Here is a 57,671-nt window from a genome sequence, read left to right on the forward strand (position 1 = left end):
GTATGTATACCTTTTATCGGGGATTGTTAAACAGCAAGGATAGGCCGCCATCCACAAACAACGTTTGACCCGTAATGTAAGAGGCCTTATCCGATGCCAAAAACATCACAGCATGAGCCATATCATCCACCGTCCCCTTGACTCCCATCGGAATCTCCATGACTTTGACCGCATTGGCCTGAACGCCAGCCCACCTCTCTGCAGCTGGAGTAGCCAGCATACCAGCAACAACCGCATTAAACCGGATGCCGCTGGCCGCATGCCTGAGCACGGTTGATTTGGAAGGCATAGCTCCCCCCTCTTTGTAGCCTGAATACGAGGCAAAACCATCTTTGCCCAAAACAATCAAGGAAGACAAACTGATAATCGAGCCCCGCTTCCGCTCCAGCATGCCAGGCAGAAAACCCTCTACACAGCGTTCCCCGCTCCTATTTAGCGCTTGAACACGCTCCCCATCCACAACTGAAGCAGCACCACTGTCCAACAGGTCACTGGCATTATGTACAAGAACGTCAACATGCCCCATATATTCCAGTGCCAGAATGATAAATCTTTGCACATCCTCTACATCGCATACATCTGCGCCTATAAAGTAAATTTGCTCGTTGCGGCAAGCTTCCCTGATTTCATCCTGAACATAAGGCCCCTCATCATAGTCTGATCCCGAAAACACAATCTTGGCTCCCGCGGCGGCAAAGCCCTCGACAACTCCCCTGCCAATCCCCTTGACTCCGTCTGTAATGACCACATTTCCCCCTATAAATGGTTTCAGTGTCATGTCCTCCTTCCTGCTGTACTTTATGACTTCTTGTAGATTGCCTGGCTCAAACAAAACATTTTACTATTGTTCCCATTTTCATCCCCAGATTATGATTCATAGCCCAGAAAAATCATAAATTTGGAATGGAGGAGCATAGACTGCTTTATCTATCTATATCTGCATTAAAAGGAATAGTGGATATATAGTTTGTATGAGTCCACAGAGATAATTTTTTTCCAACACTTAAAAATTTAAAAGCGTTAAAGCGTTAATTAATTAAAGCATTCATTGAAAAAAAGACCTCAGAATTTTAGCTCTGAAGCCCCTTTCATTTGTCCTTTATATTTGATTCTGATCATTATTTAAACTATATAATGAAAGACTCTTCATACCCACCTTAAAATCTTCCCCCTGTTTAATATCGTATATTTGGAAGGTGAGAGGGACCTTGCAGCCCTCTTTGGCAACTTCAAATATAACCTCTAGTTCAATCTCCGCACCCTCACTTGAAGATACGGGCACTCTACCCGTAATAACCTGATCTACAATTTCATTATTTTCATCTAATATAGGAAAATACCAGTTTGCACATGTCTGTGCCTGAGACTCTTCCAGTACATTTAATTGGACCACAGCACCGTAGGTACCAACTTCCAGTGGCATGGCATCTAACGAGATGGTTCCATGACTTAGACCGCTGATCTCTCTCAATGTCCATTTCCATGCCAAAGCTTGCTGATCTGGATGTATGTACGCTGTCATATCAAGACTGTTAGTCTCTATTACATTCTTTTTTTGATCCATGACGGCCAGAACAAACAATGCATAATCTCGCAGAAAGGGCTTCTGCTCATCCCGCGCAAATATTTCGAGCTGCTCCATGAAGGCTTCCTTATCCGGTGTATGCTTAATCCAGTCTAACAAACCAGATGTAATCGCCCTCTCCGTCCCTCTCCATATCCAAACACCTTGAAACGAAAATAAATCCGTCGATGCAAAGATAGCGGGGTGAGCTTGGAACTGCGTAATCAGGTTCAGCCGCTTATCAGCGAATTCCATACACTGGCTATTAGCTATCAGCAATTCAAGTGCCTCTTGCGCGGAAGCCGGCAAGTTGATTCCATGACTCTGCATATAACTCAGAACAGAAGCCTCATAATATTCAAATGTGCACATGAGCAGTTGAGCCCGTTTCTTTTGTGCATCTGTAGCCGCCTTAACCACAACCTGCTCCATCAGCTGTCGGCATTCCACAATGTCTTGAAAGGAAATATCTTGTAAATAACTAGGATCGAAAAGATCAAGAAAGTTGTACCTGACTGAAGAATCCGCCCACTTCCGGTACCAAGCTGTTGAGCAAATACTTGTCGTCCAGAAAAGCTCCCATTTATCAAAGTACTGCTGCAGGAAAGGGGCAGCTTCAGCACCAACGGCTCGAACAACCCATTCATTCATCAGTGAGGTAACATCCTGCTTAGGGTTCCATTGCAATTTGGCCGAAATCCATGGTTTGGGGCCTTCACCGAAATTCGGAAAAAGTTCTGCTACATGAGCAATGACCCCATGATTTTCAGCGTAGACGTAGTTTTCAGCCATCTTATTTACATACATACGCGGGACGCAGTACGGATTGCCATATAAATATTCATAGAAAGCCAAATGATCGGCTGCAAGCTGCCACCTTTCGGTATGATGATGACCCGCTGTTTGTTTATCCGGTTCGATCCAGCTCATCCGGTCATCCGTAATATAAGGGATAACACGGGGATGGAGCCTGACTGTTGTCGGCGGATCATAGACATTCCAGTAAGCTAGCAATCCGAAATACTTATCTGGGTATACCTGTAAAACACCTTCAACAATTTTGTTCACCCAAGGGTAATAAACATCTGACATATCCAAATAGCCGATCGAATTTATTTTTCCCGTATAGTTGGGGTGCTGCGGATTCGCTTCACAGTAATTCAAGCTGTCATTGATTCCTAGCGAGTAGGATATTTCCTCAGGATTTTCATCAAAGAAAGCAATGATCCGCTGGATTGCTGCAGCAGCCGTAGCCTCATTCATACAAGGCTGCCAATTGTCTGGATGCGTGGGAACAAGACCATCTGGATAATATTCAGCATGATCAGCAAATACTTGCGTATCAAACAGTACCGTCATATTATGATGAAAATGAATACTGTCATGCATACGGTTTCTTTTCGCCCATTCAGCAAGTGATCCAGCTGGCTCTGTGCCAAAGAAGTGTCTAGAAATGGAAGCAGGCTCTTCACGTATAGTCTCGAATGGAATACAGAGTTCGGGACGATGTGGAACATCCTCTCCATCAGCCCCTGGCAGCAGCCAGCTCACACCCACATATCGCTCAAGAAATTCAATGACGCCAAATTCTGTTCCCCATGGTGTGGAACCGATAATCGTTAAACTATCCTCATGAGGAAATAAGACAAAACCATCACTACCCAGACTTGTCAGCAGCTTATCTACTTCAGATTTACTTTCTGGAGGAATGGTGCCAATATAAATACGGTACATACCGTCAGGTATCTTCGAATCGAGAGTGGATTGAAGCTGCATGCTTCCTCCTGTAGATTGCTGTAAATATCTGATAAGCATTTCGGCCGCACTGCGGGTTTGGCCTGATGCATCCGGAGCGATTAATGCGACTGCAAGTATCTGTCCCCCATTACTAATGTTCATTCCATGATGCAGTTCAGACTTCATTCCAAGTTCCCCCTCTATTAATATGGGTCTCCCCATCCATACTACCTGGAAGGGAGACCCTGTCATGTATTAATTATAGCTTATCCTTTTTTTCTTTCACATACTATTGCGCCTTCTTGACTCATAAAAGCCCATTACCAACCGAGCAGCTTACGAGTCTCCAACGTTTTCTTGTTAAACGCTTCTACACTAGGCACTATGGAGTTGATGTCCCCTCCGTTTTCCAGAAGCCCGGTCAATACATTATCCACATTCACCTGGTAAAAATCTAACTCCGGAGTTCCTAGCAAAAGGCAGCACATCGTCCTCGACATTTTAACTGCCTCGACGTTTTTCCCTTGCCAGACCGGCGCTTCGTCAATGGCTTTATCAAGTTCAGGGTCGATAATAAACGTGTTCGATCCATTTCTCGCCATCCATTTTTGCGCCTCGACTTCATACAAGAAGCTGATCCATTTGAAAGCTTCTTCCTTATGCTTGGAGGCACTTGGAATACCTATCGCTCCAAGCATACTAACTGTAGCTTGTTTGACCTTGCCTTTAGGAAGCGGGAGAATATCCCACTCGAAGGTAGCGTCCTTCTGGTAGCCCGGCAGCACCCAGTCCGCGCCAAGCGTGAACAGCACTTTACCAGTCAGGAAGTTATTAGCCGTTTCCCACCCTAATTTAATGCCTTCCTCCCCACTCGGGCGTACATGCCATTTGGTCGTCAACTCTTGCAACCATTTCAGATCAGCCAGCACTCCCGGTGTATGGGCTACGCTTTGCGTAAAATCTTCGTTTAAGAACATCAGATTCGCTGCATTTCCGTTAGCCACCGGAAGGATCCATTTGAATTGAGATACCATCATCGAATCAAATGAAAGCCCGTATTCACTAGCTGCAGGATCGGTGGCCTTTCTCGCCATTTCCAGGAAGTCATCATAGGTCCAGTCGTTTCCTGGCATTTCCATGCCATGTTTTTTCAGCAAATCCTTATTCACCACGATAAACTCGAATATGCTGGTGAACGGCAGCGCATAGGTCTTATCCTTAGTTTTATAAGCTTCCAGAATACCGTCAACTATGTTGGCCGATTGGATTGTTGGATCCTTCGCAATGTACGGCGTCAAGTCCTCCAGCATATCGTCCTTCGTAAATGCACTCAAATCATTGATCCAGGTCAGATCCGCAGGGTCTCCTGCGGCCTGCATCGCCGCCACCTTGACTTCTTGAGCTACATCGGGAATAACCGGTTCAATCGTAATCCACGGATACTTCTTGTGAAACATATCGAATAACTCCTGATTGTTTCCAACATGCCAAGTAACCAGCTTCAGCGTCACCGGATCGTGCTTCTCTTCCTCTACCGGAGGCTCACTTTCTTTCGTGTCGGTTGTTGCTACCGTTGTTGGTGCTGGCGTCGATGTGGTCCCTTTTCCCCCTGAATTGTTTGAGCATGCCGTAGTAAATATAGTGAACATTAATATACACGCCATGATCCAAGCAAACCCCGCTCTTCTTCGCATCAATCGTTTCATGTTTACATCCTCCATTTTTCAATTGACTATCCTTAATTTCAATGAAGCTTGCCTATTCCCTCAAACGGATTTCACTGCTGCTTTTCATTGCTTACATCATCCGGACGATTCAGACGGCCACCTCCTTTCAAGCAAAATCCGCAACACAAGACTAGCATTATCGCTTCCATCTTACTATCTGTCCCTACTCTACCAGCCCGGTCCGCTCTATGCCTTCCGTGAACCACCGCTGCGTAATGGTATAGATAATTAACGGCGGGAAAATGATGAGGAAGGCCGCAGCCATTTTGGGCCCTTCGGAAATCGGATCTTTGCCCGCCCCAGCTCCATAAACGATCGCACTATTGCCCATCAGCTCCTGCTGCATCATACTGAGCCGCAGCGATAACGGCTGGAAGTCCTTTCCTAAAAACATCGAGGCCTCGTAAGACACGTTCCAGTACCAGATAAACGAGAACAAAAACACGACGATAATCGCCGGACGGGCGAGTGGCAGCATAATGCGAAAGAACAAGCGAAAAACGCTCGCTCCGTCCATCTTCGCCGCCTCCTCCAGCGCCTTTGGCTGCGTCAGGAAAAACTGCCGGAAAATAATAATAAACAGCGCTCCCCGCAGCCCTTGACCAAACAAGGCCGGGATGATGAAGACCAGGGGGGTGTTCAACCACCCAAGCTTGCCAAAGACCGTGTACATCGGGATAATCGTAATTTGTGGCGGTACCAGAAACGTCACGATGATCAGAATAAAGGCCAATGTTTTGCCCGGAAAATGAAGCCGCCCCAGAGCATAACCGGTAATCGCACAGGAAACGACCTGCAAGACAGAGCACGAGAGGGCTATGACAATGGTATTCGTGAAAGCCTCTGGATAACGAAGGCCCCGCCACGCATCGGCCAGATTCTGTCCGTGGATCTTACGCGGAATCCACTGTACGACAGGGTCAATCAGGTCGCTGACCGATTTAACCATCGTCGACATCATATAAAACAACGGCTGTAAATAAAGAAACGCAATTACCGCAAGCAGAAAATAGATGAAGATTTTCGCCAGCCATCCGTCATTCAGATGCTGTCCTATTAGCATCTTCTTGATCCTTTGTGCCTGACGGCTGTGCAGCTTTTGGTCGAGATCTGATTTGGCTTGCTGATAACCTTTGCTTAATTTCACCGGACCACCGCCCCCCTCTTCACAACCGAACGATAGGTGAGACCGAGCGCTATACCCAGCAACACCAGAATTAATGCAAAATAGATCCACGCCTGTGCGCTAGCATAGCCATATCCAAATTGCGGATGGAACATGTTCACCCGCACCTGCTCCAAGACCGGGTTGAATGGAAACGTAAAGAGGTCGACAATCGTGAACACAGCGTTCAGACCAATGAACGGTACCATAGCCGGCAGCGTGATCTTCCAGAAGCTTTCCCATGGCGTTGCTCCATCGATGCGAATCGCCTCATACACCGACCTGGGTATCGTCTGATAGCCGGCGATAAAGATCAGAATCTGCACGCCGGAATACCACAAGATGATAACCGCTCGGCTCAATACATTCAGCATCGGCTCTGCAAGTCTCGGCCCCATATATTGTCTCAAGAGCCCCTCCAGATTATATTGCTCAATGAACGGCAGTTTCCCCGCTCCTTGACCGAACAATTCCATCAGCACCTGGCCGGTAGCGAAGATGACGGGCAGAAAGAAGATGGCGCGGATAAAAGCACGTCCAGGCATCTTCTGATTCAGCAGCAGCGAGACAAAGAAGGAGAAGATCAGAATAAGTGGGATTATGAGCAGCATTTCCTGAAAATAGGTGACCAGTTTAATGGGATACACATTGTCTTCCATGAGTACCCGCCGGAAATTATCCAGTCCCACCCACGTGTAGGTAAATCCGGCTCCTGTCAGCCGTACGCTATTAAAGCTGTTGAAGAACGACCATCCCACCGGGAAGGCAACAAATACAGCGAAGCCAATCGCCCATGGCAGCATGAATAGGTACCCGGTGCTATAGTCTTTCCAGCGATAGCTCCAATAGCCCCTGCGCCGTTCATTCCGTTCTGTCCTTTCCTGCTTGCTCATGGCGTGCCCCCTCCTTTCCTGATGTCGAAGCGGTTGCTGTTATAATCGACGGTTACTTGGGTTCCTTCATCATATGTCATCGTGTAGATCCCTTCGGCTTGCTTGCTATGCTTCACCATGCGGCGGTTCACTAACGACGCGAGCCCGTCGAATTTCTTGTACTCTTCCACAATGCGATCTTTCCATATGGCATATTCACTGCTGTACAGATTGTCGTAATCGGTGCCCTTTAGCTCACGGCTGCGTTCATACGTCAAGCGAAACGAGGGAATCGCACCGTATTCGAGAGCTTTCAGCAGCTCCTTGTCGTACTCGTTGCGCAAGTTGCCTTCTACACCCGTATAGAGCAGTGATCCGTGGACTGCCATCGGATAGAAGGGCACTGTCTCGTCAATAAAGAAATCATAACTGGCTTCGAGTGGGAAGCGTGACAGCAAGTCGCTCGACTGCAGCACATAATCGTTGCCCCGGTCAGTTGCTACTGTGCCTAGCCGCTCCTTTGTATAGGCCAGCAGCGACTGATAGAGATGCGCTGTATCCTCCCGTTCCAGTCCATTCACCGCATAATCGCTAAACACCGTGCTGCCGACCCCATTAAATACAAGGCCGTCTATCCCAAGATCGTCCAGCTTATCGATCGTCACTTTCGCCGAACGAACCGCCGTCACCGGATTCAGGAGGAAGGATGTCCCTCGCAGATCGTGGAACACTGTCGTGTCGATGCTGCGAATCCCTTCCGTTTTCATCGAGAGTTTCGTTTCCCCAATTCGCATCCAAGTAAGAAAATCTTCGAACAGCACCGGGATGCCGCGCTCCTTCATAGCAGTCGTAAATCGCTTCACTCCCTCTGCTCCCCCCAGCTTCGCCTGTATGGGGAAGCGCCGGTCGGTTTCACTGAAGCCACCGTCCTGCCAGCCTTGGACCTGCACCTTCATATTGGCAACGCCTAGTTCGGACAGCTCCGCCACCATCTGTTCAGCCTGCGCAAACGTCGTCGCCGGAATATAGCTATTGCCGCCGAACACATCCTTCGTGCCACCCCCTACAAGGCCAAGCATCATCGGGATGTGCTTCACCTGCGGCAGCAATTCAGGAAGCTGCTGCGTTTCCAACAAGTAATCGCGGTATGCCTGTGCCATTCCGCTGTAATCTGCTGAGCTTCCTGTCAGCAGCCGATACTCGATCTTGCGATCCTGGTGCGTACGCTCCTTGCGCACCGAGTTCACGGCGGGGGCCAGCATACTTACTTTGCGTAAATACTCCTCCCGGTACATAAACTTCGCCCCCAGTGAATGGTACGTCGTCTGTACTCCCGCCGGCATCGCCGTGATCCGAGTCGTATACTTGCCCTCTTTGACAATAGCGGCATACGCCTCCTCGCCCCGCTTGATGCCAAATACCGGATAAGCGATTGCCTCGCGTGGAATGTCGCGCTCTTGCAAGTTAGCTGGATCCTCATCATACATCATGTAATCATATCGGTTTCCTGCTGCGGTACGAGTGCGGTCATAATAAATCAAGCCCCCCGGTCCGTCAGGCACAAATAGATATCCGTCTTCTTCCTTGCCCGATACAGCCCCAAAGAACGGCAGAAGCTGTAGTGAGAACAACTGGTTGTCGCCGCTTTCCTCAATGCCTTGGGAAGGCACGGTCACTTCCAGCCCGCCCGCGGTCAGCTCATAGCGAATCGCCAGGCTGAGACCTATACTTGTGTACCGGTAGGTGACTTCGACACCGTGTTCGGTTCTAATGAAGCTTTTTTCCAGCTTGTCATCCAGTGCATTTGTCATGTTCCGCTGCGTTTTGCCCGCATTCACATATTCCATGACGTATGGTGACTCCAGGTTAGAAAGAATTAGCCCTTTCACTGTTTCTTTATCCAGCTGGGATTTGGCCGGATTGCTGTGCCATAGGAAGCCGCTTTGCTTGTTGCGCACGGCGATTTGCGTCGTGTCTGGTGCAAGGAGCAGCGTAAATCCCTCATTGTCATAGACCGTCGCGAAACCGTCTGCATCGAGCGGACCAGGCTGCCACGCTTCACCCTTAGCAACCGGGATGAAGGTTTGCACCCGCTGTACAATCCCCATTTCCTGCAGCTTTGGCAGCTTATCCCGGTTTGTCAGCATGATGATGGTCATGAGCACAATCGCCAGGGCAGCGATTAGGATCACCCTTCGCATCCATGGAGTTTTGTGCCATAGTTTGAGCCATAAGCCCTCACTCGCTAGAGGGGCCAACTTTTTTTGGGGACTTTTGGATGAGGTCTCCGGGCTGTTCGAGACATCCAGATCAGGCATAGAACGTCACCTCCCGGTAAATTTGCTTCACAAAGTCAAACAGGTTGTAGCTGAGCCCCGACATAATCACTACAAATATCCAAATGACTCCAATCGTAAACAGCGTAATGCCCGCATTCTTGGCGGCTTCGAGAAAATCAAAATTGTGGATCACCTGTGTCATAATGAAGAACTGCACCGCGATCCAGATCCACATCACCTGAATGATCGAATCGACAACGATCCGTTCTTCCAGCACGACAATGTTCGAGAGAAGAATCGCCGGAATCATCAGTACAATGTATGGAACCAGTGCATAGGTACTTGCTTGCAGTACTTCACGAAACCGGCCTTCACCACCCTTGACCGTGCTGACCAAGTAATTGGCTATAATCCAAGTGATCCAAGGCACGATCAGCAGGCAAACCTCCAGCACAAGATTCACCTTACTGAGATCATAAGGATGAAATATAAAGCCCATACCGTAAATGGAAAGAATCCGGATTCCGATCGTAAGCAGCAATAGAGTCAGGATCATGGACACTGAAATTTTCCGCTCTTTCAGTCGATAGAAGCCTTCATAGGGATGGAACATCAGGTACCAGGCATCTTTGGCTTCCCCTCCATACTGTGCCGCGAACGGAGGCCAGGAACGGACGGTCACATAAACCCGGATCTTTCTGAATAGAAACCGCAGCAGCACGATAAGGAAGATCAACACAAGTATCGAATAGATCAAGTAGCTCTGGATCCAGTCATAACGTATATTCCAGAACGCATCCGAATACCCGGCCGCATCGTAGGAATCTTTGAAGTACGACATCGACTTTGCATAACGCTTCTCGAACAGCGCAATTTCTCCCAACCCGTTGTACGGCAGATTCATCATGCCATTCTCTTTCATAACCGCTTCCCAATACGGCTTACTTTCCTCGTAGCTTCCCTCCACATACAGCTTGGACGCCGTCAAAAAGGCCTCCCCGAATGCTGTCCGTTTATACACCTGCAGCAAGTTCAGACTGCTGTCAGCGACCCACAGCTCTTTCTTACTGTTGATAGCCACACTGGTCGGAAAATTCACAATCCCTTGCTGATGAGCCAGCTTATCCATATCTCCAAAATAAACAAGTGCATTCCCGTAAGGATCATAAATGGAAATTTCCCCAAACTCACTATTCATCCCATATAAAAAGCGGTCCGCATCGATCGCCGTGTCCACAAGCTTGCTTTCGCTATACGGCTTATTTAGAAAGGCATCCGCTCCCCCTGCATTCAGCTTCTTAATCTGACCTTTGGCAACGCCGTAGCTAGTTGTCAAGAGAAAACCGTCGCTGGTCATCGCAACATTGGCAATCGCCCCTGGGCGTTTGGCGATTTCTTTATCCATCTGTGTCTGATTGAGGATCGTCCGCTTCAAGCGCGTCAGCCAGTCCACCTCGGTTTTATTAGCACCAAAGAATCCGGTAAACTTTCCTTCTTCGTTCATCCGCAGCAGTCCTTGGTACGAGTCCTTATTGACGACGTACATGACCCCACGGTTGTCGACAACAAGCTTGGTAGGCACATAAAAATAGCCCTCCGGCAACAATACTGATTGCGGTTTTTCAAATGCGCGCACATACACTCCGCCTGCATCATACACAGCAATACGCTTGTTGCCCGTATCAGCAATGTAAATCATCCCGTCTTTGGTGACGAATACACCTTCAGGTGCATTCAAGGCACCATCGCCTTCAGCCGTACCTACCGCCCGGAGGAACCGCCCCTGTTCATCGTATTCGACGATACGGTTGTTACCCGTGTCCGCCACATAGACGTGGTCATCAGCGGTGATATACAGATCATTCGGTGCCAAAAGCGGCACGTCGATGTCGGAATAGCCAACCACTTGAGAGGGCACATAGACAGGTTGAATACGCACCTGACGATTGGTCTCCTGATCCACAAACCACGTGTTGTAAGGCAAGCGGGCCGATGTAGCCGTTGGAAACTGCAGCGTTACAGCCAACGTGATCAACAGGAGCAGAGCGAAACACGCTTTCTTTTGTCTGAAAAGCTTCTCCCCACTTTGTTGCCGGACAGCATGCTGCCATGCCCAAGCAAAAGCAAAATAGGAAACCATTTTGTTGTTTAGCCGTCCTCTCATTTATTTCACCCCCGAATGCAGCATCGTCTGGATCATTTTGCGCTGGAACAGGAGGAACATAATGAGATTTGGAATAAACATCAGCAGCGCTGCTGCTGCCGCAATGCTTTGCCCGGCCACACTGTTTTGAAGGTTCGCCGTTAAGCTCGTCACATAGAAGGCGAGTGTCTTCATCGTCTCCTTGGTCGTGTACAGCGTCGAGCCCTCAGCGTCCAAGTAGACAGCTTGAAACGTAATGATCGCAATCGTCGCTACGGCAGGAGCAGTCAGCGGGATGATGATGCGCGTGAATATGTACATATCATTCGCTCCGTCCAGCTTCGCCGCTTCTAATAGAGAATCCGGAATTTGATCAATAAACTGCTTCATCAGAAACACCGCTACCGGGGAAGCGATAAACGGCAGGATATGTGCCAGATACGTATTCGTAATCCCCAAGCTGCTGACGATCAAATAGCGCGGAATCGCCACCGTCTCCGGTGCAAACATCAGCGACAGCATGATCAGCGACATGATGAGCGCCTTGAAGTGAAAGTGATGCTTCGCCAGCACATATCCCGCCATTGTACTGACCAGAATAACGAATACCAAAGATAGCGACACAACGATGACGCTGTTAAATAAGTAACGCGTGAACGGAACAACACCCGCGCCAGCGTGCAGAAACAGCTGCTCGAAGTTGCGCATCGTGGGCTCTTTCACCCAAATGGTTGGCGGGAATAAGAACAGCTCGCTCAGTGGTTTAAAGGCATTGTTGAACAAAAAGATGATCGGCAGCAGCATAAATACTGCTAAACCAATAAAGCACAGGACAAGCAGCGATCTGGATATGGAGATCCGACGGAGCCTGTTAAGCCTGGTGTTCTTGGAAAGCTTGGGAAACCCCAAAAGCCGTTGTTGAGCCACCGGATTATTCCCCCTCCTTCGTCGCAAACAAACGATAGCAAAACCGCATTGCCAAATAGGAAATAATCAGCAGCGCCACCGAGATCGCCGAGGCATAGCCCCACTCGTAACGTAAGAACGCATAATCATCGATATGATTCGTCATTAAATGCCCCGAGTAGCTCGGCGTAATCGCCAGGCCCGTCAGTTGGGTCGAAATCGCCCCGGCTTTCAGCGTTCCCACAATGGCCATCACGGCACTGAACAGCATTTGTGGCTTCATCGACGGAATGGTGATGTAGTACACTTCCTGCAGCGCATTCTTAATGCCGTCAATTCGGCCGGCTTCATACAGCTCCGTATTGACCGTCTGCAAGCCACCAAGCATCGCCAGAAATCCCACGCCCATGCTGGTCCAGAGGGTGACGATGATCATAATGTTCATCAAATATTTCGGGTCCTGCAGCCACAGCTGCGACGTTTCAATCAGTCCAAACTTAAGCAGGAGGTTGTTCAAATAGCCAACTCTGTCCCCGCTGAAGGTGGCAATCCAAATGACAGATAACGCCACTCCACCAGCCATTGAGGGTGCATAGAACGCCAAAGTGAAGTAATCCCGTACGCTTCTTGGCAGCTGATGGATCAGCCATGCAAACACAAAGGACAGCGCGTAGCCGCCTGGACCAACAATCAGTGCAAATTTGAGCGTATTCGGTAATGTATATTTCATAAATACTAAGTCCTGTGTAATTAGTGCGATAAAATTATCGACCCCGATAAACTTCGGAAACGTAAATCCGTTGTACGAGGTGACACTAAGAAAAACGGCCATGAACACCGGAATCAGAATAAAGCAACCAAAAGCGATCAGAAACGGAGCCAAAAACAAGTACGATAACCGGGCTCGCCAGCATTCCCGCAAAAACTGCCGGAACCGGCGTACAAAACGCGGTTCTACCTCTTGGCCAGGTGTGCTTCCTCCTAAGGCCAGTTCTCCCTTATTTCCCATCATGGTTGCCCCCTCCCTCGAACGACTGCTCATCGATCGGCACCTTCAAATCTGTCCCGGGTCCGAAGCCGAATTCCTTCTGTTTGCGTGCCATCTCCCGCTGCAGGGATACTTCCGCTTTGCTGATCGCTTCTTTCCCTGGCATGCCGCTTAGCACAGCGTTATTCCAAGCGAAATCCATCTCACGTGCCAAGAAATAGTATCCCGGCACATAAGGCATATTTTTACCCCACCGCCCCTGTTCAGCCAGCACTTCCATATCCTCACTCGGCCATGGCACATAGTTAAGTGCCTCGATATTAGCCGGATTCCAGCGATATTCGATCCCTGCGAACGATTCGATGTCATTGGCGAACTTCGCTTGCGTGGCCGTCGACGTCCACCAATCCAGGAACGTCCATGCCTGTTCCTTCCGCTTGCCTTTCTCCATCAGCATTCCTGCCGTCGTACTTTGTGCCGACCAGCGGACCACTTGACCATCTGCACCACGTACGCCAGGCAGGGGCGCCATCTTCCATTTCCCCACAATTTCCGGGGCGGCTACTGATAACTGGATATATGTATTGTAATCAGCAATCCCAATCGGCATATCCCCAAAGCGAAAATGGTTGAAAAACGCCGGTACATCTTTCGGAAAATTGTGCGTGATAAACAAATCGGTCCATCTCTTAAAGGCAGCCTGCCCCGCTTTACTATCAATCGTTGTCGACATCCCATCGGCGGTATAGAATTCCGCACCAAGCTGATAAAACGGCATCACAAATTCTTTGGTCGGATAATAGATATCCATACCATTCTCCTGCAGCGTCGGCAGCAGTTCCAGCACATCATCCCAAGTATCCGGCGGTGTCAGTCTGAGCCGCTCCAGCACATCCGTCCGATAAAACATTACCATGAACGTCTGTGTTTCCGGCAAAGCATACATCCCCCCGTTATAGGCGTACGATCGCATCACCCCGGGGTTAAAGCGCTTCAGCACGTCTTCGAAGCCAGGAAACTGTGACAAGTCCGCTGCCGCCCCACGCATCGCATAATCGACAGGTGTTTCCATCCCGATACCAAGTGCAATATCTGGCTGGTCCCCTGCAGCGTTGCCCAGCATCAGCACATTCGTGCTCGGCATCAAATTCACGTTCACACGAATGCCTGTCTTGGGTGTGAAATCTGCTTCGATCATTTTTTGCAGCAGATCCACATAATCACGACCACGCTGTACCCAAACGGTAATCGCTTCTTCCTCATTCAAGTCCTTCAGATCATAACTTTGGAAAAAAGTGCGTGCGAAGTTGACCGCACTGTAGCTAACCTTATCCCATAGGTTAGGCAGCTTCAGCCCAGGCTTCGCTTCCGGATCGCGCACGACGATATAGTCCAGCATTACACCTTGGCTTTCCATTGGCTTGATCCAAGTGTTGATGCTCGTCTGAATGTCCGCAAACACCTTCACCTGGTTCGGGAGCTCATTGACATTCGCCAGCAGCTCCTCCAAGCTGTTCATCGCTGAGGAGATCGCCGTCGTCGGGTCGGTCACATTCTGGTTCAATCCATCGACGTAATCGCGCACCGAGCGCAACCGCTGGATCATCCCAGAAAGCTTCGTCTCGATCTCAGGATCGTATTTCCTGACATCCCATGTCCTCCCGGTATCGAGATTGGAGCTGCTCCCGGTTCCATAGTTGCCTGAGATGATACGGATATCCCGCTCCATGACGCTTAAATCCTCCAGGGTACCCCGCAGCCCTTCTACGGCCAGGTTGATCAATGAGCTGTCGGCAATAAGACGCAGCCGATGGGTTCCGCCTTCCAGTCGAAATAAATAGGGCTGCTCTAAAGCATCTGTTAATGAGCGAATATCCCACTCGCTACTTGCCGGGAGCCTGCTATGGAGCATCTCGCGAAAAGGAACTTCCCCATCCAGCATCACCGTACGATAAGCATTCGCCCTTCCGTTGTAGCCTTGCAAGTATTTCAAGTCAATGGCATACCAGCCTGTTACCGGCACGGTAAATTCCCATTCGATCCAATCTCCGGCTTGCTGCCAGCGCTCTCCACCGATCGCGTTATAGACGATCCGCCCTTTGGGATCCGGTGAAGTATATGGCTCAGCAACACTTTGCGTCTGCGTCCCAATCGCCGATTTGACCGTGTATCGTTCTGCCTCGATGACGGAATACCAGCCATTCTGCCCAGCATCCTTCTCCAAGCTGCCTGTTCCTGTCGCAGTCACCGGCTCTACCTCTGTGCCAGCCTTTTGCTCTGCAGCAGCCACATAGTCGGCATAGACCGGAATCGGCTTTGGCGCGGTTAGCGTCAGCGACGCGATCGACACGGGCTCACGTCCGCCGGTAAGCCGAATCGTGTGCCGGCCTTTCGAAAGCGGCCACAGCAGCGGCTCCGACGAAACAGCGTAATTGGCCACCTGCACCGTACGCCAGCCTTCAAGCTCGACCTGCTCCGGACGGATTTCGTTGCCAAGCGCATTGCGGTCGTACGGATACTTGCCATCCTTCCACCACCGCTCCAGCGTAATCCGCTCAGCTTCCTGATAAGGGTAACTCCCGTCAATCTGCACACCGCGCACGACATTGGCAAAGCTTCCTTTTAACGGGGAATAGTCCACGACCAGCGTATAGAGTCCGTCCTGAGGCACCTCGACGTTCCATTCCAACCAGCCTCGCTCGTTGGTCCAATCCACAACATCTGCTTTCTGCTCATCCCTACGCACAGCGATTTCACTCTCTGCCGAAACTGCCGTATAAGCGGCAGCCTGGATTCTTACGGGTGAAATGCCCAGGTCACCCCTTACATCCGATGTCAGTTTTTCACGCTGCCACTGCATGTAAAGTGGAGTCGTTTGTGCGAGAGCATTGGAACTGCTTGCTGCCGCAGACCCCAATTTAATCGAACTCACTTCCATTTTTGGAAATAACAGTTGTTCTTGAGATAAGGAACGCAATCCCCAAAGGGTCACCCACAATAGGGAGATACCACAGACGAGAGTCCCCAGGTTGCGGTAAACCCTCCGCCTCTTCATAGGGCAACCTCCGGTGTAACTAGCGATTCCCCACTCCCCCGCTCGAACAAATGCGCTTTGTCCATCCGAAGCACCAGCTTCACGGTATCGCCTACCTGTACCCGTGTATGAGCATCGGCCCGTGATATAATCACCATGCCGCCAAGGTCAGCGTGCACATATGTATCTGAGCCCATCGGTTCCTTCATATCTACCGTGACCGACACCTGCCAGTTTGTATACGCATTCATTTGTAACTGTTCTGAATCACACAGCACATGCTCCGGGCGCAACCCAAGCACCACTTGGCGCAGGTTAGTATTCATCCCCAGCAAATACCGCGCATACTTCTCCGGAAGAAGCAGCTTCAGCCGTTTATTTTCGAAGTAAAAACCATCGGCTTGTGCTACAATTCCCCCTTCGATGAAATTCATTTGTGGCGTTCCGATAAACCCGGCTACAAACATGTTGCGCGGCTCATCATAGAGTGTTTGTGGTGCAGCCACCTGTTGAATTTTACCGTCGCGCATGACTACGATCCGTGTGCCCATCGTCATCGCTTCCGTCTGGTCATGAGTTACATAAACAAATGTCGTCTTTAGCTGGCTGTGAATTTTTATGATTTCCGTACGCGTCTGTGCCCGCAGCTTGGCATCCAGGTTGGAAAGCGGCTCATCCATCAGGAATGCCTTCGGTTCACGTACGAGCGCCCGCCCCAGTGCGACCCGCTGCTTCTGCCCCCCGGACAATTGACCCGGCCGCTTCGTCAGCAAGTGTGAAATTTCAAGCATCTTGGCTGACCTGCTCACACGCAGATCCACCTCGTGCTTAGCGACCTTACGCAGCTGCAGGCCTAGCGCCATATTGTCATAGACCGATAAGTTCGGATACAGCGCATAGTTTTGAAATACCATGGCAATGTCCCGATCCTTCGGTGATACATAGTTTGTAAATTTCCCGTCAATGTAGATGTCCCCCTTGGAGACGTCCTCCAGTCCGGCCAACATCCGCAAGGTTGTGGATTTACCACAGCCAGACGGACCGACCATGACGAGAAACTCGCCGTCGGCTACGTCCAGATGGAAATCATGGACCGAAGGGACGCTTTCATCTTTGTAAAACTTATATACATGCTGAAACGATACACTGCCCATGCCTCTATATCCCCCTTAATCCAAACAATCCATTACTGGGATTCTTTCACTATTAAAATCTCTCTCCCCGTCCAAAGAATCTGGAGGGGAGAGCGCGTAAGCTATTTATTTCAGATTATCCATCGTTTCCTTCACATACTGCTGCGCCTTCTTAAATCCTACTTTATTCATTTCACTGATCATTTCCGACCACCCTGCGTCCAGCGTTTTTTCACCGCTTATGATCATAATCGAATAACGCTCTGAAATATCGATCATCTTTTTATTAATTTCTTCAAATTCCATCGGGAAACCGAGGACATTCGAAATATCGGATAAAATCAAATTCTTGTTCATAAAACCGTCCTGTTTGTCAGCAATTTCTGGATTTTTATTGAAGCTGTTGTCGGTAATCGCTTCGATTTTATTTCCATTGAAACGAAATATATTCCCGAAATATTGGCCTATATTGTAGGGTCCCTTCAATTCTTCACCTACAAAAGTGTTCTTTGGTTCTTTCTTTCTATTTTCCACATTGGCTACAATCTTGTCTCCATCCTTCGAATAATGGATACCTTCAATGCCATACATGGTGAGAGCTCTTCCTTCCGGACTGTAGATATAGTCCAACAGTTGAACGACTCTTTCCGGATCTTTCGTCTGCGAGGAAATACTCCAGCCGCCCCAGAAACCGCCAGTTGACTCAATTCCGCCTTGACCGCCTGGTCCGTCTGGTGGAGGCAATACATCTATCACCGCATTAGGGTTGACCGCATGAACTTGCTCGATAATCCCATCCGCATTCAAGCCGCTATTCGAAATCATCACTCCCGCTTTTCCGGAAGCGAACGATTCTCCTTTTTGTGCGTCATCATTCAGGAAATACTCTCTTTGAATATAGCCTGCCTTGTAGTTCTCATTCATCCATTTCAGAAATTGCTTAAAGGATTCAGCAGCATACCCCGGCTCGTATTCACCAGCCTCATTCTTATTCCATGATGGCTTAACTCCGAAACCGGTACGGATTACATCGAACCATTCACTGATTTTGGAGGCTGTCAAACCAACTGTATCTTTCTTATTATTGCCATCAGGATCATTTTCCGTAAATGCTTTGATCATGGCCGTAAACTCTTCAATATTGGTTGGCTCCTTCAATTGAAGCTTATCCAGCCAATCCTTGCGGTAATAAAGAGAGTGGCTTACCGACAAATTAATTTGCGGGAGGAAGTAGTAATGCCCATTGATCTTTAAATTTTTGTACAAATCCGTTTCCAGCAGTTTCTTCAGATTCGGAGCTTTATCCATATATTTATCTAGCTCCAGAATAACACCATTACTTGCCCAACTGCTGTATTCAGGCAGCGTCGTCAGATAGAAGAACATATCCGGCGCTTCTCCAGTATTAATTTTTAAGGAGAGCTTTTCCAGATACCCCTCCCACGGAGCGCCAGCTCTGCTTATGGAAACATTGAATTTCTTATCCAGCTCTTTAATAATGCTGTCATTATCCATTTTATCGTACTTGTGGAAATCATAAGCATATATCGAAACGTTTACATTTTCTTGCTTTGTTTCATCGCTTGGCTGCGAAGTTGGCGTCTTCGTCTCCACAACATTTTGTTCCTTTTTCCCATCATCTTTACTTGTACAACCCATCGCCAAACTCGATAACATCAAAACAACGATACAAACCATCAACCATTTTTTACGCAATAAAAACCCCTCCATCATTACTGTTTAATTGAGCCTAAAAGAACACCCTTAACAAAATGCTTTTGTAGAAATGGATATACCAGCATAATGGGTAATGTAGCCACAACAACAATGGCCATTTTGTTACTGACAATGAGCTTTAAGGGATCACCTTGAACGGCGCCATTTCTAATGCTGTCCATATTACCTAATATAAGAAATTCACGCAAAATGTTCTGAATCGGAAATAACTTGGCTTGATCAATAAAAATTAATGCAGTAAACCAATCATTCCACTTCCCTACGCCATAGAACAATGCCAGAGTAGCCATGATCGGCATCGATAAGGGAATGAAGATTTTGAACAGTGTATACATATGCCCTGCTCCATCAATCCTCGCCGCTTCCTCCAGACTTTCCGGAATTTGCTTAAAAAAGTTGAGCATCAGAATCGTATTAAAGCCTACGAACATGCCCGGTATAATAAATACCAGCACATTGTTGATTAATCCCAAATTTTTGATCAATAGATAGTTAGGGATCAGCCCCCCACTGAACAGCATCGTAATGATGATAAACAGCAGAAATACATTGCGTCCTTTTAAATAATACCTAGAAAGCGGAAAGGCTGTAATCGCTGTAATCAGCAAATGCAAGAAAGTCGAAACGATAACGATACCTACGGTCAAAAGAAAGCTGCGATGAATAGCCTCATCACTAAGGATAGTTACGTACGAAGAAAATGAAATGTCCCTTGGAAACAGAATAAATCTGTTATTTAAGTAGGACTCATAGCTCGTAATCGACACGACAAATACATGCCAGAATGGAATAACAGTAAGCAGGGCAAAAGCGGTTAAGAAGATAGCGTTCAATAGCTGGAAAGTCATTTCGCCGACCTGCATTTTTTTTACCATATGCCTGATCCTCCCAGCATTTTGGCTGCTTTGTTCGTAATCACAATGAGGATGAAACCGATTAACGATTTAAACAGACCCAAGGCTGTAGCCAAGCTGTACTTACCCTCTAATAAACCGATCCGGTATACATAGGTATCGATGATATCGGCTGAAGGGTAGACGAGAGGACTGTATAAATTAAAAATCTGATCAAATCCTGCATTCAGAATTCCGCTTAAGCTTAGAATAAGCATGATACTAATAGCTGTAGAGATCCCCGGAAGCGTAATGTAGATCAACCGGTGCCAGCGGTTCGCACCGTCGATCATCGCCGCCTCGTACTGCTCGGGATCAATCCCTGCAAGCGCTGCCAAATAAATGATAGTCCCCCATCCTGCTTCTTTCAAAATATCAGAGGCGACCAGCATCGGGACGAAATATACATTGCTTGTCAGAAACGATATAGGCTCGAAACCCAGCTGCTGAATCAAATGATTCACAATACCGTTATCTGTTGTCAACAACACCCTCAGAATGCCCGCAACTATAATCCATGATATAAAGTGAGGCAAGTAAATGACCGTTTGAATCGTCCGTTTAAATATCGTAATGCGCACCTCGTTTAGCAGCAGGGCGAGAAAGATCGGGAATGGAAATCCGAAAAACAAGCGCAGCAAACTGATTTTCAGTGTATTCCAGGTTACCGTCATGAAATTGGGATCACTGAACAGTTGATTGAAATGCTTCATCCCAACCCAAGGGCTGTGTAAAATTCCTTTCATAAAATTGTAATCTTTAAAAGCCAGTACAACTCCATACATTGGAACATAGTTAAATACAATCAAATAAACAACACTCGGCAGTAATAAAAGATACAGCGCCTTGTTTTTTGCTAACGATCCGAGCAATAAGAATCATCTCCCTGAACCCTTCTGTTTGTCTCTCATTTATGAGTATAAAGGAAGGGCTGACAAACAAATAGGCGTCCAGCTTTGGATTATGTGTCGCTTTTTTAGAAAAACTTATTTTCCATGCTGCGTATACTGTTTCGGTGAAATGCCTACTTCTCTTTTAAAAATTTTGCAAAAATGTCTGTAATCGTTATACCCTACGGCACTTGCTACTTCATAAACCTTATACATATCCTGCTTCAGCAATTCCTTGGCCTTTCCTACCCGGGTCAGAGTTAGAAATGAGGTAAAGGTCACGCCAGTTTCTTGCCGGAACAGCCAGCTAAAATAGGAAGAATTCACATAAAACCGCTCGGCAATATCCGTTAATGAAATCTCATTCATATACTGTTCGATCACAAACTCCTTCACTCGCTTAACCAAATTCCGCCCGTCATCCTGATCCAGGTGCTTCAGCTCAGTTCTGACTTCCTCTATTTTCTGTTTGGCGAACGAGAGGATATGAGTCAAATCGCTCAAGCCGCTTAGAGAAATTTCATTCATGCTTTTCATTTCTATATCATGACTTTGTTCCGTCGCATAACCGCAAACCGAATAAAGCATCTGTACTGCAGCATGCTTAACACTCTCGTATTCAATATTTCGATGCCGCGCAATGTGCCCGAACATATCCTCAAAGATAGGCTCCAAATCGCCGTTGCCTGCAGTTATGTACATCGTCAGCGTTTCTTCCGCTTGTTTCAATTGTTGAAACTCCGGATAGTTCAAAGACCTTAAAGCGGGGACTGCCGCCGAGAAGTTAATGGAGCCGCCCCCTGTATAAAATCGGTAAGCCAACGCATCCGCGGCTTGCCGATAGGACTGCGGAAGCTCATCAGGAATATCTACCGCTCTTCCGATTCCCGCGGAGAACAAAGCTCCAACATACACTTCGGAGCACCTCAAGCTGATCTCATTCATAAGGCTGTGCATCGTTTGTTCCAATCGTTGCCCTGCATACTCAGCCTCGCCGGTCGCGGGCATACTAACCAGCAATACAAGGCGGCCATCATTATCAAAAGTATGTTGAAACGATACAGGTAAATCCGCTTGCTCCATCACCTGCGAAGCGGCATTCGGAAGGAACCAGCTGCTGCTTCGCTTATAATCTCCGATAACATCCGTTGCACAGACCGCCGCATTATCTATATCCAGAACTGCACAAATGTAACTTGCCTGCTCTATTGTCGAGTGTAATAATCCGCTAATCAAGCTGCCGATATCCGCATCTGACTGGTCATGAATCCAGGCGTTCAGCTTCTCTTCCCTTAGTTGTCGAGAACCAGCCTCCACTTGCTGCTGCAAAAGCTGCTTCTCCGTTCTCTCCGCTTGTTCGCGATCAAGGATTTCCCTAAGCTGCATAAAGGTTTCGGCAAGCTTATCGCGTTTGATTGGCTTCAGAATATATTGAAAAACGCCATACTCCAAAGACTGCCTTGCATATTCGAATTCACTGAAGCCCGTGAGAATGACAATCTTAACTCCCGGTTTTTTCACTTTAATTTGTCGCGTCAACTCGAGGCCGTCGAGAACAGGCATTCTCACATCCGTCATCACCACATCGACTTCATTGTCCAAAATATAAGGCAGCGCCTGCTTCCCGTTAGCCGCTTCCCCGCAAACCTCAAATCCCAATGCATGCCACTCGATGCTATGGACCAAGCCTTTGCGGATAATCTCTTCATCCTCGACGATAAATAGTTTCTTCAATAAAATCATCCCCTTTTATTCGTCTCATTTCTCTCTCTTTTAAAGGATTGGCAGCATGACAGTAACAACCGTTCCTTCATTAATCTTACTTGTAATCTGCAGCCCATACTGATCACCAAACATCAGCTTGATCCGCTCATTTACATTTAATAGGCCAATACTCCTTGAAGGCTCATGGTACCAATTCCGGAACCGTTCACGTAATTCGTTTAATCGTTCGTCCTCCATCCCCAGACCATTATCCGCAATTTGCAGTTGCAAACTGCCCTCATGGATAAAGCCGTTGATTTGAATTGTACCGGGTCCCTCCATCAGCTCAATGCCATGGTAAATAGCATTTTCGATAATTGGCTGCAGTACCAGTTTAATCGTTTTACAAAGGTTGGCGTCTTCATGAATATTCCAATGAACGTTTAACTTCTCGTTATAGCGAATTTTCTGAATCGTTATATAAGCCTCTGCATGCTGCACTTCTTCCCCGACACTGACGATATGTTGCCCACGGTTAATACCGATCCGAAACAAATCGGCCAGTGAAGTCATCATTTTTACAGCCTTTTCGTTTTCACTTTGAATAACCAGCCAATTAATCGATTCGAATGTATTGTACAAGAAATGGGGATTAATTTGTGACTGCAGCGCGTTTAACTCCGCCTCTCTTTTTTTGGTTTCGAGCTCCTGCTCTCGGATTTTGGAAGCCGTAATTTGCTCTATCAGACTCTGCAGGCGGTCCAGCATCGTATTAAAGCTGCGGCCAAGCAGCTCGATTTCATCCCCGCTGCGCTCATAGAAACGTACACCCAGATTGCCTTCCTGCACCTTCTTGATAACACGAATCAGCGAATGTATGGGCCGCAAGAACACAGCCGATTTCTGGATACAAATAATAACGATTACGAGCATCATGATCGATAAAACAAATAAATTATAAGTAATCAAATCATTTTTGGAGCTCACCAGCTCATTTGAAGGGAGGAGGGCATGAATCCTCCAATCACTATAGCTAAGTCCTGTTTCGGCCTTAAACATCTTGCCTGGCAAAGATAATAGCGGAAGCTCCTTCAGTTTCTTGCCTATCGTTTGTTTATCGTTGGCAGACAGGATAACACCATCACTATTGCTGATCAGTACGGCCCCCTGATTACTGATCCTAACATCCTTGAACATTTGACTTAATAGAGCTTCTTGAATATCCACCTTCAAATATCCGATCGTTTGAGCAAATCCCTCGGTGAAAAGTATATTGCCTTTTATTTCATGAACTAATGAAAATACCTGGTTTTGAAACTCATCAGCATGCGTGTCAACCCAGACCATATTCGTCTTTCTTTCCATTAACGGCGCTTTAAGCTCATCATGAATCTGTGAGGAGGAGTACAACACTTCCCCATTCATTTTGTATAGCGTTATCGTACTTAAGCCATTGTGATAAATCGCTTTGTTCATAATTTCTTTAGTTATCGTTTGCTGCTGCTTCCTGTATTCAGTTAACTCTGTCAGAGGAGGCATCGTATAGAGCAGCTGTACATTTTCATTTGTAATCATGTACTTTGCGTTGCGGATATGACGATTGAGCAGCATATCTATGCTGGATGAGGCTTGTAGCAGTGTCTGGCGAAATGATTGCTCCAGTTGATTCTCTACAATATGTACCGTTTTCTGATACAGCAATAAGCTGAGCACTAACATAGGAACAATCACTATGCACATATAAAATAAAAAGAGCTTATATCCGAATTTCATAGATTTAAAGAAGAGAAACCGGTATCCCTGATTGGACGCATAATAGCCTGTTAGTAATTCAGGTCCATTGATTCCCTTCAGGAAAGCTTGCTTCATCTTCCTGATGCGCCACGTCAACCCCCTTGAAGCGAACATTGCAGCAATCATACAGATAACAACGATAATACTTACATGAAGCACTACAAATATACGAATTTCGTTTAATGGTTTAACGATGTTCTTTTCAGAAATTAAATTAACCAAATACCAATCCATCAGACCTGATTTCATATAAACGAAACGATTGCTCTCTTCGCGAATACTTCCTTCAGGTTTTTCAGCAGCGATCACATTCATTAACGGAGTTGTATCTGTAGTCGTTAGGGTTGTTCCTAACCATGTTTGTTTGGTAGTACGATCTATCGCATATACATTTCCGGCAGACTGTTTTTGCATAATGGATGCGGTGGACAAAAAACTGATCATAATCACATCATTGCCTTCAGAGTTAGAGATTTTCTTCACCATAAAAATGATATTCGTACCATCCCCGGCAACCTTCATCTGATTGCTCCTTGAAGATTGAAACAATTCATCACTGCTGACCAATAAATATTGATCATCCTGCAGGCTCAGCACCTTCTTTTGGTAAATTGGCGTGCTGAGTAATTCCTCGTAGGTATAATTATTTGTCCTGAACCCTGCTGCGAAGTCCTGTGATTGGGACAAAATCATAGCCCCTAATATGGCATCGTTATTAGAGATTGCTGTCTTAAGCAGCTTCTCTACTTCCGTTGCATCCGAGTAACGCTGAAAGGATGTTTTGATAGTTGGAGTAAACACTTGATTCAAAATTGTATTATTCTGCAAAATGCCTGCTGACTGATTCACATCCTCTACAATCGTCAGCAAGCTGCGGTCAATTTGCTTCAATTCGTTAATGAGATATTTTTCTGTTTCCAGAATCAGAATATGCGCTGCAATATTATAAGAGATTACTCCGATCAGTATCGCTATACTCACTACCATAATCAATGATGTGGAAAGCAGCTTTTTGAAAATTGAATTTCCCATGTATCAACCGCCCTAATCTTACAAATGAAATCGCTTGCACATCTAAGTGATCACATAGCCTAGAGGTTTGAAAGTGAATCGTCAAAAACCCACTCAGTCAGGCTGCGCGCCTGAAGGTGGGCTTATGACAATGAATTGTCATTCACAACCTCAATATATTTCACATATGAGAAATACTTTCACAAATCAATAAGTTCATATTAACTCTTTACTATTTTGGTGTCAATATGAATCCTCCTTATATCATCCTTTTTTTAGATTTAAAGCTAATGGATTCCAACCTCGGCAAACTGCATGCGATAGGGCTGGCCAGGCTCCGTAGTGATTTTCCTCAAACTTGTTCCCTCCACTTTAACATAGCGTGCGGATAGCGCTGTAAAAGTAAAGCTTTGCTCCAAACCAGGCGGTAAAGCATATCCAGTCCGTGTGGCAACCGTCGTCCAGGGACCTCCGGCGTTGGCCGCTGTTTTAATCGTAAAATCAATAGGAAATCCCAAACCTACATTACCAGAATCATTGCGGGGATATAGATCCACCCTGCTAATTGTTCTGGAAGTTTGCATATCGAACGAAATCGATTCTGTATGATTTGTGCTTGTATTGCTGCTGCTGGACCACCCATATAATCCAGGTACGGAATTTCGCGTTAAATCAACAAGCTTAGCTACACCCCAATCCGCATTTTCTACAGAACTCGTAGAAGTAACAAGCGAACCTTTGGCAAAGTTCGGCGCGGCATACACCTCAAATTCGCTTAATTGCATACGATACTCCCCTGCACTCACCCTTAAATTGGTACCTTCTAATTTAACGTACCTGGCAGTGACAGGAGTAAAAGTAAACCATTGACTACTATTTCCTGGTAAGGGATATCCCGTTTTTGTAACGACCGTGGTCCAAGGACCAGAAGAACTTGCTGCAACTTGGATCGTAAAGTCGATCGGGAATCCTCTTCCAACATTTCCTGTATCGTTACGAGGAAATAAGTCGACCTCTCCGAACGTTTTGGAAGCGCCCAAATCCATTGTAATCGATTCTGTATGATTAACATGAATAGAGCTGTTGCTGCTCCAGCCTAAAGAACCAGTTACAGTATTTCTTTGATCATCATTTACCAATATTTTGCCCCAGCCCGTACTAGAGCTTTCCAAGGAGCTTGTGGCACTCACGACTGCTTCGGCGGCTAAATTTAATTGAGGTGTAAATCCAGCCGGTAAGGCAAACAAGCGCCCTTCGCCCGGGCTTAAGGTAAGATTCAGCACTCCTGTTGCAGCATTGTAGCCAGGTACACTAACTTCCAAACCAGTTGTTTTGGAAATTTCAGTGAGACTGCCTGGTTTTGGGTTGAAGTTAAAATCTAGTGTTTTACTTGTTGTATAATCCCGATTGGTTAGCATGACATATTTGCGTCCACTCGCATTGGTGAAATAGCCAATAATCATCGGCTCCGCTAAGCTGGCGGGTTTAACAAAGAAATTAGGCGGCAGAAACTTCGTACCTGTCCAAAGGGTAGTACCTGTATGATAAACCCGCAATGAAGTCAGATCTTTCAACGTGCCGCCGAGCTTGCGCATTTCAGAGTTTAACGTCTGCAATTGCGTATAGCGTGGCAGAAGGGTACCATTCTCAGAAACCGGGGTCCCAGGGAAAGATGCTGCCGGATCCGGGCGCCAATACGTATACCAATTCATTTTTTTCATTCCATAGGTTAATAGAGAATACACATTCCATCGCATCATATCCATCGTAACGGTCCTTGAGTTGCCATCCAGGCTTTGTAGAAATCCGCCATACAAGACGTTATTGGCTAGTCCCCGGCCACGGACCAGCTCTGCATTTTGAAAGTAAGATGAATTATCGGAGGAACCAAAAAGGAATGGATAATTATCGTAAAGCATATAATCCGCGCCACTGTATTGAATCCAGTCATCTAGGTAATTTTCGTAGTTTGTGCCTTGATTATCACGAGTTGTGTACAGCCTGAAGAAGAAATCATACGTTTGCGCAGCACCATTCTCATAAGCAGCACCGCCAGCATATACATCAGTATTCGAACGCGTGACCCCGCCGATTAAATTATTACCGCCACCATTATGAACAAGCTCTAAATAATAAGTAGTTAACGGCGTAACATCCTTGCTTAGTTGAAAATAATGATAATAATCCCAGCCCTCGGTTAAACCTGTTCCTAGAGCCAGAGCTTCGCTCATAAGAAAAGTTTTGCTCGGACTGTCCCATAACTTAAGCGTTAACATTTCAGTCGAAGACCACTGAGTTGCGTCGATATACATATCGACACCGTCCAGATAGGTCACTCCTGCAGGTATAGTAATCGTTTGTCCAAGGCTGTGGGTCGATGTCACGCTTGAACTGCTGCCTCTAGCACCTGAATTTGACAGAAACAGCTTTCCATATGGCGCTTGTACTCTTTGATCAGTGACGCTAGGCAGCATGTTTACATAGTAGTCTATATTGGGGGCAAATGCCTTGGCTTGTTTATAAGTATTGGCGAAGCCTTCCATCTCATAAGCTGATGGTTCATCTATAATATTCATCCCTTTTACACGAGAATCACTCTTATATGGAGTCAAAGTGGTTTGCAAGGCAGTAATATCAGCAGGCGTAAAGGTTTGTTTACCCGTTATACCTGAATCGGATACCTGCAGCTTTACGTTATTGGCATAACTGTTGGCTATACCCGTTTCATTGGCAGCTTTGTTCATAACACCATTCCACAGGTGGATTCCGGTGATGATATCTATATTGGCAGCGGCGATATTTGCCCAGTGCGCATTCGTGTTGTAATCGCCTCCAACATAAATCGGTGGCTGCCAATAACCTCCTACTTCAAAGGAACCTGTTCCGGATGCCTTGGCATGATTAGGCACTAACAAGAATATTAAAGCAATTATTAGCACCAAGATAAACCCTTTGCCATTTACACCAATTGTTTCTTCCTGCCACATCGTCGATCACTCCTTCATCAAATTGTTTCACCCATTCTGGTTTCCACTTCAGATGTCGAATGTCACGCCTCTGACTTACTTCCCTTCCCTCCTCAGCTCAAAATACTGCTTTAACATGTAATTCCCAAAAAACAAACATGTTTGGTTCCCGTTCCACCATCATTCTAATGGAGTGCCCGACCAACAAATAGGTGTCTAATTTTGGATTATGTGTCTGTTTTTTAGTTATTAGTATCATTTACGCTCTAATTAGATAAGAAAAACGCTTGGCGGAGTCCTTTGATGCGCATGTTCGTGACTTGGGCGCGTTGCGGAGGGAATGGCTGTGGGCTCCAGCCGCTGTTAAAGATTTGTTCCTTTTAATGGTCGAGATGATGTCGATTAACTGTGGACAACAAATAGATGAGCCAAGCCCTGTTGATTAACATAAATATTTATTTCCACTACTCGCTTTCCCTACCTATAGCATACATTCCAATAAGAACCCACCCTGGGGGACAAAAAGATGCATAAGTACATCATTTTTGGACCTGAGTGCACTCGTAAAAGGAAATTCTTGCAAATCTGCAGGATTTTAGGCGTCTTTTGTCCATTTGAGCGCTCCAAGTGACTATTTTCCTGCACTTTTGCAGCAATTCTCGGACAATACCCGATTTCAGGTGAAAAATCCTGCACTTTTGCAGGATTTACTAGGGGTAGAGTCCAAAGCTTTGGCCTCCAAAGGCAGGGGGAGCCTCCGAGGCTGCTGAGAGGCGAGTTTTGATCGATTTCAGTGGGAGTTTGAGTTGTACCCAGTTAATGATTTTTTCACTCCAGGTATTTCAAAAAACTTATACTAATAATTTCATAAAAAAAAAGCCCTGTACCTCGCTCATAGCGAAGCACGGGACCTTTTTTTGCTTTGGTTCAAGAAAGCGGTCTAGAGTGCATACTTGCCGCCGCTTTCACTCGTCCGTTCAATCCACTGGCCGTTTGTAAAGTCAGGAAAAGCTACTGCACTGCCTCCCAGTTGAATCGATTGTTCCGAAAGCACAGTGATGGCCATCCAGGCCGCCATGTCGTATACATCAATAGGAGGTATGGTTTGTTCGGAAACAGCAGTGATAAACGCACGCAGACATAAATAATCAATGCCCCCATGACCTTCCTGCACGCCCAACTCCAAGTATTCCTGCCAGATCGGATGCTCGTATTGCTCCTTGTACCGGTCAAATGACTCCCACGCATGGGCCTGACTTGTGTCTTCCAAGTGAATCACATTTCCGTCTTCCATCCAAATGCCCTTGGTCCCTTGAATGCGGCCGCCTCTGGAATAAGGCCGCGGCAATGACGTATCGTGGGTAAGTAAAATGGTTTCGCCTTGAGCGCATTGGATCATCGTCGTTACGATATCGCCTAATTGAAAATTGGTCTTAGAAGACGGATGATCCGCCCCCAGATGGGTTTGCGCCCATAATTGAATGCCACGCGTTTTGCTCGCCATCGAAGAAAGCTTCACAAAACGATTGCCGTAATTGATATTCAGGCATTTGGCAACCGGTCCAAGCGCGTGTGTCGGATACACGTCGCCATTGCGGTGCTTGTAATTATGAATGCGGTAGTGCCGGTTCTCAACGCCCAGAGCCACCTCATCCCGAAGGTCATGCTCATAAGCGCCCTGGCAATGGATAAGCTCGCCAAATATGCCTTGTCTGACCATATTGAGCAGGGCTAGCTCCTCGCGGCCGTAGCAGCAATTTTCAAGCAGCATAATGCGCTTGCCAGTCTCCTCAGCCGTATGCACCAGCTGCCAGCACTCCTCCAGGGAGGAGGCGCCGCCAACCTCGGAGCCTACATACTTCCCTGCCTTCATAGCCGCAATCGTGATCGGCAGGTGACTCGTCCAAGACGTTGCAATAATAACTGCTTCAACACTGCTTTGCGCTAGCAGAGCTTCATAAGACTTGAATATGGACGGTGCGGGCTGGCCTGCCGCGATGACCGCCTCAAGAGCGTTTTGCATTCTGTCCTCATATAAATCGCTGAGTGCGGTTATTTCTACATCTTTCATATTAAGCAGCAGTTGAAGCAAGGAACTTCCCCGATTTCCAAGTCCTATAACCCCTAATTTGATTGTCCGGCTCCCCCATTGCTCTCCCATCACTACACACTCCTATTTTGTGAATTATTGTTGTTGTCGTTTTATGTTATCATTAAAAACACAAGTTGTTTTGTCAATAATCGACGATTACTTGTGAATTACCGATATCGACAAAAAGGAAGTGCGGATATGATTGCGAGCAATGCCTCGACACCATGCAACAACGTGCCTCTCGATACAGACGCCTTTGTCCCAAGCGTTCATTGGGCTGAGCACCAACGAATCCCTTCGCAGCAGGGCGGTTTTCGCCGATTGTATGACGGAGAATTGATGTACGTATATTCCGGGAGCATGGCCGTGGAGTTCCAGGATACCGAACAGCGGCTGGTATACCATGCGGGAGACTTGCTCGTATTGCCTCCGGCCGTCCGGCATCGCACCATCGTCTTGCCTCCAGGTCCCGCCCATCTGCTCGGAATTCATTTCGATTTGTACGATGAGCTGGACCTGGAAATTGTAGGCGATATGGTCGTTGTTGAAGCGAATGTATGCAGCGACTACTTTTGCAGATGGCCAGTCTTGCCGGATGGGTCGCCTGCGTTTTCCCGCTGCTACAGGTCAATCCCCAAGCCTATAGCAAGCTGGATGGAGGAGCTGCAGCTAGAGCAAAAAATTCAGCGGCCTGGCTATCAGACCGCCAGCCAGGGATATATGCAGCTGATATTGACTGCGCTGCTGCGCCTCCAGCAGGATATGAACCGCTCGATCGCTCCGGCATATCAGAGTGCGCTGCTCAAGCTGGTCGAGCAGTGGCATCAGAACTTGCATTTGCCATATACCAATACGGCTATGGCGCATCGGCTTAATATTAGCGAGGATTACTATATCCGCTTGTTCAAGCTGCAGTTTGACAAATCCCCGCAGCAATATTTGATGCATATCCGGCATCAGGCGGCCAAACGTTATTTGCGCGAGACCGATTACAAGATTGAACAGATCGGCGCTCTGATCGGCTACGATGATTTGCATAATTTCAGCCATGCATTCAAAAAATGGCAGGGGGTATCTCCCAGAGCCTACCGCAATATGTTTCAGATCGTGTAGGCCCAAGGGGACCGCGAACAGCTCTTTGGAGCGGCCGTACGAGCAGCCTCCGGGCAGAGATTACTCGGCCGGCTGCCCGGTCAGCGGGAAACCTCCAAAAAGCTGAACGTTATCACCTCTGGCTCCAGTCCACTCTCTGAAAGGTATGCGTTTCTGCCGAATCTCTGGCTTTTAAACACATTAATGCGCTTAACAAGCCATCTTCCAGTGGTGTGGAGGATCGGGCGCTTCCCTTCATCACCTCGATAAAGTTTTTCGCTAAAACGGCATCTCCTCCTCCGTGGGACTCATTGTCTGGAAGTACCTCGTAGGTTTCGACGCGGTTCGTATGGTGCATGTATACCCTCAACAGATTCGTGTACCAATCGAACTCTATCGTCCCCTTGTAGCCGAGCAGCCTGGCCCCACGGCCTCCGGCTTTTTTGCGTGCAAAAAAGTTCTGTGAATAGGACGCATGCATGCCGGATTCGTATTGGATGATCGCACTGCCGGAGTCTTCGTTTCCAGTATCCTCCGCGAAGCAGCAATATTCCCCTAAAGCCTCCTCTGCTGTGCTTCGAGCCGTGCTATCCAGGCATACATGTTGTTCATCGCAAGCTGTGCACGTTAACCCGCCAGGTCTCGTTCCCTTAAAGATTTGCTTGGATTTCATCGCGCAAATAGCCGTTGGAGCAAGGCCCAGCAAATACGTAATGTAGTCAAAATCATGCGTCGCTTTTTGCAGAAAGAGTCCTCCCGTTTCCTGCTCATCCCGGTACCAACCGTGATAATAAATGCCGCCGCTGGCTACATTATTTACCGCCTGTACATGCTCCACAGTACCTATTTTGCCAGAACCTATGATTTCTTTGGCCAACTGAGCGAGAGGCGTATTTCGCAGCGGAAAGGATACGACCACTTCCGAGCCGTGTGTTTCATAAGCTGATTTTAAGCGCACTAAATCTTCATAGGTAGTGGCAACCGGCTTTTCCATAAAAAGCGGTATACGGCTTGGCAGTACCTTCAAAGCCATCCCGGTATGAAGCGAGCACCTGGTACCAATCAATATGCCGTCCAGATTTCCGGCTTCAATCATTTCTTCCGGTGTATCGTAGAACATAACCCCCTCGCTTTTCTCTTGCCCGAGCTCCTTCATGATCTGCCCATTTCTCACGTCCGTAATTGCGGTAACATGGCAAGCTGGCTCTACTTTCCGTATTTCATTCACCATCCAGCGTATGCGGTGTCCATAACCAATGATGCCTATGTTCATTGCGTATCCCTCTTCTTCACCTATCGTTTATTGCTCCCAAATGTCGCTTATTGCTTCCAAGTCTCTATTAATTGACTGGCGATTGTATTCAGCTTCTCTGTTGCCGTACCCGAAATCAGCTGCTGAGCTTGAACAGCTGCATCGTTGATGTAGCTTAAGAAATCCTCCATGTAAGCAACCGCCTGCTGTTTGCTTTCTTGATCCAGCAAAATCTGAATGATCATCAGCCGGTAGTTTAATTGGGCGGCGAAGGTCTGATTGATGTCTCCTGATGCCCTATATTCCCCAATGATATCACTCATATCGCTCAACTTGTACGGCACACTCACACTCTCTATAGTCACAGCAGCATCAGCTGTATTGGAATAATGGATACCATCGTAGACTCTGAAGGTGAACTTATCATTGCCGCTTGCTCCTGCATGCGGCGTATAAGTAAACGCGCCTGTTGCGGCATTCGTGATCGCTGCTGTTCCTTTGTTCCCGTTTGTTACAATACTGTAGGTTAACGGGTAATCCCCGGTATAATTGGCACTCAGTACACCGCTATATACAACCCCAGTCTGTGCAGTCAGCCCTATATCATTAGCAATAGCTGTCGCTCCCCCAAACGAAGCATCCAAGGCATACAGTCTGCCCTCACCCGGAGCAAAGCTGGCGGATAATGCACCTGTTGCCGGGTTGTAGTTGGTGTCTACCTCTTGCCCGGTCGTCTTGGAAACTTCTTTCACAGAAGCGGGCTTTGGAGACAGGTCAAAAGATAGCGTTTGTGCATGCTCGGAATCCCTGTTCACCACCATCACATACTTCCTGCCTGCTTGATTGGAAAAATACCCGATGGTCGCCGGTTTGCTGCTGTCGGCAGGCTGCCAGAAGAAATCATCCGGCACTGCCGTAGTCGAGTCAGGAAGCGTCCCCGTCTGATACACGGCTTCCGAGGTCAGTGACTTCAAGGTCGTTCCAAGAAACTGTACTTCCGCATTGATATTTTTTGCCCAGTAATACGATGTATTTCTTGTACCGTCTCCCAAAATGATAGCATTCGTATGCCCCTCGGGTTGGAAATAAGTATAGAACATATACCCTTTGGCCCCATAGGCAAGATTCGTATAGATTTGGAAGCGCATTTCGGACTCCGTAGGCATACGCAAGCCAGTGCTCTGCACGGATTGAATATAGCTCCAGAAATCTATACCGGCCAGTAAGGCTTGTCGTCTTATGACTTCCAGGTTGGCAAAATAGTCCTCGCTCATCCCTCCCCAGCGGGAGAATGGATAGTGGTCGAACGAAAGCACATCCGGTTTTTTACTTGCCCAGCGATATACATAATCCTCATAAGTTCCACCTTGAATGTCTTGATCGATCGTAAACCACAAATCTGCATCAATGGGCGTGCCGGCTGCATAGGCCGTACCGTCATTCACCCAATTATGTCCGGTATTCGAACGAACTACACCGTCTATCGACGACCCGGTACCACTTAGTGCCAGCTCCATATAATACGTGGTATCTGCCTGGACATTGGCATTCAGATGAAATTGCGGCCAATCCGTAGCCGACTCTGTCCTTTGAGCGCTTGCAATTAAATTCCCTTTAGCCGGGGAATCCCAAAGCTTAAGTGTGACCGTTTCTCCTGCTCCCCATGTTTGATGATCCAACCAAACCTGAACGGTGGATATATGAGTTTGATCCTGCTCTGTCTGGATTGTTTGCCCTAAGGGCTGGGTGGAAGTAAGCTGCCCGGTCGTATAGACATCAAGACCAAGCTGTTCATCAGAAGCGTAGTTTGGATACAAGTTAACAAACACCATATGATTGGGATCATTCATTTTTAAACGTCTTGCAGCCTCCTGCAGCTTCGCCATTTTAAAGATGTCCGGTTCATCAAGCAAATAATAGCCTTTTGTCGCTTCGTAGTTTTTGTAGTCTCCTGCTATTCCGTCCAAGTTCGTATCGGAAGGACGATTACGCGCGCCATCACTATAAACAAGCTGCGCATAGATGATATCGAACGCAGCATCCACATTTTGCGCTGTACCGTTCACATAAGCCTGCCCTTCAGGATAAGAATCATTGGTGCTTGCTGACAAGGATATCGGGTCAGTACTATTGCTCGTCAGCTCCATATAGTAGGAAGTTTGACCTGTGACTGGTATAAGCCGAAGGTTAAAAATATGCTCTGGAGAACTAATTGTTGTACTTTTATACAAAGTTTGTTTAGCCGGGCTATCGTAAACACTTAGTGTAGCTGTCGTACCAACGGGCCAAGGTGCCTGATCAAAATCAAGCTTTACATCCCAAAGATACCAGCCATTGCCGCTAACCGGAAAAGTAAACGTCTGCCCTAAAGATTGTGTATTACTTACCGATAGAGTACCGCCAGCCGCAGCTTGAGAAAGCTTATAGTCATCGAAAGCAAAGCGGTCATCGTTCACAATAATTTTAAAATCATTTGCAGCTGCAAGATTTAACGCTGCATCATTCAAATGAGGCTGTGTCACACTGTTGTTGCCAATGAAAAAATTAGCGTTCATCTCTCTCATTTCTTCATATCTTGCTTGTGTTGTATCGGCTGGCCCCGGTGGCCAAAAAAGACCGATGGGAAACGTGTTGGGTACAACAGGCACAGCTGTTAAGGAAAAATCGTCACAATAGGCACTTCCAGTCTCACCACTTGGCCTGTAACAGAAGACGCGGAGGCTAGTATTGGTTGGACCGGTCTTGAAAGTAACCGTACCTTTTGAATAGCTGTTGCCCGTTAGCGTTGTGGTAAGGATATCGCCGCCGTAATCCCTCACACCGATAAATATCGCCCCGCTATCCATTTTGGCATAACCTGTCAGCTGATAAGTGGTGTTAGGAGATAATCCGCCTACGTACTGATTTACTTGCGTGGTTTTTTCCGTAAGTTCAGCTGCATAATTTCCTGTTCTAACGTTTGCGGATAGGTTCGTAATCGAAACCGAGCTTTCCCTTGACCATGGATCCAATGTCCCGCTCTCAAATCCCGGGTTCACAAGCAGATTCACCTCATCTGCTGCTGCAGGTTTGGTACTCCCCATTAAGCTGCTTACTACTAACATAAGAACCGCTAAACTAAAACATACAGTTTTCCGTGCAAATTTCCATTTCATCATAAATACCCTCCTGATTTTCATGATATCCGCAACCATTTCGTAAGCCCGATTTCGCCATATCAGCCATATCAATTGTACAGATGAACAGAATCGCTATAGGCCGTTTCGCTAATATCCAATTCTCACCCCCTTTCAGCAGACTTCCATTATGTTTCTAACAATTGCTTCAGTTTGATTTTCCGCATCCGGAGACGGCGCAGGCAGAAGCGCTCCTTCGCATTCCCGGCGGCGTATGCCAGCAGTAAAGAATCATCAACGAAATGGATCGCCGTATAGCAGAATCCCGCATCCTCTTCGGTTTCGATAGCCAATTCTGCCCCCCATGTTTTCCCTTCATCGCTGCTGACCGACAGTACCAGGGGGGAACGCCCCCCAGCATGCCGCTCATAAACGCGGGTCCGGTAAAGCGGAATTGGATTCCAGACCGCCATTAGCTCGTTGCTAACTGGAATACGCTTCATACTAAGAGGTGACGGTGGTGAGGTGAAAAGAGATGGCGTAGGTATGCTCCAGGTTTCCCCCCTATCTGCTGAATAGGTTTCATATTGGCAGCCCATATCCGTGCGAATCCATGCCCACAAAGAACCATTTGCCAGTTCGATAACACCAGGTTCCTGACAACCCGTCTCAGATCTTGCAGCAGGAAGTGTATGGGGGGAACTCGATTCCCGCCAAGTTCTCCCGTCATCGTCTGAAAAGAAAAAAGTCAGCAGGGCGCGGAAGTTTAACGAATCCAAATCAACCGTACTATGGCCCTGCATACGATAATACGCCGAAGGCACTAACAACCGTCCATCGGACAATTGGATGACACGGTCATTATTAACGGTGTAATACCCTGGGCCTGGCATGCAGCAGACAGCATCTCCCCAGGTGTTCCCTTCGTCAGACGAACGCCGCAGATGCAGCCGGGTATCGTGCCAGCCTTGCCGGATCAGATAGAACAGCCCAATGTCACCGCTGCCGAGCCGCAGCAGACTGACACTCATAATATTTAACGCACCATATTCGGCGGGACTCGCAATCAGCTCAGAATCTGACCAGCTATCTCCCCGGTCCTCCGAGTAACGTTTTGCTACCATAGCACAGGCATAATCATCTTCAGTTTCACCAACAAAACAACTGTATACGAACATCAGCCGCCCGTCCTTCAACTCGATAAAAGCACCTTCGCTGTTGCGGGGATTATCCTCCGTTGGCGCAAGCTCCAGTACTACTTTTCCATAACTATCATGTTTCAACACGAATTCCTCCTAATACCTTGTTAGAGTGATTACGCTGGTTGATCACATTTTAATCGAGCCGGATGATAAGCCTTCAACAAACTGCTTGCTCGCAACCATAAATAACAGAACGAGCGGGAGAGAAGCAATCACATAGCCTGCGAACAAAGGTCCATAATCGGTATATTTTTGTGTAAAGTAAAGTAAACCAACCGGTATAGGCTGCTTCTCGATATCCGTTATGACCATAATGGGCCAGACATATTCGTTCCATGAGCTTAGTATATTGAGCACAGCCAAGGTTCCAATAATCGGCTTCGATAAAGGCACAACGATGGAGAGCAGCACTCTTGCTTCACCTGCCCCGTCGATCCGGGCCGCCTCAAACATCTCTTCCGACAGCGAAGCAAAGAAGGCTCGCAGCACAAAGATACAGAACACTTGGCCGGAGGCGATATAGGGCCCCCACAAACCAAGCCAGCTGTTGATCAATTCCAGACGGATCACAATACTAAATAGCGGAACCAAAGTGAGAACAGTTGGAATCATCAGGAGTGAAATGATCAGGAAATAAATGTGCTCTTTCAGAAAAAAGCGCATCCTGGCAAGCGGATAGGCCGCCATGCAGGAAACAACGATAACCCCGACTACCGTAACACCGCTGATGATAAAGCTGTTCAGTATATATTTGTGAATCATTCGCCAGGCGCTGATGTAGTTGTCCACATGAAGCGGAAAAGTTAGCGTCCAACGATGCTGCATAAATTGGTTCACGTCCTTAAAGGACAAAAGAAACATCATCACAAACGGGATGACCGTCAGAATCCCCAACAAAGCCAAGGTGACATGTTTAAGGCCGGAACCCAAGGTTACATTTCTCATGGTTTCTTCCCTTTCTTAATGCTGATCGAACTCCGTCGGCGATTTCAGAAATTTATTGTTAATCACTGTTAAGGTGAATATCATCACGAATAGGACGACACCAATTGCGCAAGCAAACCCGAGCTGGCTATTATTTACGGCTTCGCGATACATGATGTACCCGGGAACAGTAGTCGTATTCGCAGGGCCCCCATTGGTCAATACGAGCTGATAGCTGAACGCTTGCAGCACAGAGATGATCGACAAGATGACTAAAAGCTTGATTTGTGACACTACGAGTGGAAGCTCAATGCGCAAAAACAAAGTGACCCCGTTAGCCCCATCCATGATAGCTGCTTCCCTCAAAGAAACCGGAATACTCTGAAAGCCTGCTAAATATATGAGCACGGATACTCCGGATACCCAGGGAAAGCCAATCAGCAAGAGGGAGGGAAGAGCCATCCTCATACTCCCCAGCCATAGGGGCAAGTTCTCCTCAGGTACACCAACCGCTGAGAGAAAAGCATTCATCAGACCGACATCCGGGTTCAAAATAAACTGCCACAGCAAAATAATAACCATACCAGGAACAACAAGCGGGAAAACAAAAAGCAGGCGGTACATATTTTGCAACTTGCCGTGCTTCACTCTGTAAATCAGCAGGGCGACCAATAAAGGCGCGGTGATCGAAATGATCATATTAACCAGGGCGAACCAGAACAAATTCAGAAAAGCAATGCGAAATTCCTCCGTAGTAAAAATCGTCTTAAAATTGTGCAGACCAACAAACTTCGCAGCCAGAAATCCATCCCAATTCGTAAATGAGTAATAAAAAGCCGAGAGCGCCGGGTAATAGCTGAATGTAGCCATCATGACAAGGGTCGGCAGAAGAAACAAATACGCTTTTATATTTACTTTCCGCTTTTTCTGCTTATTCTTGTAGTTCTGCTCATTCGGCTTGTAGTCCAGGCGCTCCGGCAGTTGTACCTCCATATAGGCCATAACCATCTTCCTTCTTTAAAATAGCTCATTATCGTCTAGGGGCTCCATCTTAGGAACCCCTATCTCATCCAGCATCCAGCAAGCGTTACTTCACCCAGCCGGGATTGGCCGCCGCCAAACGGTCAGCCGCTTCGTTGTAATACTTCAGCACTTCTTCCGAAAACTTCTCAATTGTCCAATCGCCGTTCACGTAAAGCTGCATCGCTGCTTTCATTTTATCCTTGAAAGGCGCATCCAGAAGAGCATGGTAGCCCTGCATAATCGTTAACGGTATGTCTTCGGCGAACGTTTCTTGACCTTCTGGCGGAGCCGCGCCGATAATATTAGGCATCGTACTCCCTTCCTTTGCAATACGGGTCATATGCTCCGGACTGCTTAAGAACATCAGGAAATCGATAATAGCTTCCACTTTATCCGGCTCTTCCTGCTCCAGATATCCGGGAACCAGCCATTGGGCAGGCCCCCAAGGTCCATAAATTTTGGCTGCTTTACCAGATGCCGCAGGGGCTATATCCTGTGTAATGGCCGGAAAATTGAACGTTCCAAACTCAAACGGCACCTTGGATGCTTCCAGGTAATCGCCAAACTGGTTACCAGCCAGCATCATAGCCCCTTTGCCCGCCATAAACATCTGTTCGGCATCCAATTGCGCATTAAAGCCCTTTGGCCAATATTGCGACCATTCCTTGATCAATGTCCATTGTTGCTTCACGGCGTCCGCATTTGGGAACTTGCCTTCTTTGATCGCTTTGACCGTCTCCTGCGGTTCCAATCTTCCGTTACCGCTTGTATCTATGTCCCCAATCTTATCTAGCATAAACTGACTATGCATAATCGTGTCCGACCAGGGAGCATCGGATGCCGACTCCGTACTGAACACCATTGGAGTTACACCGGAGGCTTTGATTGTCTCCTGAACATCCATAAATTCCTTCCACGTCTTTGGAGGAGACAAGCTGAGGTTATCGAAAATACTTTTGTTGTAATAAATACCGATGGCAATTCCATCTCCTGGAATGGTGTAGATTTTTCCATCCGGCGCTTTAACCGTGTCAAGAATACCAGGGGCAAACGTATCCTTCCATACTTTGTTCTCATTGTACATATTAGGCTTATTCAGCCATGGGTCCATGTCGAGAAACCAGCCTTTTTGATAATGAAGCCAAGTATCCTCGAAATTGCTCCAAAATATATCAGGCGCATCCTTGCTCAGCATTCTGGCCTGCAGCCATGCCTTGCGATCGGGTGCTGTCACTTCAACAAATTCAATGTTGATATTCGGCTTCAGCTTGTGATATTCTTCGGCAAGCTCCTTCATGACTTGATGTACAGCAGGATCCTTGGTCGTGCTTTCACGTGGAAAATAGCCCTGCGGATCAAAGGTAATCGTCCAATTTTTTGCCGGTTTATCAGCCTCTTTCGTCGGCTCCGAGGTACTTTTTGCTGCTTCAGGTGAAGGTGATATCGTTGTCTTTGAATCACCGCTGGAGCAGGCAGAAAGCAATAAAGATAATGCCAGCACAGTTCCTGTCAACATACGTCTTAATCTTCTTTTTCTCATGTTCTTCCCCCTACTTGTTTAGTGCAATGGCAGGTTCATGTAGAGCAACGGTCACATGGATCATACCTCTCCTATCCCTGGCCATATTCCCAATTTACATTTGCCCCATCGCTTACCCCTATTATAAATCCGTAACAAACAACCTTACATAACTGCAAATGACATTACTTTGCTCCATTTGACTAATCTAAGAAAATACTTGCGGCGTCCTTTGAGGAGAATGTTCGTTACGTGGGAGCGTTGCGGAGGGAATGGCTGTGGGCTCCAGCCGCTGTTAAAGATTTGTTCCTTTGATTGGTACAAATGAGGAGGTAGGAACAAATCTTTAAAGGCGGACGCTAACGCTCTTCCTCCCACAACCATCCCCTCATTCAGCTACAATGACACGAACACCAAGCTCAAACGGACAGCCAGCAAGCGTTTCTCTCTTGGTTAGTGGAGATTTCCTAGCGGGTGCAGGCTCTGGAGATGAAAAGCCCGCGCAACTGAGAGGGTCTGCTGCTTTAACGACTTTAACGATTATTTGATTTGCGCCCTGTAACTTGTTGGACTCAGGCCGACATGCTTTTTAAATAAAATACTGAAATGGGCCGGATCCTTGAATCCGACCTCGTAGGCAATCTCATTCGCTTTCAAATTTGTTTGTACCAGCCTGTGCTTCGCCTCCTCGATCCGGTAATACCAAAGCAGGTCACGAAAATTTTGCCCCGTCTCCTTTTTGATCAACCGGCTGAGATACGAGGGATTCATATGGAATTGCTCGGCCAGCCTGGGGAGCGTCATATCTTCTGTGGAATGAACCCTTAAATAGGTGCTGATCTCTTTGATAAGCCCATTCATCGATTGCTTCACGACGGTGGCAATGCGATCAGCAGTTTCCTGAGCCCACCTCTCCAGATACTGCATCAAGTCGACCAATATATCAAAGGACAAGACCGTTTTGTGCACCTGCAGACGGACCTCCTCAGAAGTATAAAGATGATACTCCTCAAGAAGCTCTTCACCCCTTTGAATGATACGTAAGGCAAACGTATGTATATTCGTTTTCGTCAATCCTTTAAGCATCATTTCCCTGGAGATGGTCAGCAAGTAAGGCTGCACCCGCTCCTTTTCCCCTCTGCGAAGCATGCCTGCCAGCTCACGGAGCTGCTCTTCCTCCCGGTTAATTTGTCCCTCTATCAGACCTGGCAGGGCATCGTAAGAAATGATCGATCCTTTACCAAGCAGCATCCGGTAGTCGAAACAATCCTTGATCTCCTTCCATGCCTCAGCCAGATGTGCTAGTGAGGGCTGAATTTTGCTAACGCCAATGGATACGGTGAAGGGTAACGAAGCTTTGCAGCACTCCAGCATATCACGGGCCATTTTCAGGCTGTCCTCACGCATACTCCACATTTGTACAGTCGGTTGAAACAAAATAAGATACATCCCCTTCCGATCCAAGTAAACCCAATAATCGTAAGGATAATAGATCATGCTTCCAATGACTGCTTCTTTCAATGCCAACAAGGACAAGACTTCCCCGGAATCGTTTAATACATCGCCATTGTCAATCACCACACAGATCACGAGTATATGGCGGTCCTCCAGCTTCATTTCATGGAGAACTTCCTCTTTGTACGTTTCTTTCACATTCGCGCTCAGCATCAACTGAATGGTTTGCTCTTGACGCAGGCTGTTATCCTGGCTTGCCCGTTCGCCCCCTTGCATAAGCAGCTCAACAGCATGAAGCAGCTCCGCCGTTTGAATAGGTTTGAGAATGAAATCAACCGCCCCCAGCTTCACGGCATGCTGCGCATACTGAAAATCGCTGTAAGCCGTCAAGAAGAGAAAGCGGATATGAGGAAACCCCGCCTTGATCTGCTCCGCCAGCTGAATACCATCCATTAGCGGCATTCTAATATCTGTAATGACAAGATCCGGCTTATCCACAGAAATCCGCTGCAGCGCTTCAACTCCATCGGCAGCCACACCGGTTATTTGACAGCCCAAATCGCCCCATTCCTTCATATTGGCAAGATGGTTGCGAATCCGCTCTTCATCATCAACGATTAAAATTCTCATGATATCCCTTCCTTCATCAGCGTAATGGGCAGCCGCAGTCTCACAAGCGCACCGGCTTGCTGCGGCCCCACATGGCCTATCGTTAAACCATAACGGTTGCCATAGAGCAGCTCAATGCGCTGCCTTACATTATTTAAACCTATTCCTGAGCTTCGGCCGTCCCTGGACGATAGTTCCGGTCCTGGTCCATTGTCTTCGATCTCTATGATCAAGTCATAAACCTCTATATAAGCACGAATCGCAATAACGCCTTGGATAGCAGTCCGGTCGATTCCATGAATAATTGCATTTTCCACAAGCGGTTGTAAAATAAGCTTTGGCACAATGACCTGACGCAGCTCATCTGACACATCCATGGTCCATATCAGCCGTTCCTCATACCGGTATTTAGCCAACTGCAAGTAGTAAGAGACAAATTGAAGCTCATTGGCCAGTGGAATCAAGTCGCTGCCGGGAGAAATGGAAAACCGGAAAATTTCCGCCAGCAGGCGGATCATATCCGGAATCGAGGACGATCCAAGCTCTTTGGCCATAATATTAATCGATTCCAAAGTGTTATAAAGAAAATGCGGATTGATCTGAGCTTTGATCGCCTTCAGCTCAGCTTCTTTATTCAGCAGCTCGACCTTGTACACTTTTTGGATCAGATCGCGTATATCTGTGATGAGATGGTTGAAGCTGACACACAGCCGGCCAACTTCGTCCTTGGTCCTAATATTGTCGATCGTCTCATAAACCTCCTTCTGGGCTTTCCCCATCAGCCTGCTTAGCCTTGTCAGCGGAGTAGTCACATGCCGCAGCACGATGACCGTCAGGAGCAGTACCAGGACCCAGGTAACCCCGGTAATCAGTAAGGTAAAATAAGCCAGACTATCGATTTCCTGATGGAAGGCGGCTTTGGAGAACAGACTGATAAAACGGAACCCTGAATAGGCGGATTGCCGCTCCAGAACAATGATCTCTTTATTAGCTGAAGGTTTAAAGCGGGTGCCGACCCGCTCAGGATCGGCATTAGAGAGAATCAGTCCACCGGTATTAGTCATATTGAACTCTGTACTTCCATAAGATGAATATGCCTTAGCGATCCTATCCGGCCTCAGCATAATCATAATCAAGCCAGCTTTTTTACCTGTGGAGAAATTTGTAATTTCCATCGCACCAGCCAGACGCCCATGATCAGCGAATGGCGCCCATACGAAAGCATCCGGTTGTTCCTGCGCCATAGCTTCCAACGCTTCCATGGACTCCAGCCTGAATTCACTCTCTGAATAATAAAGCTGGCGGTTGGCATTCATGATGTAGATCGCGTCTATAAACTCATTGCTTTCCATCAGATCAGACAAACGTTGATTCACACGCAAGCTTCTGCCGGATTCCATCACCGTCTCAGCATTGAAGTAATCTTCCCGTAATGTGGTTTCAACGAAGTCGTCTTTTTGAATCCGAACCGCCATATCTGCAACATCCTGTAAATAACCATCGATCTTATCTACCATCTCAACCAGGGATTGTTTTTTGGCATCTGTAATTTTAGCTTCCAGAATATAGCTTGATTTATAATAAAATATGCCGATCACAAGCATCAAAGGAAGTAAAGTCAGGAGCGAATAAATAAGAATCATTTTATTGAATAGTTTGGAGGCGAATAAGTTCCAGAGACCTGTGAATACTTTCCGTGAGTACGTAAAGAACAATACCTTCCCCTCGCTTTCCCCTTACAAAAGCTTCGGAATCATTTGTAAATATGCGGATTTTGCCGCCTGCACTCTTCCATAACAGCCATCTGTCTGCGAATTTGCTCTGGGGTAATCTCAAGTGGAGCACCCGCTGTAAGTGTGTGGTAAAGGCTTTCATACATCTGCTGCGTCATGTATTCAAATCTGCTCTCTTCCGCTGAAGCTTCCCAGTTGTGGTGGTACCATGTCAAATCTTCACTGCAATAAGCCGGCTCCCCCTGATTGTTAATAAGAGGCACACTTACCAGCTCCTGCTGCGGCGCCTCCTCTGGCTTAAAGTATTTCCATTCCAGCCGCTGCGGATTGCCATGCAGCCCGCCAAGCTCTCCCTGAATCTTAAAGCTGTCGTCCGGATAAGCCGAGCAGGAAGAAACCTCCATGTCAATCGTTGGCCGGCCCTGGCCCCGCATGATCAGCTTGACATAATCCTCAGCATCGCCAAACGTATTGACCCGGTCCATGATGCAATGGATTTGCGGCATCATATCCGCTCCGAACAGTTGGAGGGCCTGATCCAGCGTGTGAGAGCCAACATTGGAGAGATTGCCGCCATTGCTGCTTTGCAGGGTTTGCCAGTCCCATCGCCTCGCAAAGGCGCTGTTGTTGAAATCAATCTGAATGATGCGGCCCAAAACACCCGATTCGATCACCCGGCGTATTTGGACAAAGGCAGGCAAATATCTGGATTGCTGGAAAATAGCGAGCAGCTTTCCCGACTTGTTAGAAGCTTCGATCAACAGATCAACCTCGGCTGTAAGCCTTGCTAACGGCTTCTCACAAAGCACATGAAACCCTCTCTGCAGTAAATCCAGAGTAATTGGGAAATGTAAATGACTTGGCGAGGTGTTGATAACCAAATCCAATTGTTCCTGCTCCACCATCGCCTCATAGGTTTCGTATGCCCTGCAGCCAAATCGTTGTATGGCGCTCTCTCTGCGCTCCTGCAGCAGATCCACGACAGCAGTAATTTGGTAATAGTCACTCATATGGATCAGGTGGTTAGCGTGGATATCCCGTCCACTGCGGCCCTGACCAATGATTCCTACTTTTAAAGCTTGGCTAGTTTTCATCAATGATTTACCCCTCTACTGTAAGATTATGACACTCAGTAATGTATCTCTTCATTCAACAGCCACTTCCTGTTTTCCTGCTGCTTATTTAGGTCGTTTAATCATACCCTACTATTTTCTTCGCAAAATAAAGAAGTCCACCAATAGGTAGACTCCTAATTACTAATTTACCTCACTGCGTTTGAGTTGCATGAAGTCCACATTTTTTATCCTCTATTCCTTATAAATGTCAGCAAACGGAATTTTACTAATCCGCAGCCTTCTAAGACAGCTTCTATCTTCCCGATTTCCAGCGCAGTAGGCTAATAGCACAGCATCTTCAGTAAAATGAATGGCTGTGTAGCAGTACCCGCTGTGATCCTCTGTTTCTGCCGCGAAATAGCGTTCCCAGGTTTGCCCTTCATCCTGGCTTATCGCCCCGACCAAAGGAGTACGTCCTGCGGTATGCCGCTCATAGGTGCGCAGCTGGTAATTAGGAATAGGATTCCATATAGCCAGCAGGTCGCCTGTCTGGGGAATCCGCTTCATCGTAAGCGGCGAATTCGGTGAAGTAAACACCGACGGAACCGGAATACTCCATGTCTCTCCCCCATCTGAAGAGAACGTTTCGTATTGACTCCCCATATCTGTCCTCATCCAAGCCCACAACGTACCGTCTGCTAGTTCAATCACACCGGGTTCATCCAGGCCGGATCGTGAACGCGAGCTCGGCAGCGTATGGAAGGACTTCGATTCTCTCCAACTCCTCCCATCATCATCGGACAGGTAAAATAACAGCATCGCCCTTTCGTCCCATGAACTCCAGTCTACCATGCTCTCCCCTTTCATTCTGAAATAACTGGCCGGGACGACGAGTCTCCCACTCTTCAAACGAATGACTCTATCGTTGTTCACATTAAAATATCCGAGTCCGGGTATGCAGCATACGAGCTCCCCCCAGCTTTCCCCTTCATCTGCAGAACGTCTTACATATAGGCGCGTATCATGCCAGCCTTTACGAATCAGATAAAACAATCCAATATCGCCATTACCCAGACGCAGCAGGCTTACGCTCATAATATTGATGGCCTCGTGGTCCTCTGGCGTTGTAATAATCTCATCATCCGTCCAATGGATACCGCCATCATCGGAATAACGTTTAGCAATGACCGCGTACCCATTGTCTTCCGGCGAATCTCCAATAAAGCGGCTGTAAATAAACAGCAGCCTCCCATCTGTCAAATCAATAAATGCGCCCTCGCTATTGCGCGGATTCCCTTCGCCAGGCGGCAGCTCTAAACTAACATGACCGATTTGTTCCATTTCCATACTTTGAACCCTCCCAAATGAAATGTAGGTTACCCTTTAATGGAGCCTGTTAAGACTCCTTTTGCAAAATGCTTTTGTAAAAACGGATATACACAAAGAATCGGCAGCGTCGTAATGATAATAACCGCCGCTTTCAAGCTCTGGGCTGTCGGCTTTTCCATCATCCCAACCATCATGGCTGTATTTAATTCCTCAGATGTCATGGAAAGCACAATCTGTCGCAGTATAACCTGCAGAGGCTGCAGACGTGTATTGTTGATATAAATAGTGGCATCAAACCAGGCGTTCCAATGACCGACCGCATAGAACAAGCCGATAGTAGCAAACGTTGGCAGGCTTAAAGGAAGGACGATTCTGACCAAAATGCCAAAGGGAGAAGCTCCGTCAATCGTCGCCGACTCTTCCATCTCCACGGGTATCTGCATAAAGAAGTTGCGCATAATAATCAAATTCCAGGCACTAATCAGCCCCGGCAGTATCATCACCCAGAACGTATCTAGCAGCTGCAGACCCTTCAATAGCAAATAGGTGGGAATGAGCCCTCCTCCGATCAGCATTGTAATAAAAACAAGAGTGATAAAGCCGTTTCTGCCCGGCAGCCCCTTTCTTGACAAGCCGTAGGCCATCATTGAAGTGAGCAGCAAATTTAGAAAGGTCCCCACCGTTACTCTAAGTAGTGTAATTCCATAAGCATTGTAAATAGTGGAGCCTTTGCTAAGCAGCACCTTATAGGCCGTAAAATCGAAATGCTGCGGCAGGAGTATAAGATTTCCCCTGCGAATAAGCTCGCTTTCGCTAACAAGCGATGAAGAGAGCACAACAAGAAACGGCACAACAAAGGATAAAGAAATCGCCACCAAAAATGTGTAATTGCATACCTGAAACACCGTTTCAGCAAGCGAAACCTGTTTTCGACTCAAGTCACTCCCTCCTACCAAATACCATCTTGATGTAACTTCTTAGCCAGATAATTCGCTCCAAGCAGCAGCAGCAGGGCAATGACGGATTTGAACAGGCTGACTGCCGCTGCAAATGAATACTGTAATTCACCAATTCCTTTGCGGTACACATAAGTATCAATGATATCCGCCACTTTATACACAGGTGAAGAGTAAAGCAGGAAGATTTGCTCGAATCCGGCATCCAGCAGTCCGCCAACGGCAAAGATAAACATAAGCACGATAATAAACATCATCCCAGGCAGTGTAATATGCCAAACTTGCTTAAGTCTCCCTGCACCATCCATAACTGCAGCCTCATACTGCTGGGTATCAATGCCTGAAATCGCTGCCAAGTAAATGATGGTGCTCCAGCCGACTTCCTTCCATATCCCCGATACTACCAGCACGGAGCGGAAATAATTCGTATCACCCAGGAAAAAAATCGATTTCATACCAAGCTTCTGCAGCAGGGCATTGACAAGCCCGCCGTCTGTGGAAAGCAAAGTCGTTACCAGTCCTGCGACAACAACCATCGAGATAAAATGCGGCAAGTATGATATCGTCTGCACCGTACGCTTAAAAAGAACATTGCGTACTTCATTCAATAAAAGCGCAAGCAAAATAGGTGCCGGGAACCCGAAAACGATCCGGTATAGACTAATGACTACTGTATTCTTCAAGATATCCCAAAAATAAAAGGAGCTCACAAAATTCCGAAAATGCTTAAGCCCCACCCATTCACCGGTAATGATCCCCTGAAAGCCGTCAAAAGGAGAGATATCCTTGAAAGCAATAATAATACCGTACAGGGGGACATAGTGAAATAACAGAAAATATACGATACCGGGCAAAATCAGCAAATAATAAAGCCTGTTCTTGCGGATGACGGAAATCATTGACTTCCAACCGCTTTATGATATTGGTCTGTATAGACTTCAATCCACTTGTCCAAACCAGCCGTGTAAAGCTCCTGAATAAACTTGTCATAATCGCTGATCGGCCTTGCCCCCATAATAAACTTTGTAACTTCTTCACCGATCATTCTTTTGATATCTGCCTTATTAGGCAGCTTCTCCGTAATTTCCTTCTGGTCGTAACGATAAGCCGCATCCAGAGTAAACGCCTTCTTGACTCTGCTTGTATCCCCGCTGTATTTACCCAGAAAATCAAATTCAGGCTTGCTTGCCGGATCGCTTGGAGCGAACTGCACCGTGTAAGCAAACGTGCTGCCCGTTAAAAACTCACCTACATAATCCTGGTTCAGCCGCTCAAACACATGGTTCTTCTCATCCGTGTACCTCCAGTGCTTATCCTTGATACCGTAAAAAATACTTAAATAATTGTTGATATCGGAATGAACCCAATCGAGCAGCTTAATGGCAGCCTCCGGATTTTTGGACTTTTTATTCACAAACCATCCTATTGTCGGCAAATCCGGCATCGTCGTAATATTCCCCTTTGGCCCTTGAAGCTCATCCGGTACCTCATACATCGCTTCGGGCACATTTTGCTGCAAGGAATCGAGGATATTGGTTACAACCGAATAGTGAATGACATTGGAAGCAACCCTGTTCTGCTTAATTAATTCACGCATTTTTTCGGCATTAATCGTAAAGGTTTCCTTATAGATATAACCCTTCTGATACCAGTCGGCCATTTTTGCAATAAATTCTTTATATCCCGGATGCAGCTCCGCAGGTTTAATTTTACCGTCCTGATCCAGCCAATCACCGTAGCCGGTATCCATATAGCCTGCTGCCAAGGCCAGATTTAAGCCTTCCAGATTGGTGATCATGGGGATCGTTTGACCCGAACCTGCAGGGTCCTTTTCCTGGAACTCTTTTAGAACGTTTTCAAATTCATCGATCGTTTTGGGCATCTCCAGATTCAGCTTCTTCATCCAGTCAGACCGCAGAAATACAGCTTTCTCAGCTAACGCCGGCACGATGGGAATGCCCCAAATTTTGCCTTCGGTATCGGTAAGAGCTTTCCAGGAACTATCCCATTCTTTGGGCCACAATTTCTTAATATGGTCCCCGTATTGATTGAGCAGTTCATTTAGCGGCTGTATCGCTCCATGATCCCGAAACGTATTGACATCTCCCAAAAAAATATCAAGCGGCTCATTGGATGCAAGCAGCAAATTCAGCTTTTCCGGCACCTGCCCTTTGGGGGGGATGATGGGAACGACTTCGAACCCGGAATTGTCCATAATAAACTGTTTCACGAGCTCCAGATCCTCCGCTTTACTGAGTGTGGATGCAAGCGTCAGATTGCCGGCGTTGGCATACGTGTACACCTTTTCAATTTTCTTGGCAGCATCTGTGGACGTTGGGCCGCTCGTAGTGTTGTCCTTTTCTTTTGAAGTGCATCCATACAGTGTCACAGTGAGCAGACAAGCAGCAAGTAGGCAAGCTCCTTTTTTAATCATGCAATAACCTCCCTTGAATGTATATTTGTTAGCTAACAATTAGATCGTACGGCATCCGTTCATATTTTAAAATGTGACTATTCTTACTTTTGGCCAAATGCTAAAAATAAGATCATTTTTACAAACTCAGTGCAATAGCCTATGCAGGCAGATCCTCAATGTTTGGCCGTGAAAGATTTTCTGTATTCCCCTGGCGTGGTTCCGGTCAGCTCTTTAAAAATACGGATAAAATAGTTCACCTGCGTATATCCCAGCCTATCGCTGATTTCATTCACTTTCATGTTCGTTTCGATAAGCAGCTGTTTACTTGTATCGATTCGCTTCTTAGTCAAATAATCGACAAAGCTGATTCCCTTCTTTTCCTTGAAAATTCTGCTGAAATACGAAGCGTTTAAATGCAGCCGGTCTGCGATCCAGGTTAAGGTAATTTGCTCCAATTGCGCCGTTTCCATCATTTCTATTGCTTTTTCAATGTAATGATGGTTCTTTGATTTAAAAGCGTTATGAATATAAGCAGCCATTTGGGTAATCATGCCCTCAAACCAATCGATAATGGCGCCAAAATCCTTCAATTGCAATAAAACATAATAAGGCTCCTGCTTCATATGCATCATTTTGGTAAGATCAAGGCGCAAGTGATCGGCTGTCTCCATAAAACTGACCATTAATTGAATGAAAGCCCGCTGTAGCTGACAGAAGCTTGTTTTGGCCTCCTGCGACTTTAAATCTTTGACAAATTCATTAAAAACCCGGATAGCGTGATCCCCCTCCCCCTTCTTGATGTAATTGTTGAGCAGCGTTTCTTTATCCTTGGGGTAAAGTAAAATCGGAGCGCTTTCCAGTCTGACATCGTCGATGTAAATGACCTCCCCCGTACCCACAATGCTCCGGTACCTGACGGCCTCTTCCGCCTCTTCGAATGCCCTGGATAAATGATAAACAGTCGGGCAATGCTGGCCAATGCCAATGGTGCAGTTCAGATCGAGCTGCTGCTTAGCTTCGTCCTTCAGTTGTTCTGCCAGTACAATCATTTGTGCAATGTCATGCTCATCCCCATTCACAACGATCGTGAATAAATCATCATACATTTCAACAACAAACCCTCTGTGCATTTGCATACAATGATAGTTTAATAGATCGAGCAGCTGGAGCTTAAGCAGATTATTTCCTTTGAAATCCGATGCTGCCGCATCAGGACGCTCAACGTACACATTCAACAATATCAGTTGTTCCAGCTGAACCTCGATGCCGAACAGCTGCATTCTCCCCGTTATTTCTTCCGTACTATAACGGTTATTTTTAACTAGAGAGACCAGAAATTTCTCCTTATAGGCAGGAAGGCTTTCATTCAATCTCGCCTGCAGCCCCATTCGATCCTCGACCGCTGCTTCAAAGCTCGTTTGAATCCACTTCAGCTCATCATAATGAGGCTGCTGCTCGTTACTGTTACTGTTCCTCGGCTTCTCGGTGGAGTCCAGACTTCGGATATATGCAACCATCCGGTAAATCGGTCTATAGATCGTCCTGCTCGTCAGAACAGTTAATAATAGGGTGAGCGTTAGCAAAATCACTGCAGTTAACAGAATTAAACCGTTCATATGCGAGATGCTTTTGTACAATTTCTCTACATTTACCGCACTGACAAAAGTCCAGCCCAATAACTCCGAGGTTTTGTAAGTAACCAGCATATTCGTGCTTTCATTCTCAATGATTTCCGACTGCGATGGATTCAATGAATTTCCTCTCACATTTTGAATTTCATTAAATTTTTGATAAAACTTATTATTTCCATCATCAATTAATAGCTTTTTCCCTTCGGATAAAACAAAAAATGTATGTTCCTTATTGTTTTCCAGTTTCCTAATAATATTTTGATACATTTTGTCCGCATCCAGATACACGACTACTTCATTGGATTTACCCGTTGATTTGTATATAACAGGAATTACTTTTTTAAACGTATTTTCGTTGATTTTGATCCTTAGAGTCTCTTTAAAATAAGGGTAAGCGCTTACTTGTTGAGGTAATTCAGATTGCTCAAGCTTCACTTGATTATTTTCATCGATTCCGCCATCAGGACTTGTCGTTGTTAGCACAATTCCTTTGGCATGATCGACCAGGTGAACCGAATAAATAAAGTCGTTGGATGTCTTCAGATTATTCAGCATTAACAAAACATTTGCTTTACTATATACATAAGAATGAAGCAGGGGCAGATCCTCGGCATCAATGCTTCCATGGATGCTTTCGTAGTAATTACCTCGTGGGAAACCTTCGAAATCCCTAACCGCCTTGTCAAGTGTAAGCTGTTCAAAGCTTCGGTTTATTTGCTGAATCACAATTTCCACCGCGTTAACCGTTTGATTCAAATAATTAACACTGGCATTGCGAATTTCCTCCTCCATAGAGCTCTTCATATTGTGATAGAAAAAGGCAGTGAGCAGCAGGATTGGCAGCAAAGAGACAATCATGGTATAAGCGATGATCTTGAAAAATAAATTCCGTTTTCTTTTAGCCGCAAGCAGTTTTTTAAACATAATAACTCCCCCTTTTTGATATAATGGTCAGACCAAAAAAATGAGAACAATACAACCTCAAATAGATTTCTGGCTTCTCTTGTCAGTGAGCCAGCCCTCCAAATATTAGGGCTGCTTATATTCACTTTTGGCAAGCAGACGCTCCACAAACACACTAACGGCCATGGCGGCAGAGTGATCTTTATTTTGAATAATCGAGAAATCTCGTCCTATTTTCCCATCAATCGGAATTTCACAAATCTCTCCAGCCTCCAATTCCTTGCGTACGACCAATCTGGACAAAATAGCGATGCCCAGTCCGGCAGCTACGGCTTCCTTGACTCCCTGGCTGCTGTTGAATACATAAGAACGCTTCATAACAAGACCTGCATCTTGTATGTATTGCTCACTGAAGGCACGAGTGCCTGATCCGCTCTCCCGAAGAATCCACACTTGATCCTGCAGCATCGCTGCCTGAGCCTTACCCGCACTTACGTGGGATAACGGATGTTCAGGAGAGACGATCAGCGTCATTTCATCCTTCATATAAGGGGTGACCGTCAGGTCAGGATGCGAAACTTCACCTTCTACTAATCCAAGATCTAAACTGTTAGAACGGACAGCTTGGGCAATTTCTTCTGTATTTCCAATATGTACTTGAATATCAACTTCCGGGTAATGATGAACAAACTCAGCAAGCAGCCGCGGCAATATATATTCACCAATCGTAAAACTGGCTCCGATCCGGATGGATCCCGTCACGACATCCCGCAGCAAATGAATATCTTCCTTCGCCTCTTCATAGAGAGAGAGGATCACTTTGGCACGCTTATATAAAATCTCTCCTGCCACTGTGAGCTTCACCAGTTTCGGCGAACGGTGCATGAGCTTGGCTCCAAATTCATTTTCAAGATTGCGAATCTGCAAGCTCACACCTGGCTGGGATAAATTCAAAAGCTCGGCAGCGCGGGAAAAGTTCTTTTGTTCCGCCACTGTTACAAACACCCGAAGTGTTTCTACGATCATGGAGTCCTCCTAAGAGTTTTGTCTAAGCCTAGAACCACATTATAGACCAAATAAAAGAGGGCAACAATCCTCATCATAAGTTTTACTCATGATGCTGATAGCAGATCGGTATTTCACTTCCCCCTCGAACGGTCGTATAGTGAAGCCATAGAGAAAGCGCTATGCTCAATTACGAAAACGAGGAGTGAGGGCAATGACAACGATACACGCCCTGCCAAGTATACAGAAAATCAAACAAAAAATAAGCATGAAAATAAGAATGAAAAAAAACATGAAAAAGAGCTTCGGCTTCGCGCAAGGAATAGCGATTACTTTGTTACTAGCTCTGCTGGCCAAATATGCTGCCGGCTTTCCTATTTTAAGCATAATGGGTCAGCTTGTGATCGCTATCCTGCTTGGAATCGCCTGGAGAATCGTAGTGGGTGTGCCGGATCAGGCGGAGGCAGGCATTGCTTTTTCGAGCAAAAAGCTGCTGAGATTCGGCATTATCCTGCTGGGCATGCGGCTTAATCTAACCGATATTGTTCATGCGGGACCCAAAGTGCTGGCGATTGCGGTGATCAATGTGACATTTACGCTGCTTATCGTCTACGGAATCACAAAGCTATTTAAAGTCGAACAAAGGCTCGGCATCCTGACAGCCTGTGGAACTGCGATTTGCGGAGCGGCGGCTGTAGTGGCGATTTCGCCCCAGATCAAAGCTACAGATAACGAAACAGCCATCAGTGCAGCAACCGTAGCTATCGCCGGGACCCTTTTCACCCTAATCTACACGTTGCTTTACCCGGTACTCGGTCTGAGCAGCAGCGGTTACGGCACCTTCACAGGAGGCACACTTCATGAAGTTGCCCACGTTATCGCCGCGGCAGCGCCAGGCGGGCAGGAAGCGATAGACTTGGCGGTTATCGTTAAGCTGACGAGGGTTGCACTGCTGGTTCCGGTAGCCATTCTTATCGGGATTTGGAACAGCAGGATGGAACACAAACAACAAGGAACAATGTCAAAAACAAGCTGGAAGTCCATTCCGATGCCATGGTTTATCCTTGGATTTCTCGCGATGAGCGGCCTGAATACCCTCGGTATTCTCCCGGCCGCAATTAGCAATCAACTAGTAATCGCAGCTTATTTGCTTATAGCTATGGCCATGGCAGGGCTCGGACTCGGCGTCAACCTCACAGCGTACCGCCGCTCCGGTATGAAATCTTTTGCAGCCTGTTTGCTTGGTTCGGTATTGCTCACAGGCCTTGGCTATGCATTAGTTCATCTATTTGGACTGAATTAGCCAGCAGCAGCGTTATTTGAAGAGCCTTCCCTAAAATGATATCATATAGTATCTAAAAAAATGGGAATGGGGAAGCCAGGATGACCGCAAATCCGATACAATGTAAAGTAACCGATGCCTTAAATACTGTAGTCGGGAAGTGGAAGCCAACCATTTTGCTGAATCTGCATTTCAAAGGAACCATGCGTTTTAGTGAACTGATGAACAATATTCCCGACATTACACAAAAAATGCTGACATCACAATTACGGGAGCTTGAGAAGGAAGACCTTATTGTAAGGGTTGTATATCCGCAAATCCCGCCAAAGGTTGAATACTCAATAAGCGAGCACGGAAAAACGCTGCAGCCCATTTTTGATATGCTGCATGAATGGGGCGTTACACACCTTGAGCATATGCACACAAATACTGTTGAAGCCTTAGAGGTGAAATAGTTCGAACCCGCCTTGTAGCGTCCTTTGAGGAGCGTGTTCGGGGAGTTGGTGCTAGGGGAGGGACTGGCTGTGGGCTCCAGCCGCTGTTAAAGATTTGTTCCCTTCAATGGAATAGATGAGGATGAAGGAACAAATCTTTAAAGGCGGACGCTACCTCTCTTCCGCCCACAGCCAGTCCCTCTCTTTAGCTACATTCACACGAATCGCACGAACACCAAGCTCAAACGGACTGTCAGCAAGCGTGTTTCTCTTGATTGGAAGAGATTTCCTAGCCGTCGCAGGCGCTAGGGATGAAGATCGTGCGCAGCTGAGAAGGACCTGCTACTTTTATCTACCCAGAGAGGCCATCCGGCCTCTTTTAACGATGAAAATCATCATTAACGTGACGAATTGACCTGGAACACTTGCTTTTTACGATGAAAAACATCGTTAAAGTGGAATACACGCTCATTTCGGTGGAGGGCGTGCTGCTACAAATGCTCATCTCATCCCTTCCCTTCCATTCACTTCACTTCACCTCACTTCCCTTACCTCTCAGCTACAAAGTGTCGAACGTGTCACGATCAAACAGACTGCCTGCAGAAGTTGCTTTCCTGAGAGAAAGGGATAGTGGCGATAGGAAATCTGAGCTTCCTTTCTGATCTCCTCGAAGGATGAAGGATCACACCGTCTACTTTTTCACTGTAAAGCTGCACTGTGTAATCGGGAATTTTTCACTCCAGGCATCACCCAAAACTTATACTTTCCAATAAACCATGATCAAAGGGCGCCGCAAGGCGTTTTTTCTTGTCCTCCCCCTTTATCTTCATACTGATTACGGATACTAGCATAGACAAATCATCCAGTGAATGATTATGTCTCAATATATGTAAAATACTAATGCAAGTATAACTATGGTTAGCTATGGTTAGCTATGGTTAGCTACGGTACATTTATATGCATTTAAAGGTCATTAACCTCGCATGACGGGAGACGATACACAGTGGACAAATTCAAAAAACAAGAAAAAAAGCTGATTCTCCTATGCTTCACCGTTGCTGCGATCATGCTGCTTTCTTTGAGTAGATATTTGGTTAATTAGGAACTTTATTGCAAACATTATATACATGAATTAAACCATTCATCATTTCATCATTTCATCATTTCATCAAATCACCATTTCACCATCTTGGCTTTTGAGCAAAGGGGCGCTTTTCGATGTCATATGATCCTGTTCTTTATAGCCGCATGCTGACGGAGCTGACGCTCGGCTTTCACATTATTTTTGCCACAATTGGAGTCGGTGTGCCTGTTATGGTCGCCTTGGCCGAATGGACAGGCATCAAGCGGAATGATCCTTACTACTTGCTGCTCGCCCGCCGGTGGACCCGAGGCTTCGTCATCACGGTTGCCGTCGGCGTGGTGACGGGGACCGCGATCGGTCTGCAGCTGAGCCTGCTGTGGCCAAGCTTTATGCGAATCGCCGGTCAGGCTATTGCGCTTCCGCTGTTCCTGGAAACCTTCGCATTCTTTTTTGAAGCCATTTTTCTTGGCATCTACTTATACACATGGGACCGCTTCAAAAAAAAGTGGACACATTTTCTGCTGCTAATCCCCGTCGTGCTTGGCTCTTCAGCCTCGGCCTTTTTTATCACAACGGTTAACGCGTTTATGAACACCCCGCAGGGCTTTAAGCTGCAGGATGGTGTCATTACCGATTTGCAGCCGATTGCTGCGATGTTCAATCCGGCTACGCCTACCAAGGTTGCACATGTGCTGGTTTCGGCTTATATGACATGCGCTTTTATTTTGGCTGCCATCGCTGCTGCCTCTTTGCTGAAAAACCGGGTTCAGCTTTATCACCGCAAAGCACTTAAGCTGACCATGACGGCTGCGCTCGTTTTTTCGGTCACGACCATTTTGGTCGGTGACTTATCCGGCAAATTCCTCGCCAAATATCAGCCAGAGAAGCTGGCCGCCGCGGAATGGCATTTCGAAACAGCAGGCAAAGCACCACTTGTGATTGGAGGCATACTGACTGCAGACAACGAGATTAAGTACGGCTTAAAAATTCCCTTTGCACTAAGCATATTGGCTCAC

The 57,671-nt window shown here is 46.8% G+C and carries 37 protein-coding genes (1 of these 37 running past the window's edge); 4 read left to right on the top strand and 33 right to left on the bottom strand.

The features are described 5' to 3' along the window. Nucleotides 1–13 precede the first annotated feature (13 nt). The 18 genes from J2Z66_RS05020 to J2Z66_RS05105 form a co-directional block, all read right to left on the bottom strand. Nucleotides 14–778, bottom strand: a complete 765-nt coding sequence (locus J2Z66_RS05020; RefSeq protein ID WP_209970249.1) for an SDR family NAD(P)-dependent oxidoreductase — start codon at nucleotides 776–778, stop codon at nucleotides 14–16. Nucleotides 779–1,099: 321 nt separating this feature from the next. Further along, on the bottom strand, nucleotides 1,100–3,487 hold the full coding sequence (locus J2Z66_RS05025; protein WP_209970250.1) for a DUF4838 domain-containing protein: 2,388 nt from the start codon (nucleotides 3,485–3,487) through the stop codon (nucleotides 1,100–1,102). Nucleotides 3,488–3,621: 134 nt separating this feature from the next. Further along, a complete protein-coding gene (locus J2Z66_RS05030; protein ID WP_209970251.1) occupies nucleotides 3,622–5,007 on the bottom strand; it encodes an ABC transporter substrate-binding protein in 1,386 nt (461 codons plus the stop codon). A gap of 184 nt (nucleotides 5,008–5,191) precedes the next feature. After that, complete coding sequence (locus tag J2Z66_RS05035; RefSeq protein ID WP_209970252.1) at nucleotides 5,192–6,175, bottom strand: carbohydrate ABC transporter permease; 984 nt, start codon at nucleotides 6,173–6,175, stop codon at nucleotides 5,192–5,194. After that, nucleotides 6,172–7,086, bottom strand: a complete 915-nt coding sequence (locus J2Z66_RS05040; protein WP_245375266.1) for a carbohydrate ABC transporter permease — start codon at nucleotides 7,084–7,086, stop codon at nucleotides 6,172–6,174. Before J2Z66_RS05040 ends, J2Z66_RS05035 begins: the two co-directional genes overlap by 4 nt. Further along, complete coding sequence (locus J2Z66_RS05045) at nucleotides 7,083–9,383, bottom strand: DUF5696 domain-containing protein (RefSeq protein ID WP_209970253.1); 2,301 nt, start codon at nucleotides 9,381–9,383, stop codon at nucleotides 7,083–7,085. The genes J2Z66_RS05040 and J2Z66_RS05045 overlap by 4 nt, the downstream gene beginning before the upstream one ends. Further along, nucleotides 9,376–11,508, bottom strand: a complete 2,133-nt coding sequence (locus J2Z66_RS05050) for a YIP1 family protein (protein ID WP_209970254.1) — start codon at nucleotides 11,506–11,508, stop codon at nucleotides 9,376–9,378. Before J2Z66_RS05050 ends, J2Z66_RS05045 begins: the two co-directional genes overlap by 8 nt. Continuing rightward, a complete protein-coding gene (locus tag J2Z66_RS05055) occupies nucleotides 11,509–12,414 on the bottom strand; it encodes a carbohydrate ABC transporter permease (RefSeq protein ID WP_312894386.1) in 906 nt (301 codons plus the stop codon). Nucleotides 12,415–12,418: 4 nt separating this feature from the next. Then, entirely contained in the window at nucleotides 12,419–13,405 is a 987-nt protein-coding gene (locus tag J2Z66_RS05060; protein ID WP_209970255.1) for a carbohydrate ABC transporter permease, read from the bottom strand. Next, nucleotides 13,392–16,436 (bottom strand): extracellular solute-binding protein, encoded by a 3,045-nt coding sequence (locus tag J2Z66_RS05065; RefSeq protein WP_209970256.1) that lies wholly within the window; start codon nucleotides 16,434–16,436, stop codon nucleotides 13,392–13,394. Before J2Z66_RS05065 ends, J2Z66_RS05060 begins: the two co-directional genes overlap by 14 nt. Further along, nucleotides 16,433–17,569, bottom strand: a complete 1,137-nt coding sequence (locus tag J2Z66_RS05070) for an ABC transporter ATP-binding protein (protein ID WP_209970257.1) — start codon at nucleotides 17,567–17,569, stop codon at nucleotides 16,433–16,435. Before J2Z66_RS05070 ends, J2Z66_RS05065 begins: the two co-directional genes overlap by 4 nt. 105 nt (nucleotides 17,570–17,674) lie before the next feature. Continuing rightward, nucleotides 17,675–19,264 (bottom strand): extracellular solute-binding protein, encoded by a 1,590-nt coding sequence (locus J2Z66_RS05075; RefSeq protein WP_209970258.1) that lies wholly within the window; start codon nucleotides 19,262–19,264, stop codon nucleotides 17,675–17,677. A 17-nt stretch (nucleotides 19,265–19,281) separates the two neighbouring features. Beyond that, the gene (locus J2Z66_RS05080) at nucleotides 19,282–20,160 is read right to left on the bottom strand and encodes a carbohydrate ABC transporter permease (protein ID WP_209970259.1); all 879 of its coding nucleotides are present in this window, start codon (nucleotides 20,158–20,160) and stop codon (nucleotides 19,282–19,284) included. Then, nucleotides 20,154–21,050, bottom strand: a complete 897-nt coding sequence (locus tag J2Z66_RS05085; protein WP_245375267.1) for an ABC transporter permease — start codon at nucleotides 21,048–21,050, stop codon at nucleotides 20,154–20,156. The genes J2Z66_RS05080 and J2Z66_RS05085 overlap by 7 nt, the downstream gene beginning before the upstream one ends. A 114-nt stretch (nucleotides 21,051–21,164) precedes the next feature. Continuing rightward, on the bottom strand, nucleotides 21,165–22,802 hold the full coding sequence (locus J2Z66_RS05090) for a response regulator (RefSeq protein ID WP_209970260.1): 1,638 nt from the start codon (nucleotides 22,800–22,802) through the stop codon (nucleotides 21,165–21,167). Between the two features lie 39 nt (nucleotides 22,803–22,841). Continuing rightward, complete coding sequence (locus tag J2Z66_RS05095) at nucleotides 22,842–25,598, bottom strand: cache domain-containing sensor histidine kinase (RefSeq protein ID WP_209970261.1); 2,757 nt, start codon at nucleotides 25,596–25,598, stop codon at nucleotides 22,842–22,844. A 266-nt stretch (nucleotides 25,599–25,864) separates the two neighbouring features. Next, nucleotides 25,865–28,564 (bottom strand): discoidin domain-containing protein, encoded by a 2,700-nt coding sequence (locus J2Z66_RS05100; RefSeq protein WP_209970262.1) that lies wholly within the window; start codon nucleotides 28,562–28,564, stop codon nucleotides 25,865–25,867. A gap of 919 nt (nucleotides 28,565–29,483) precedes the next feature. Then, nucleotides 29,484–30,704 (bottom strand): Gfo/Idh/MocA family protein, encoded by a 1,221-nt coding sequence (locus J2Z66_RS05105; RefSeq protein WP_209970263.1) that lies wholly within the window; start codon nucleotides 30,702–30,704, stop codon nucleotides 29,484–29,486. Between the two features lie 129 nt (nucleotides 30,705–30,833). Between J2Z66_RS05105 and J2Z66_RS05110 the strand changes: the two genes are divergently transcribed. Continuing rightward, the gene (locus tag J2Z66_RS05110) at nucleotides 30,834–31,748 is read left to right on the top strand and encodes a helix-turn-helix domain-containing protein (RefSeq protein ID WP_209970264.1); all 915 of its coding nucleotides are present in this window, start codon (nucleotides 30,834–30,836) and stop codon (nucleotides 31,746–31,748) included. 112 nt (nucleotides 31,749–31,860) lie between these two features. Here J2Z66_RS05110 and J2Z66_RS05115 read toward each other — a convergent pair whose 3' ends face one another. The 15 genes from J2Z66_RS05115 to J2Z66_RS05185 all read right to left on the bottom strand — a co-directional run bounded on the left by J2Z66_RS05115 (nucleotide 31,861) and on the right by J2Z66_RS05185 (nucleotide 53,876). Continuing rightward, nucleotides 31,861–33,000 (bottom strand): Gfo/Idh/MocA family protein, encoded by a 1,140-nt coding sequence (locus tag J2Z66_RS05115; RefSeq protein ID WP_209970265.1) that lies wholly within the window; start codon nucleotides 32,998–33,000, stop codon nucleotides 31,861–31,863. Nucleotides 33,001–33,047: 47 nt separating this feature from the next. Next, nucleotides 33,048–36,137, bottom strand: a complete 3,090-nt coding sequence (locus J2Z66_RS05120) for an FIMAH domain-containing protein (protein ID WP_209970266.1) — start codon at nucleotides 36,135–36,137, stop codon at nucleotides 33,048–33,050. 146 nt (nucleotides 36,138–36,283) lie between these two features. Then, the gene (locus J2Z66_RS05125) at nucleotides 36,284–37,378 is read right to left on the bottom strand and encodes a sialidase family protein (RefSeq protein ID WP_209970267.1); all 1,095 of its coding nucleotides are present in this window, start codon (nucleotides 37,376–37,378) and stop codon (nucleotides 36,284–36,286) included. A gap of 45 nt (nucleotides 37,379–37,423) precedes the next feature. Then, a complete protein-coding gene (locus tag J2Z66_RS05130) occupies nucleotides 37,424–38,242 on the bottom strand; it encodes a carbohydrate ABC transporter permease (RefSeq protein WP_209970268.1) in 819 nt (272 codons plus the stop codon). A gap of 15 nt (nucleotides 38,243–38,257) precedes the next feature. Next, on the bottom strand, nucleotides 38,258–39,223 hold the full coding sequence (locus J2Z66_RS05135) for a carbohydrate ABC transporter permease (protein ID WP_209970269.1): 966 nt from the start codon (nucleotides 39,221–39,223) through the stop codon (nucleotides 38,258–38,260). Nucleotides 39,224–39,308: 85 nt separating this feature from the next. Further along, a complete protein-coding gene (locus tag J2Z66_RS05140) occupies nucleotides 39,309–40,784 on the bottom strand; it encodes an ABC transporter substrate-binding protein (protein WP_209970270.1) in 1,476 nt (491 codons plus the stop codon). 519 nt (nucleotides 40,785–41,303) lie between these two features. Beyond that, nucleotides 41,304–42,848, bottom strand: coding sequence for a response regulator transcription factor (locus J2Z66_RS05145; protein WP_209970271.1), 1,545 nt, complete (start codon nucleotides 42,846–42,848; stop codon nucleotides 41,304–41,306). Then, complete coding sequence (locus J2Z66_RS05150; protein ID WP_209970272.1) at nucleotides 42,845–44,542, bottom strand: sensor histidine kinase; 1,698 nt, start codon at nucleotides 44,540–44,542, stop codon at nucleotides 42,845–42,847. Before J2Z66_RS05150 ends, J2Z66_RS05145 begins: the two co-directional genes overlap by 4 nt. A 38-nt stretch (nucleotides 44,543–44,580) precedes the next feature. Further along, nucleotides 44,581–45,654, bottom strand: coding sequence for a Gfo/Idh/MocA family protein (locus tag J2Z66_RS05155; protein ID WP_209970273.1), 1,074 nt, complete (start codon nucleotides 45,652–45,654; stop codon nucleotides 44,581–44,583). Between the two features lie 213 nt (nucleotides 45,655–45,867). After that, nucleotides 45,868–46,962 carry a sialidase family protein gene (locus tag J2Z66_RS05160; RefSeq protein WP_209970274.1) on the bottom strand — a complete coding sequence of 365 codons (1,095 nt, stop codon included), beginning with the start codon at nucleotides 46,960–46,962 and terminating at the stop codon, nucleotides 45,868–45,870. 29 nt (nucleotides 46,963–46,991) lie between these two features. Next, nucleotides 46,992–47,882, bottom strand: a complete 891-nt coding sequence (locus J2Z66_RS05165; RefSeq protein WP_209970275.1) for a carbohydrate ABC transporter permease — start codon at nucleotides 47,880–47,882, stop codon at nucleotides 46,992–46,994. An 11-nt stretch (nucleotides 47,883–47,893) separates the two neighbouring features. Then, nucleotides 47,894–48,799, bottom strand: coding sequence for an ABC transporter permease (locus tag J2Z66_RS05170; protein WP_209970276.1), 906 nt, complete (start codon nucleotides 48,797–48,799; stop codon nucleotides 47,894–47,896). After that, the gene (locus tag J2Z66_RS05175; RefSeq protein ID WP_209970277.1) at nucleotides 48,796–50,334 is read right to left on the bottom strand and encodes an extracellular solute-binding protein; all 1,539 of its coding nucleotides are present in this window, start codon (nucleotides 50,332–50,334) and stop codon (nucleotides 48,796–48,798) included. The genes J2Z66_RS05170 and J2Z66_RS05175 overlap by 4 nt, the downstream gene beginning before the upstream one ends. 155 nt (nucleotides 50,335–50,489) lie before the next feature. Then, nucleotides 50,490–52,871: a helix-turn-helix domain-containing protein gene (locus tag J2Z66_RS05180; protein ID WP_209970278.1), complete on the bottom strand. Its 2,382-nt coding sequence runs from the start codon at nucleotides 52,869–52,871 to the stop codon at nucleotides 50,490–50,492. Nucleotides 52,872–52,976: 105 nt separating this feature from the next. Further along, nucleotides 52,977–53,876 (bottom strand): LysR family transcriptional regulator, encoded by a 900-nt coding sequence (locus J2Z66_RS05185; protein ID WP_209970279.1) that lies wholly within the window; start codon nucleotides 53,874–53,876, stop codon nucleotides 52,977–52,979. A 247-nt stretch (nucleotides 53,877–54,123) separates the two neighbouring features. Here J2Z66_RS05185 and J2Z66_RS05190 point away from each other — a divergent pair, with 247 nt between their 5' ends. From J2Z66_RS05190 to J2Z66_RS05200, 3 genes are all read left to right on the top strand, one after another. After that, nucleotides 54,124–55,158: a YeiH family protein gene (locus J2Z66_RS05190; protein ID WP_209970338.1), complete on the top strand. Its 1,035-nt coding sequence runs from the start codon at nucleotides 54,124–54,126 to the stop codon at nucleotides 55,156–55,158. Between the two features lie 80 nt (nucleotides 55,159–55,238). Then, nucleotides 55,239–55,592: a winged helix-turn-helix transcriptional regulator gene (locus tag J2Z66_RS05195; RefSeq protein ID WP_209970280.1), complete on the top strand. Its 354-nt coding sequence runs from the start codon at nucleotides 55,239–55,241 to the stop codon at nucleotides 55,590–55,592. 1,197 nt (nucleotides 55,593–56,789) lie between these two features. Further along, nucleotides 56,790–57,671, top strand: partial view of a cytochrome ubiquinol oxidase subunit I gene (locus J2Z66_RS05200; protein ID WP_209970281.1) — the 5' portion only. It continues 462 nt past the right edge of the window; 882 of the gene's 1,344 nt are visible here — the first part of the coding sequence; its start codon is at nucleotides 56,790–56,792; its stop codon lies beyond the right edge, outside the window.

Origin of the sequence: Paenibacillus eucommiae (assembly GCF_017874215.1) — a bacterium.
GTDB lineage: Bacteria > Bacillota > Bacilli > Paenibacillales > NBRC-103111 > Paenibacillus_AI > Paenibacillus_AI eucommiae.

What these genes read in the sequence shown, in the direction of transcription:
- J2Z66_RS05135 (WP_209970269.1), bottom strand. Translation starts at nt 39,223, where the DNA reads ATGGCCTATATGGAGGTACAACTGCCGGAGCGCCTGGACTACAAGCCG.
- J2Z66_RS05115 (WP_209970265.1), bottom strand. Translation starts at nt 33,000, where the DNA reads ATGAACATAGGCATCATTGGTTATGGACACCGCATACGCTGGATGGTG.
- J2Z66_RS05060 (WP_209970255.1), bottom strand. Translation starts at nt 13,405, where the DNA reads ATGATGGGAAATAAGGGAGAACTGGCCTTAGGAGGAAGCACACCTGGC.
- J2Z66_RS05180 (WP_209970278.1), bottom strand. Translation starts at nt 52,871, where the DNA reads ATGTTTAAAAAACTGCTTGCGGCTAAAAGAAAACGGAATTTATTTTTC.
- J2Z66_RS05195 (WP_209970280.1), top strand. Translation starts at nt 55,239, where the DNA reads ATGACCGCAAATCCGATACAATGTAAAGTAACCGATGCCTTAAATACT.
- J2Z66_RS05110 (WP_209970264.1), top strand. Translation starts at nt 30,834, where the DNA reads ATGATTGCGAGCAATGCCTCGACACCATGCAACAACGTGCCTCTCGAT.
- J2Z66_RS05030 (WP_209970251.1), bottom strand. Translation starts at nt 5,007, where the DNA reads ATGAAACGATTGATGCGAAGAAGAGCGGGGTTTGCTTGGATCATGGCG.
- J2Z66_RS05080 (WP_209970259.1), bottom strand. Translation starts at nt 20,160, where the DNA reads ATGGTAAAAAAAATGCAGGTCGGCGAAATGACTTTCCAGCTATTGAAC.
- J2Z66_RS05100 (WP_209970262.1), bottom strand. Translation starts at nt 28,564, where the DNA reads ATGTGGCAGGAAGAAACAATTGGTGTAAATGGCAAAGGGTTTATCTTG.
- J2Z66_RS05020 (WP_209970249.1), bottom strand. Translation starts at nt 778, where the DNA reads ATGACACTGAAACCATTTATAGGGGGAAATGTGGTCATTACAGACGGA.
- J2Z66_RS05105 (WP_209970263.1), bottom strand. Translation starts at nt 30,704, where the DNA reads ATGGGAGAGCAATGGGGGAGCCGGACAATCAAATTAGGGGTTATAGGA.
- J2Z66_RS05145 (WP_209970271.1), bottom strand. Translation starts at nt 42,848, where the DNA reads ATGAGAATTTTAATCGTTGATGATGAAGAGCGGATTCGCAACCATCTT.
- J2Z66_RS05050 (WP_209970254.1), bottom strand. Translation starts at nt 11,508, where the DNA reads ATGAGAGGACGGCTAAACAACAAAATGGTTTCCTATTTTGCTTTTGCT.
- J2Z66_RS05025 (WP_209970250.1), bottom strand. Translation starts at nt 3,487, where the DNA reads ATGAAGTCTGAACTGCATCATGGAATGAACATTAGTAATGGGGGACAG.
- J2Z66_RS05140 (WP_209970270.1), bottom strand. Translation starts at nt 40,784, where the DNA reads ATGAGAAAAAGAAGATTAAGACGTATGTTGACAGGAACTGTGCTGGCA.
- J2Z66_RS05155 (WP_209970273.1), bottom strand. Translation starts at nt 45,654, where the DNA reads ATGAAAACTAGCCAAGCTTTAAAAGTAGGAATCATTGGTCAGGGCCGC.
- J2Z66_RS05160 (WP_209970274.1), bottom strand. Translation starts at nt 46,962, where the DNA reads ATGGAAATGGAACAAATCGGTCATGTTAGTTTAGAGCTGCCGCCTGGC.
- J2Z66_RS05040 (WP_245375266.1), bottom strand. Translation starts at nt 7,086, where the DNA reads ATGAGCAAGCAGGAAAGGACAGAACGGAATGAACGGCGCAGGGGCTAT.
- J2Z66_RS05190 (WP_209970338.1), top strand. Translation starts at nt 54,124, where the DNA reads ATGAAAATAAGAATGAAAAAAAACATGAAAAAGAGCTTCGGCTTCGCG.
- J2Z66_RS05070 (WP_209970257.1), bottom strand. Translation starts at nt 17,569, where the DNA reads ATGGGCAGTGTATCGTTTCAGCATGTATATAAGTTTTACAAAGATGAA.
- J2Z66_RS05120 (WP_209970266.1), bottom strand. Translation starts at nt 36,137, where the DNA reads ATGATGAAATGGAAATTTGCACGGAAAACTGTATGTTTTAGTTTAGCG.
- J2Z66_RS05095 (WP_209970261.1), bottom strand. Translation starts at nt 25,598, where the DNA reads ATGGGAAATTCAATTTTCAAAAAGCTGCTTTCCACATCATTGATTATG.
- J2Z66_RS05045 (WP_209970253.1), bottom strand. Translation starts at nt 9,383, where the DNA reads ATGCCTGATCTGGATGTCTCGAACAGCCCGGAGACCTCATCCAAAAGT.
- J2Z66_RS05065 (WP_209970256.1), bottom strand. Translation starts at nt 16,436, where the DNA reads ATGAAGAGGCGGAGGGTTTACCGCAACCTGGGGACTCTCGTCTGTGGT.
- J2Z66_RS05130 (WP_209970268.1), bottom strand. Translation starts at nt 38,242, where the DNA reads ATGAGAAATGTAACCTTGGGTTCCGGCCTTAAACATGTCACCTTGGCT.
- J2Z66_RS05170 (WP_209970276.1), bottom strand. Translation starts at nt 48,799, where the DNA reads ATGATTTCCGTCATCCGCAAGAACAGGCTTTATTATTTGCTGATTTTG.
- J2Z66_RS05185 (WP_209970279.1), bottom strand. Translation starts at nt 53,876, where the DNA reads ATGATCGTAGAAACACTTCGGGTGTTTGTAACAGTGGCGGAACAAAAG.
- J2Z66_RS05175 (WP_209970277.1), bottom strand. Translation starts at nt 50,334, where the DNA reads ATGATTAAAAAAGGAGCTTGCCTACTTGCTGCTTGTCTGCTCACTGTG.